Origin of the sequence: Actinomycetospora succinea (assembly GCF_004363095.1) — a bacterium.
GTDB classification, from domain to species: domain Bacteria; phylum Actinomycetota; class Actinomycetes; order Mycobacteriales; family Pseudonocardiaceae; genus Actinomycetospora; species Actinomycetospora succinea.
Genome location: NZ_SNYO01000011.1, coordinates 115,344 through 173,014 on the forward strand (window position 1 = coordinate 115,344; position 57,671 = coordinate 173,014).

A 57,671-nucleotide genomic window follows, 5' to 3' on the forward strand; every position below is an offset into this window, starting at 1 on the left:
GTCCTCGGCGCCGGCGAACTCCATGCCGCGTTCGACGGCGCCGGCGTGCCGGAATGTTCCCGCGACGCCCGCGGGTCACCGCGGGCTCAGGAGTGCGAGAGCAGCGACTCGGTGCGCACGGCCGAGATGTGCCGGTCGCGCTGGTTGCGGCGGGCACGGTCGGCGGACTGGTTCTGCGCGACGCTCACGCCGAGCAGCGCCCCGCACAGGAAGATCACGCCCACGACGACCACGGCAACGATGACGAACATCCGACTCTCTCCTTCTGCCCCCGAGCGCCGGGCACTCCCTGCACTCATGGATCCAGACGGGTGTCGAGATCGACGGTTGGCGGTCACTCTGCGTCGGCTACGTCACGACCGCGAACCGCTCCCGTCACGCAACCTCGGCCCCGCAACGTGCCCGTGACACGGCGGCCCGCGTCGGCGGCGCGCGTCGCGGGTACCGCTGCGGGTGATGAGCAGCGACCCGCGCACCCCCGACGAGCGGCAGCTCGACGACGAACAGGGCATGAACCGCCCCGAGCCGACCGACGACGCCGCCCCCGACGCCGATCCCGACGAGGTCGAACCGGCGTTCGACATCGACCTCGAGCCCGACGAGCAGGGCCTCGCCGAGGCGGGCGAGGAGCCCACGGGCTGAGGTCCTACCAGTTCAGGAGCCCCGGCAGCTGCGCCCCGACGGCCGTGGACATCGTGCGGCTGTAGGACGCCGACAGGTGGTTGTCGTCGAGGTAGACGAGCACGTTGCCGATCTCGGGCGGGCAGGTCCCCGGCGTGCAGATCTCGTTGCTGAGGTCGAGGAACGCCACGTTCGACGGGACGTCGTCGCGCAGCGCGTACGGCGGGTCGGGGGCCAGCAGCTCCGCCCGCGGGATGTCGCACTGCGCCGCCCCGCGCCCGTAGGTCTCGAAGCACTCCGACGGGCGGTGGTCGTAGCGCGGGTTGTCACGCACGGCGACGACGGGGATGCCGAGCTCGTCGAGCGCCCGCCAGCCGGCCACGAACCCGTCCGGGGTCTGCTCGGTCAGCCCGGCGCGGACGTCGCGGGTGGCGCTGACGACGACGGCGTCGGGCGGGTCGGCGGCGAGGTGCTCGACGGCCGCCGCGTTCCAGTCGACGCAGGTGGCGTCGTTCGGGTCCGTCTCCGACGCCAGGGAGAACGGGCAGCGAGCACGCACGAGCGTGCTGACCTGCCATCCCCGCTCCCGCGCGATCGGCTCGAGGGCCGGGAGGAGCTGCTGCATGTGCGAGTCGCCGACGACTGTGATCCGGCGCTGCGGCTCGCCCTGCGGCGCGATCGGCACGCACTGCTCGAGCACTGGGTGGTCGGGCAGCGGCGCGCAGGCGTCGCGGTACTCCGCCCAGTCGTCCTGCACACGGGCCGTCGAGGGCTGGACGGGCGCGGACGGATCCCCCGTCGACTCGTGGTCGGCGACGAGGACCGCCGCACCGGGGTGGTCCTGGTCGCCCACGGCGACCGGCGCGCCCCGGTCCGCGGCGACGACGATCGCCCAGATCCCGAGGCCCAGCATCGCCGGCACCAGGGTCGCCGCGACGGCCAGCGACGCGAGCCCCGCGGGCCGCGGCAGGGTGACCCGGCGCAGCGGCTCCTCGACCAGGTGGTGGGTCGCGACGGCGAGCGTCACGGACACGGCGACGACGACCACGCCGCCGACGAGGCCCGGGGTCGGCGTCCCCGCGAGCACGAGGAACACGACGAGCACCGGCCAGTGCCACAGGTAGAGCGGGTAGCTGATGCTGCCGAGGTACTGCGCGGTCGGTGACGCGAGGCGCTCGCCGGCCCCCGCGCGCCCGGCGACGAGCACGGCCACCGCGGAGAGCACCGGCCACAGCGCGAGGTAGCCGGGGAACGCGGCGCCCACGTCGAGCACGGCGCCGCACGTCACCAGCCCGATCACGCCGGCCCAGCCGAGCACCGCCCGCGCCCGCCGGCCGAGCTGCACGCGGTCGAGGACGAGGGCGAGGACGCCGCCGAGCGCGAACTCCCAGAGGCGCGTGCGGGTGTCGAAGTACGCGAAGGCCTGGTCGGTGGCGGTGGCGTGCACCGAGTGCACGAACGACACGACGAACACGGCCGAGAGCGCCACGAGCAGCGCGGACCGCACGTCGACGCCGCGGGAGCGCGCCCACCACGCGACGAGGAGCACCAGCAGCGGGGCCGCGAGGTAGAACTGCGCCTGGATCGACAGCGACCAGAAGTGCTGCGCGACGCTCGCCGAGCCGTGGTTCGCGTAGTAGTCGACGGCGTCGGTGGCGAGGCGCCAGTTCTCGACGAAGAGGCCGGAGGCGAAGAGCTCGCGCAGGTTGCGCGCCCACGTCGACGGCGGGAGCAGGACCGCGGCCGCGACGGTGCTCGCGAGCAGCACCAGGCCCGCGGTCGGGACGAGGCGCCAGAACAGCTTCGTCCACGTGGCGCCGAGGTCGAGGCGCTCGCCGCGCATCGCCCGACGGGCCACCATCCCGAGCACGAAGAAGCCCGAGAGCAGGAAGAACACGTCGACGCCGCCGGACACGCGCCCGACCCACACGTGGTAGACGACGACCAGGACGGCGGCGAGGCCGCGCAGGCCCTCGATCTCGGGGCGGCGTTCGCTGCGGGTGCGGGTCCCGGACGCGGCGACCGCGGTCGGTGGGGCCCCGCTGCTCGTCACGTCGCCCGGTCCTCCCTCACGGTGATCACGCCGTCACCGGCGATCCAGTTTTCCCTATGACGCGGGGCACCCCGACGTCGGGCCGTCGGTCATCCTCGCGCGAGGATGATCAGGTGAGCGTGACGCGGCGCCTGGTCGTCTGCTGCGACGGCACCTGGAACACGGCCACCGACCACACGAACGTGCGGCGCCTCTACGACCGCCTCGCGACCACCGACGACCAGCTCCCCCGGTACTTCGAGGGGCTCGGCACCGACGGTGGCCCGGTGCGCCGGGCGCTCGACGGCGCGCTCGGGGTGGGGCTGCCCGAGGCGATCCGCGAGATCTACCGCTGGCTCGCCGAGACCTTCCGCCCCGGCGACGAGCTCGTGCTCCTCGGCTTCAGCCGCGGCGCGTTCACCGTGCGCAGCACGGTCGGGATGCTCGCGGCGTGCGGGCTGGTCGCGTTCACGCCCGACCAGGACGACGCCGAGCGCGACGCGGTCGTCGCCCGCGTCTTCGCGGAGGGGTACCGGGCGAAGCAGGAGCTGCACGGGCTCGCGTTCCACCCGGGCTTCGCCCTCGACGACCGGGCGCCGATCGCGTTCCTCGGGGTGTGGGACACCGTCGGCGCGCTCGGGATCCCGCGGACGTTCGGGCTGCTCTCCGGGCTCGCCGGACGGGACCTGTTCGAGTTCCACGACCTCGAGCTCGCCCCCGACGTCCGCCACGCCCGCCAGGCCGTCGCGCTCGACGAGCGCCGCGGGCCGTACGTGCCGTCGGTGTGGTCGACGCCGCCCCCGGACCGGCACACCACGTTCGCCCAGGTCTGGTTCCCCGGCGGGCACGGCGACGTCGGCGGCGGCAAGCCGGAGACGGGCCTGTCCGACGGTGCGCTGCGCTGGATGGCCGACGAGCTCGACGCGACGGTCGTCCCGCGGTGGCGCGCCGACCGCCCGCCGCGTCCCGAGGGCGACCCGTGCGCGCCGCTCGACGACGGCGTCGACGGTGCGTGGGCGGTGCTGAGCCCGCGACCCCGGACGGCCCCGCACGTGGTCGAGGGCGCGCCGGACGTCAGCGCCTCGGCCGTGGCGCGCCGGCACTGCGACCTCACGCCGCCCTACCGGCCCGGCCGGGTCCTGGCGGTCGGCGAGTCGACGAGCGTCGCGGTCGCCGCCGACGAGCCCTGGGTCGAGACGGGCCTCTACCTTGCGCCCGGCCGCTACGCGCTCGCCGTGTCCGGGCGGTGGCGCGACCACGGAGCGGCGTCCCCGGGCACCGGCGCCTCGCCGTGGCCGGTGCTCTCGTGGCCCGCGTACGCGGTGGGGACGGCGCTCGACGGGGTGCGCCGGCTCGTCGAACGGGTCACCGGCAACCCGCGCAGCGACATCGTCGGCAGCCGCCGGGTGCCCGAGGCGGCGTGGCTCGAGCTCGTCGCCGCGGTCGCCGACGACGTCGTCGACCTCGACGGGACCGTGCGGGAGGGCACCACCGTCCCGATCGGACCGACCGGGCGTCGCGAGCTGACCGCGCCGCGCGGCGGGTACCTCTACGCCTTCGCCAACGACGCGTGGACCGGCTACGGGTCGAACGCGGGCGCGGTGACGCTCGAGGTGGTCCGCGTCACCTGAGATCCGCCGCCGGCGCGTTGCGCTGCACAGACCCGGTCGGAGCATTGCCTGGTGAGCCGCACGGAGCGCCGAGGTTCGTCGCTCGTCCGAGTGAGTTGCTCCGGACCCCGTTATCGAGTCGTGACCTTCTCGTTGGATCCCCTCAGGAGACGCAGCGTCACGTTCTCCAGATGCGCGAGGTCGTCCGGCCCGTGCGTCGTCACCGCTTCCCACCCTGACGCGATGAGGTACAGACCCATGGGTCAGCACTCCGCGCGCCGCTCCGGCGGCGCGATGACCTCCGTGGCCGGCCGCGGCCTGTTCACCGCCACCGCGGCGGTCGCGCTGCTCGGCGGCGGCACGAGCATGGCCTTCGCCGGCGAGGCGCCGTCGTCCGGCGGCCACGACGGCGAGAGCGCGAGCTCGAGCCACCACGAGTCCGAGAACTGCTCGATCCCCGTCGTCGACGACACGACCAAGACCGGCGAGGCCACCGTCAACGGGCTCACCGGCGACGCGAGCGCCCCGCTGTTCGAGGCGGGCGGCGAGGCCACGCAGCCGGTGCACGACGCCGTCTGCCCGCCGGCGAGCGAGCTCCTCGGCGGGGTCCTGGGCGACTCCGGCGACGAGGGCCAGGAGAGCTCGGACGACAGCTCGGACGCGCAGGAGGCGACCTCGCAGCAGGCCTCCTCCGAGGAGGAGTCCGACGACTCGGGCCAGCAGCAGGTCTCGTCGGCCGCGTCCTCCGAGGGCTCCTCCGGGGGCTCCGGGACGGGCGTCCCGATGGAACTCCCGATCCAGTAGGACCGGGCAGCAGGACCGGCACGGCCCCGGTGGCGTCCCCGAAACGCCACCGGGGCCGTGTGCTTTCCGGGTGCTGTCCTCTGCTCCGGAACCGCGGCGGCCCCGACCCGTCGGGGGAACGGGCCGGGGCCGTGCGGCGCTGGGGAGCGGGGTCTACGGGAGCTGGCGGGGCGAGGTCAGCGGACGCGCTCGCGGCGGGTCGACCGGCGCCCGGCGGTGTTCGCCTCGAGCTGGCGGCGCCAGAGCTCCCAGGTGTCCGGGTCCATCGACTGCCCGGTGGGCGGGGTCTGCGGGTTCCGCGGCGCGGGGAGCGCGGCCTGGCGGCCGGTGCCCATCGGGAGGGCCGGCATGCTGCCGGTGAGCGGCTCCCACGGCCACGACTTCCGCACCGAGCGGGAGCGGTGGAAGCCGAGTCCCATGATCCAGCCGAAGATCAGGTGACCGATCAGCGAGAGCGTGAGCGTGACCCACGTGATCGGGAACATCATCGTCTGGCCGCGCGGGGCGATCGCGACGGTGCCGACGAGCCCGGCCCAGACCGGGAAGACCGAGAACGCGATCGCCGCGCCGACCACGGCGCGGCGCGACCAGCGCTGCAGGCCGAAGGCGCAGGCGAGGGCGAAGAACGTGATGCCGATGCCGCCGCCGTCGCCGACGTAGCGCCACAGGTAGCCGACGACCGCCCCGGCGGTGAGGTCGTCCGGGTTGCCGGTGATCCAGGTGCCCATGGTGGGGATGAAGTCGGCCCACCAGCCGAAGACGTGCACCGTGGTGAGCCGGAAGCCGTCGTAGACGGCGCAGCCGACGACGCCCCAGATCATGCCGTCGGCGACGACGCGGTCCCCGGTGTGCGGCGCGAGGACCGTGAGGGCGACGATCGCGGCGGCCAGCGGGATCACGAGGAGGCCCGCCGAGACGTTCATCGTGATCAGCCCGAAGACGTGGGCGGAGATCGCGAGGAGCGGCAGCGCGGCCAGCAGCAGGTGGAGACCGATCCGGACCATCCCGGCCCCGTCCCGACCTCCGACACGGCCCCCGAGGTGGTTCGCGGTGGCCGGGCCCGCCCCCGTGCTGGGGTGCTCCGGCGTGGTCGTCGTACGCATCGCCGGAGACGCTAGGGATTCGCCCGGTCACGGGCCGCGAACCTGAGAGACCCTGAGGACGTCGCCGCCCACGCGCCGTCGGGACGCGACGACCGGCCGGGCGGCTCCCCCGATCGGACCAGCAGTCCGGGTGGGCGGTGACACCGGCCTTCAGGTCCGGCATCCCGGGCACCGCCGCGGCGACGACCCGCCGACCGGCGGCGCCGAGCGGACCCGGACATTGATCGTGGTCAACCGGTCCTGCCGTCGGGCCGACCGGTCGTCGACGCCGGACCGACACCGTGCCGTGATGCGACCGCGACCCGGCCCGGACGACCGGGACGGACTCACGGCCACCCTCGGAGAGCGGTCGACCACGTGACGTGGTCGTGAGGTGAGGGGCAGACGGCCCAGCCATCCGCCGCGAGGAGCACGCCGTTCGGCCCAAGACCACGCTCGGGAGCAGGGCGAGGTCACGAGCGGGTGACAGAGTGGGCACACGAGCACGACTGCACGGCCCTGCGACGGGGGCTCCCCCCTTCACCCGTCCGGACCGACCCGGGAGACGCCCTCGATGACCGACGTGGCCGGCCACGCCGACACCTCGTCCGACGACGGGCGTCGTCACACCCGCAGCCACCGCACCCGCCGCGCGCAGCGCGGGATGCGTGTCCCCGGCGCCCCTCCCACCACGGCCGGGACCGACGAGGGCGCGCGGTTCCGCCACCGCCGAGCCCCGGGCACTGCGCCGTTCGTGGTGCCTGCGGCGTCCACCGCCGCCGCCACCCCGCGGAACCGTCACCACGCCGCCGACGCCACCGAGGCGTTCGACGCCGGCACGGTGGGTGAGCAGGGCACGGGTCGGCACACCGGCGGCCACGCGGTCGTCACCGGCGCCCGGTCGACCGCGTCGCGGCCCCGGCACCGTCCCGACCCCGCCGCCGACCCCGTCACCGCGCCGATCGTCACGGTGGCCGCGCTCGCCGCGGCGAACGCCGACGACGGGACGGCGCTGACCGCGGTCACCACCGCGACGTCCACCGGCCGGCACGCGGCGGTCGAGACCGCGGCGATCCGCGAGGCGCCCGCTCCGGCTCCTGCTCCGGCTCCGGCGGTGCCCGAGGAACCCACCGTCCTGGCGGCCGTCGCGAGCGAGCCGGCGACCGGCTCCCACCGGGCCCCGCGCAAGAAGGGCCTGCCGCTGCGCGCGACGATCGGCCTCATCGGCGGGGGCGGCGTGGCGGCGCTGTTCGCGCTCACGACGCCGGGCTCGCCGCTGCCGGCGTCCGGGCCGAACGACCCGCAGCCGTCCGTCGCGGCGCCGGCGGGCCTGTTCGACTCGGTGCTGCCGAGCACGCCGGACACCACGTCCCCGTCGTCGGTCGTGCCGGTCTCCCCCTCGGAGATCACGACGACGACGCCGACCGAGGAGGGCCCGCAGCCGGTGATCGGGGCCCTGTTCGACGCGGCGTCCGGCGCCTTCAGCCGGCTCTTCGACAACAGCGCCAACGACGGCCTCGTCGAGAACGGCCCGCGGCCGAAGATCGTCGCGAACCCGGACGACCCCGGGCGCCAGGCGTGGCAGTTCTCGCTCGGCCCCGGCGGCAAGCGCAGCGAGGTGCTGCCCAAGGGCCCGGGCACCGAGCCGACGGACGGCGACGAGCAGTACATCCGCTACACCGCGCACCTGTCCGACGACTTCCCCACGGACACGGGCAACTGGCAGGTCATCCTGCAGTGGCACCACACGTCGCCGAACGGCTCGCCGCCGCTCGCGCTGCAGGTCACGCGCGGCCAGCTGTACATGGTCAGCGAGGGCGACGACATGCAGGCGATCGGCCCGGTCTCGCCGGGTCAGCGGATCGACCTGACGATGCGCGTGAGGTTCGCGCAGGACCCGAGCGAGGGGTCCGTGACCGTCTGGCGCGACGGCCGGCCCACCGGGGTGACCAACTGGAGCCCGCGCGACGGCACCATGAGCACCCGCCAGGCCTACCTGAAGATGGGCATGTACCGGGCGCAGGCGATTCGCGAGAACGGCTCGATCATCGTCACCGACCTGAAGATAGGGCGGGACGCCGAGGGCATCGGCGGCATCGGGCCGCGCCGCGCGGACTGACGCCGGACCTCACGCCGAGCCGCCTACGGTGGTCCGATGCCCTCCCGCGCCGCCGACCTCGTGCGGCGCGGCCCCGAGGCACCGGTTCCCCGCCGCGCGGTCGTCCGGCGGGTCGTGACGCGGGTGGTCGTGCCGGCGGTGCTCGCGGTGCTGGTGCTCCTGCCGGACCTGCTCGGGCTCGACCGCCACCTGCCGTTCGCGGTGTTCAGCGCCCTGCGGCCGGCGCTCACGGTGGTCGCCGCGGCGGGGCTGGTGCTGGTGGCGGTCGTGCTCCGGCGCCGCCTGCGGGCGACCGGCGTCGTCGGGCTGGCCGCGGTGGCGGTCGTCGTGGCGGTGGCCGCGGCGATCGTCGTCCCCCGCGCGATCCCCGCCCCGCCGCCGCCGCCGGGCGGGACGCCGCTGACGGTGCTCGAGCTCAACGCGTTCGAGGGGAACGCCGACGCGGGGGCGCTCGCCGCGGTGGTGCGCCGCGAGCGCCCGGACCTCGTCGTGCTGCCCGAGGCCGGTGAGCGCTTCCGGGCCCGCATGGCCGCGCTGCTGCCCGAGTACCGCTCGTGGACGAACGTGCCCGCGCGGGCCGCCGACGTCCGCGGGATCACGGTGCTGTCCTCGCCGCGGGCGGGCGACGTCACGGCGCGCACGATCTCCGACGCGCCGGGGACGCCGACCGACACCCGCTACCCCTGGGCCGAGATCACCGGCGGGATCCTCGGCCCGGTCCGGCTCGGCGCGGTACACGTCGTCTCGATCGTCCCCGGCTGGGTCTCGTACTGGCCCGGCGAGCTGGCGCAGATGCAGCGGTGGTGCTCGGGTGGCCCGGCGCTCGTGGTCGGCGACTTCAACGCGACCCCGGACCACTCCGCCTTCCGCGCGGGCACGGCGGGGTGCACGGACGCCGCCACCGAGCGCGGGGCGTCGCTGACCGGGACCTGGTTCGCCGGCGTGCCCCGCGCCGTCGGCGCCCAGATCGACCACGTGCTCATGACCGGCGGACCGCAGGCGCGGGACGTCTCGGTGATCGACGTGCCGGGCACCGACCACCGCGCCCTGCTCGCCCACCTCCGGCTCATGTGAGCACTTTCCGGCCCTCGAGGGCCGGAAAGCGCTCACATGCGGGTCAGGGCCCCCGCGTGGGCGTGGCGGGGGCGCACGTGGCGGCCGCGCAGGTCCTGGTGCCCGCCCGTCAGCCCGCACCACGTGCAGGTCGGGCCGGTCGCCCGGGGACGCGCCGGCACCGGAGCGGGAGCAGGGGCCGGCGTCGCGAGGGACGCCGCCACGGCACCCGGCACCACGGCCTGCCGCGCCTCCCGGCGCGCCCGCACCGCCGCCACCACGCGCCGCAGCGCGAAGCGCAGCACGGCGAGCAGGACGACCGCGGCGATGGCGACCACCGCCAGCCACTTCGCGAGGAGCACGGCGCAGAACGCGATGAGCAGGCCGACGATCATCGTCGTCACACGCACATCGCCGTCCACGCGGGCGAGGGTACGTCCGTCGGGGCACGGAACGACGTCTCATTCACCCCGCGTGTCACTCCGACACCTTGAGTCACACGACCGGTGGGCGCCGGAGATCCCTGATCGGGCACGAAAAAGCCCCGCGGGCCACCGGGTCGGGGGTCCGGTGGCCGCGCGGGGCACCGGGGATGTCGTCACGGGCCCGCGGGTCGTTACACCGCGGCGGAAGAATTTTCCTCCGGGCTGTGTGCACCGTCCGGCCACGCGACCGTCCGCGTCCGGACGGTGACCCCGTCCGGCGCGTGCCCGCCGGAGAGCTCCGCGGCCCGCACGCAGAACTCCACCCAGAGCAGGTACTGGATCTGCTTGGCCAGCCCGAGGCGGCTGTAGAGCACGTCGGCGACGCGGTCACCGGCGCGCGCCCAGGTCGTGATCCCGAACTCCAGCTCGCCGTCCGGCAGGTCGCGGGCGGCGAACTCGATCTGCCCGGCCTCGAGGTGCCCGGCGAGCGTGCCGAGCCGGAACGAGGTGGCCGTCCGCGTCAGCACCCGCACCGGCCCGTCCCACGGCCCGGGCATGCGCACGACGAGCTCCTCGCCGACGCGCAGCGCACCGCTCGCCGCGACGTAGTCGAAGCGCGCCACACCCGGCACGACGGCGCGGTTCATGTCCCGCGCGACGGCGTCGATCAGCTCGGCGGCACCGCGCCGCGCCCCGACGACCCGCACCCGGAAGTCGCGGTGCAGCGCCGGACCGAACCCCGCCTCGAGGGGCTGGTCGCGCAGGGTGGCGTCGGGCAGGGGCGGCGGTAGGTCGCGGTGGTCGCCGGCCTCCTCGATCGTGTGCACGGTCGCGTCGGGCTTCACGCAGCGCCAGAGCACGCCCGCCACCCCGCGCGGGAGCCGGGTGAGCATCAGGGCCTCGCGGAGCACCTGTCGCGGCCCGGGGATCCAGGTCGAGGTGCCGAGGGAGGGATCCGCCATGCCGATGGACATACCCGCGCGCGGACACGATCAGCCCGTGACCGCCCTGACGTAGTCCTGGCGCGTCACGCCCGACGCCGGGTCGTTCAGCACGCTCTCGAAGGCCAGGAAGAAGCCGAGGAGGTCACAGCCCCGCGCGTAGGCCGGGCTGCGCCGGATCTGCTCGGCGATCGGGTCGCTGGACGCCGTCCCGCCGGTCTCCGCCGCGGGCGGGCCGGGGTTCTCCCCGACGGCCGCGAGCCCCGCCCGGGCCGCCTGGGCGCGGGCGAAGCGCAGGTTGGACCAGTTCTGCACCGGGGTCCCGGCCGCGACGCTGGTCGTGGCGTCGGACGCGGCGCACCGGTCCTGGGGCGGGGTGAGCCCGCGCGCGGTGACCGCGGTGGCGTCGTCGACCCCCGTCAGGTCCACCACGACCGGGCCCGCGACGTTGCCGGCCAGCGCCGGGAACTGGTCGACGTAGTAGAGGCCCCGCCCGAGCGAACCGTCGCGGTCCCCGGCGCCGCCCAGCAGCGCGTTCACGGCCGTCGTGAGGTCGGCGGGCAGCACGCCCTTGCCCGGTGACGGGACGTGGACGGGCTTCGCGTACCCCGCGGCGCGCAGCGCGTCGACCTGGCCCTTGATCCCGTACAGCAGCGAGCGCGAGTACCAGAGGAACCAGTTCTGGGCCATCGCCGGCGTCACCGTGCGCCCGTTCCACGTGGGCTGACCGGGCTTCCACCCCGGCATGGGCGTCGCCGGCGTGCCGGCCGCGAGCCCGCTGCCCTGCTGCGGTGCCGCGCCGAAGGCCCACCAGCTCTGCAGGAACCCGTCGCCCGCCTCGTTGGGGCCGGGGAAGCCGACCTCGCCCGCGGTGCTCGTCCCGACCCGGATGCCGTCGAGGCGGGCCGAGGGCAGGCCGGCCACGAGGCGCCGCAGGTAGTCGTTCTGGGCCCCCCGCACGGCGGCGGAGTACACGGTGTCGACGGCTCCGGTGACGGAGTTCTTGCCGCGCTGGTCGACCAGCGCGGCGCCCGGGAGCCCGCGGACCCAGCCGGGCGGGTACTGCGTACCGGGGCCGACGACGACGCGGATGCCGGCGTCGAGGCAGGCCGTCACGCGCGAGCGCAGGTCGGCGGCGTAGGCCGCGTTCACCGCGCCCGGCCCGCTCGGCAGGTACCGGTCCCAGTAGGCCTCGACCTCGACCAGCCCGATCCCCACCGCGCGGTTGGCGGCGATGTCGGACGGCGTGCACGACGAGGCCACCAGCCCCCACGCCGGCTCCGTGACGGCCTGGGCCGGCACCGGCCCGGTGAGCAGGGCCAGGGCGGCGGCGAGGCCCGTGGTGACCGCGAGACGGACGGGGCGGAGGAGGCGCATGTCCGGTCGGATGGCCCCGCCTCACGCCGAATTCACGGAGACGGCCACTCCGACAGCCGACCGGCCCAGCGACGCCACCCGGGTAGCGCAAGAACGAGAAGCCCGTTCGGCTCAGCCCGTCGGCGCAACGACCCCGCTGCGGCGGCGCGACTCGCAGTGCTCCTTGAGGTCGCCCGCGAGGAGCTGGAGGTTCGCCTCGACCGTGCGCGCGGTGATCCGGGCCATCGGCGACCCGAGCCAGCCGCTGCGGTCGTGGGTCACGACGAGACGCGAGCGGGAGACACCCGTGGCCACGAGCGCGAACCGGACGTCCGCGTGCCCGCCGACGCCCTCATGGCGCAGCGTGAAGCGGTGGCGGCGGCCCTGGAACTCGGCGACGCGCCACGTGCGCTCGGGCAGGCGGGGTGCGCGCAGCCGCACGACGCCGTGCAGTGCGAGCGTGCCGCCGCCGAGCAGCGCCGCCTCACGGACGGCGGTGGTCCAGCGGGGCCAGCGGTTGAGGTCGGTGATCACCGCCCAGACGTGGTCCGGGCAGGAGTCGATGTCGACCGCGATCTCGCAGCGCATGCTCGCCTCTCCGATGAGACCGACGCGCCGTGTCCACGGCCGCCCCGACGTACGCTCACCACGGTAAGCGGGCGTCCGACGCCGGACCAGACCCGGGCGGGTCAGGCCTCGCGGCGTCCGAGGCCGTAGCCGGTCAGCCCGGCGCGACGCAGCGTGGCCGGGTCGAGCAGGTTGCGGGTGTCGACCACGATCGGCTGCTTCATCGCCCCCGCCATCGCCACCCAGTCCAGCGTCCGGAACACCGGCCACTCGGTGAGCACCACCAGCGCCTCGGCGCCCTGCGCGGCCTCGGTCGGGTCGTTCACCAGCGGCACCCCCTCGACCTCGTCCACCAGCGGACGGTCCGGGTTGCCCGGCTCGGCCACCAGCGCCGGGTCGTAGCCCACCAGGTCCGCCCCGGCCTGACGCAGCAGCGCCGCGATCGCCAGCGCCGGCGAGTCGCGCAGGTCGTCGGTGCCCGCCTTGAACGTCAGCCCCAGCAGACCCAGCCGCACCCGCGTCAACGACCCCGTCCGCCGGCCGGTCACCGCGTGCCGCACCTTGTCCACGATCCGCTGCCGCTGCCGGGTGTTCGTGTCGATCGTCGCGCGCAGCAGCCGGAACTCGAAGTCCGCCGCGTCCGCCACCTGCAGCAGCGCGTGCGTGTCCTTCGGCAGGCACGACCCACCCCACCCCGGACCCGGCGACAGGAACGCCTGCCCGATCCGCCGGTCGTACCCGATCCCCTCGGTCACGTCGCCGATGTCCGCACCGACGCGCTCGCACAGCTCGGCCATCGCGTTGACGTACGACAGCTTCATCGCCAGGAAGCAGTTCGCCGCGTACTTCATCAGCTCCGCCGACGCCGCGTCGGTCAGCACCGTCGGCGCACCCAGACGCGCGTACAGCGCCGCCACCCGCTCCGCGGCCTCCGCGGTGTCGCAGCCGACCACGATCCGGTCCGGGTTCAGGAAGTCGTGCACCGCCGAGCCCTCACGCAGGAACTCCGGGTTCGACACCACCGCCACGTCCGCCCGGTCCAGCAGCTCCGCCGTCCGCCCCGCGGTCCCCACCGGGACCGTCGACTTGTTCACCACCACCGTGCCCGCCGCCAGCAGCTCCCGGGTCTCCTCGACCACGGCCTCCACCGCCCGCAGATCCGCCACCCCGCCCACACCCATCGGCGTCGGCAGGCAGAGGAACACGATCTCGGCGTCCAGATCGCCAGAACCAGAAGACCCCGGGAAAGCCTCGGACACGCCCGCGGTCGCCCCCACCACGAACGACAACCGGCCCGCCGACACCTGCTCGGTGACCAGATCCGACAGACCCGGCTCCACGATGTCCACCACGCCGCGGCGCAGACGCTCCACCTTCGCGGTGTCGATGTCCGCGCACACCACCTGGTGGCCCAGCGACGCCAGACACGCCCCCGTCGTCAGCCCGACATAGCCCGTTCCCACCACGGCCACCCGACGCGTGAACACGGCGTTCCCCCTCAGGTCCCCGGACCGAGCGGCCCGATCGATCTCGTCCGACACGCTGCCAGATCACGCTCCGCGCCCGGGGTGCCGGTCGGGTCCTGGGCTGACAGGGTGCCGCCATGGCGACCGGGGCGGTGGACCTCCGCGGCGCGGAGGCGACCCTGCTGATCACGCTGTACCTGCGGGAACGGGACGCGGCGTCCGCCCACCCGATCCTCGGCGACCCCTACGCCGGGCCCGCGCTCGCGCGGGTGCGGTACGACCCGGGCGCCGTGCGCTGGTTCTCCTCGGACACGGCGACGATCACCGCGCGGGCGAAGCAGCTCGACGGGTGGGCGCGCGCGTTCCTCGCCGAGCACCCCGACGGCCAGGTGCTGCACCTCGGCTGCGGGCTCGACAGCCGCCCGCTGCGCCTCGAGCGGCCCGCGGGCTCGCGCTGGCTCGACGTCGACACCCCGCGCGTCGCGGAGCTGCGCCGCCGGGTCTACGACCTGCCCGACGACGTCGAGCTCGTCGCGTCGTCGGTCACGGAGCCGGACTGGTGGGATCGCGTCGACCGCGACCGCCCGACGCTCGCGCTCGCCGAGGGCCTGTTCATGTACCTCGCGCCGGACGACGTGCACGGCGTGGTCGACCGGCTGCTCGAGCACTGCGCCCGCGGCCGGCTCGCGTTCGACGGCGTGGCCGACTGGGTCCGCCCGGCGTCGAACGCCACGCTGGCGCTCTTCGGGATGGACGCCCGCTTTCGGTGGGGCTACGCCGGTGCCGCGTTCCGCGACCGGCACCCCCGGCTCGAGGAGCGCGACGACGTCGCCGTCACCGAGCTGGCGGCCGCGGCGACCCGGGGGCCGTGGCACGCGGTGTACCGCGGGGTCGACCTCGTCCCGTACCTGCGCGACACGATGCGGCTGCACCGCTACGCGTTCTGACCAGCGTGCCGGGCCGGTCAGTGCATCAGCAGCATCAGGGCCATCCCGGCCCCGGTGACGGCCTGGCAGCCGAGCTGGACGGCGGGGGTGTCGACGGCACGGCCGACGCGGGTGCCGAGGCCCACGGATCCGCCACCGCCGGCCGTCACGGCGACGGTCGTGGTGGAGCGCACGAGCGTGCCGACGGTCAGGACGGTGTGCAGGATCAGGTAGATCGCGAGGGCGAAGGAGACGGCCTGGAGCGCGAGCGGCGACCCGCCGCCGCCGTGGCCCGCGTGCTCGCCGGCGCCCATCCCCGCCATCGCCCCGCCGCTCGGGACCATCGCCAGGTACATGACGGCCATCGCGGCGTTGCTCAGCAGCAGGTGGGTCGGGTGGGCAGCGCAGCGGTCACCGCCGATCGCCGAGCCCATCGCCCGGCCCCGCGCGCCCAGCGCGACCAGGCGCACCGCCCACACCGCGCCCACCGCCCCGAAGGCCACGGCGCCCGCGACCGGCGGCACGAGGTCCATCGTCGCCGGCAGCACCATCGCCGCCATCGCGACGCTCATGACGACGTGGTTCACCTCGGACGCCGCGGCGGCACCCTCGTGCCGGCCTCGACGGCGCCACAGGCTCACCACGCACAGCGCGGCCGCGGTCAGGAACGCCGCGGAGAGGAATCCCGCGACGGAGGTCGGGAGGGTCACCGGGCGCCCGCGGCACGCAGCGGAGCGGAGCTGCCGCCGGCAACACCGAGGAGGTCGTCGAGGACACCGTCGCGGGCGTCGTCGACGATCACGGCAAGCTGCGCGAGGCTCATCCGGATCGAGGAGCCGAAGTCGTCGGTGATGACCACGCGGCGCTCCTCGTCCGCCGCCGGGTCGAGGTAGAGCTCCGGGCAGCCGCACGAGCACTGTCCGCAGAACGTGGTGACGTGCTGCAGGCCGCTCGTGGGCAGGGCCTCGTGGTCCGGCTCGCGGTCCTTCATGGCGGTCCTCCGTCGGGATGGATGTCCGTGACCAGCGGGGACGGTACGGCGGGCGTTCCGGCCGCACACCCCTCACCTCGCCGCCGGAGGGTGGTGTGCCCGGACGGCGGAGCGTTCTCAGGCGCAGGCCCGCTCCTTCTCAGGAGAGGCCTCCTCGGGTGCCCGACCGGACGAGGGCCTACCGTCGGGGCAGCACGGTAGGCACCGCCCGCGCGGCCGCGGAGCCTCGTTGTCGCGACGGTCACGGCCGGGAACTGCGGGGCCTCGCGGGACGACCACGTGCGAGGACGGAGAGGGAGCACCCGGTGGACGACGCGAGGATCACCGCGCTGGCGCTGCGCGCCCGGGAGGGCGATCGCGCCGCCGCGGGGGAGTTCGTCGCCGCCACCCAGCACCAGGTCTGGCGCCTGCTCGGCCACCTCGCCGACCCGGGCGTCGCCGAGGAGCTCGCCCAGGAGACCTACGAGCGCGCGCTCGGCTCGCTGCGCCGCTACCGCGGTGACGCGCCCGCCCGCAGCTGGCTGCTCTCCATCGCCCGCCGGGTCGCCGCGGACCACCTGCGCCGGCGCGCCCGCCGCCCGGTCAGCCCCGCCGAGCCGGCCGAGGAGGACCGGCCGCTGGGACGCGCCCCGCAGCCCGACCCCGCCGAGTCCGCCGCCGTCCGCGACGCGCTCGCCGCCCTCGACGCCGACCGCCGCGAGGCGTTCGTCCTCACCCAGATGATCGGTCTGAGCTACGAGGACGCCGCCGAGGTGTGCCGGTGCCCGATCGGCACGATCCGCTCGCGGGTCGCCCGTGCGCGCGCCGACCTCGTCGACGCCCTCGGCGAGCCGGGCGCCGAGCGGCGCTCCGGGTGATCGCCGGGAACTCGGGCGACCCCCGCGGCGACCGGTAGGGCATGGCCAGCTCCACCGACTGCGACGCCGCCCGGGAGGCGATGTCGGCCGCGCTCGACGGCGAGGCCGACGCCGTCGAGCTCGCCCGGGTCGACGCGCACCTCGACGGCTGCGCTGCCTGCCGGGCGTGGCGGCGCGACGCGGCGGCCGTGACGCGCCGCGCCCGCACCGGGGTCGTGGTCGGCGGGCCCGACCTCGTGGACCGCGTCGTCGGCGCCGCCCCCGGTCCGCGGGTGCGCTGGTGGGGCGTCTCGGCGCGCGTGGGGCTCGCCGCCGTCGGGCTGGCGCAGGCCGTGCTCGGCCTGGTGGGGCTGCTCGGGGCGACGAGCCACGCCGCCCACACGGACGACCCGCTCATGGTGCTCGGCGCGGGCATGGCGCACGCGGCGCACGAGAGCGCGGCGTGGAACCTCGCGCTCGGCGTGGCGTTCGTCGCCGGGGCCGTGTGGTGCCGGCACCTCGCGGGCCTGATGCCCGTGCTCGGCGCGTTCATCGCGGTGCTCGCCGTGCTCTCGGGCATCGACCTCGTCGCCGGGCGCGTCGAGCCCGCCCGCGTCGTGTCGCACCTCGTCGTCGTGGCGGGCTTCCTGCTCGCGCTCGCCGTGGTGCGCACCGCGCCCCGTCACGGTGCCGGGCCCTCCCCCGGGGCGCGGTGGCGCCCCCGTCCCACCACCCGCAGTGCCGCGCCCGACGGCCCGGGCGCCACCACCCCGACCCCCTGGGAGCGTGAGTCCGACGTCGCCTGACCGCTCGGCCGTCCGCGCCGATCCCGTCCGCGTCAGCCCCGTCCTCGTCGTCTCCCTGCTGGTCGCCGTCGGGATCACGGTCGTGTTCGCCGTGCTGCGCGGCGGCCTGCCGTTCGCCGCGCTCGGGGTCAGCGGGCCGCCGGTCGAGGTGGCGGTGGCGACGCCGCTGGCCCGCCTGGTCACCCTGCTGGCGGCGGGCGCGACCGTCGGCGGCCTGGTCGGCGCGGTCGTCGCGCGGCCGTCGCGCGACGGCGAGCTCGGCGCGCAGGCGTACGCCGCGGTGCGCTGGGTGGGCGCCGCGGCCGCCGTGTGGGCGGTCGGTGCGCTGGTCGCGGCCGTGCTCACGGTGCTGGCGGGCACCGGCAGCGACCCGCGCATCCTCACCGCGCCCGACGCGTTCCTCACCTCCGCGGCCGCGCTCGAGGAGCCGGCGGGGTTCCTCGTCGCCGCCGTCCTCGCCGCCGTGGTGGCCGCGCTGTGCCGCCTGACGCTGTCGTGGCGCACGGCGGCGGGCGCGCTGCCGCTCGCGGTGCTCGGGGTCGTCGCGCCGGCCGTCACCGGGCAGGTCGCGAGCGCGCGCAGCGGCCACGACATCGCCACCGACGCCGCCGCGCTGGCCGCGGTCGCCGCCGCGGTGTGGCTCGGGCTCGCGCTGCTCGAGACCGTGCAGCCGGGGCGGGCGCTCGCCGCCCGCGCCCGCCCGATCGCCCTGGTCGCGGCGGGCACGGCGCTCGCCGGCACGGTCGTCGCGGAGGCGGTCCTCGTGCGCGGCGCGTGGTTCTCCGGGGTCCACGGGCCGCTCGCCCTCGTCCAGCTCGCCCTGCTCGCCGGCGCGGCGGTGCTCACCCTGCGCGGCCGGGTGCCGGGCCCGTCCGTCGCCGCGCTGCTCGTGCCCGCCGTGGGTCTCGGGGCGCTGCTGGCCACCGAGCTCCCGCCCGCCCTCACCGCGCCCGTGCTCACGACGCTCGAGGGGATCCAGGACGCGGCGCTGGGCTACCGCCTCGATCCCCCGACGCTCCTCGGGCTGCTCGGTCCCGGCCGGCTCAACCTGCTCTGGGCCGTCGTGGCCGTGGTGCTCGCCGGCGCGTACCTGGCCGGGGTGCGGCGGCTGCGCGCCCGCGGCGACGCCTGGCCGCCCGGGCGCACGGCGTCGTGGCTCGGGGCGTGCGCACTGCTGCTGTGGGCGACGAGCTCCGGGCTCGGCGCGCACTCGATGGCCACGTTCAGCGTGCACATGGGCGTGCACATGATCCTGTCGATGGGCGTGCCGATCCTGCTGGTGCTCGGCGGTCCCGTGACGCTGGCGCTGCGCGCGCTGCCGACCGGCGACACCGGCCCGCGGGCGTGGCTGCTCTCGCTGCTCGACGCCCCGCTGACCCGCCTGCTGACCCACCCGCTCGTCGCGCTCGCCCTGTTCGTCGGCTCGTTCTACGCGCTGTACTTCTCGGCGCTGTACGCCACCGCGCTGCCCTTCCACTGGGCGCACCAGCTGATGTTCCTGCACTTCATGGTCACCGGCTCGCTCTTCTTCTGGCCGATCATCGGTGTCGACCGCGCGCCGCGCCCGCTGCCCCACCTCGGGCGCCTCGCGATGCTGCTCGCGTCGATGCCGTTCCACGCGTTCTTCGCCGTCGCCCTCATGAGCACCGACGTGGTGATCGGCCAGGCGTTCTTCGGCCAGATCGCCCTGCCCTGGGTGCCCGACCTGCTCGCCGACCAGCGCCTCGGCGGCGGCATCGCCTGGGCCTCGGGCGAGGCGCCGCTGGTCGTGGTGCTCCTGGTGCTGCTCGTGCAGTGGTCGCGCGCCGACAGCCGCGACGCCACCCGCCGCGACCGCCACGCCGACCGTGACGGCGACGCCGAGCTCGCCGCCTGGAACCGGATGCTCGCCGACCTCTCCCGCGGGCGCTGAGCACGCGGGAACCGGACGGCCCCGCGACACGACCTGAACACGCGGCGCTGCACACTCGGTCGGCGCCACCGACACGAGGAGGACCCCGGATGCCCTCGGGCCCGAAGCGCACGACGACCACGAAGCGCACGACGTCCCGGACGCCGACGATCGTGGCGATCGCCGTCGTGGTGCTCGTCGCGGCCGTGGTGTTCGGCGGCGTGCTGCTCTCCGGCAACGGCTCGCAGGACGCGGCGGGCGCCGGCATCCCGGTCACCCCCGCGCCCGCCCAGTACACGACGAGCGTCGCCGACGGCGTCGTCACCGCCGGTGGGCCCGCGCCGCACACCCTCGACCTCTACGAGGACGCGCTCTGCCCCGCCTGCCAGGCGTTCGAGCAGCGCGACGGCGACCGCATCGCCCAGGCCGTCGCGGCCGGGCGCCTGCAGGTCCGCTACCACCTCGTGAACCTGCTCGAGCAGCGCTCGAACCCGCCCGGCTACTCGTCGGCGGCCGGCAACGCGATGATCTGCGCGGCGGAGAACAACGCGTTCCCCGCGGTGCACACCAGCCTCTACGCCGCCCAGCCGTCCGAGGGCGGGCGCGGCTACGACACCGGCCAGCTCGTCGACCTCGGGCAGCGCGCCGGCGCCGGCCCGGGCTACGCCGACTGCGTCACCACCGGCCGCCACGTCGGCGAGGTCAACCTCAACTTCCACAACGCCTCGTCCGACCCGGCGCTGCTCAACCAGGGCTCCTTCGGCACGCCGACCGTCGTCCTCGACGGCCGCCTCGTCCAGCCGGGCTCGCCCGATCTCGACCCGGTGCTCGCCGGCTGACTTCTTCGCGAGATCAGGGGCGACGTCACGCACCCCGCGCGGCCCGGAAGGTGCACCACGTCGCCCCTGATCTCTGCGCGAGGGCGGGCGGTCAGCGGCCCCGCAGGCGCAGGCTCGAGGTCACGACGAGCAGCGACGACAGCGCCATCGCCAGCCCCGCTAGCAGCGGGTTGAGCAGCCCGGCGACGGCGAGCGGGACCGCGGCGACGTTGTAGCCGAACGCCCAGCCGAGGTTCACGCGGATCGTGCGGTGCGTGGCGCGCGCGAGCGCGAGGGCCTCGGGGACGGCGGTGAGGTCGTCGCGCACGAGGATCACGTCGGCGGCGTCGAGGGCGACGTCGGTGCCCGTGCCCACGGCGAGGCCGAGGTCCGCGGCCGCGAGGGCGGGGCCGTCGTTGACGCCGTCGCCGACCATCGCCACGACCGCACCGGCGGCGCGCCGCGAGGCCAGGAACGCGAGCTTGCCCTCGGGCAGCACGCCGGCCACGACCTCGTCGATCCCCACCGCGTCGGCGACGTGCCGCGCCGCGCGCTCGTGGTCGCCCGACAGCAGCACGGTGTGCAGGCCGGCCTGCCGCAGGGCCGCGACGGCCGGGGCCGCGCTGGGCTTGACGTCGTCGGCGAGCACCACCGCCCCGTGCACCGCGCCGTCCCAGCCGACCGCGACGACCGTGTGCCCTTCCTCCTCCGCGGCCGCCCACTCGGCCGACAGGGACTCCGGGACGGCGCCGACCAGGTCCGGGCGCCCGACGGTGACGCGCACTCCGTCGACGACCGCCCGCGCGCCCAGCCCGGGCAGTGCCTCGAAGTCCGCGGGCTCGCCGGGAGACGCCGCCGCCACGATCGCCGCCGCGATGGCGTGCTCCGAGCCCCGCTCCACGGCGGCCGCCCGCTCCAGGACGAGGTCACCCCCGAGGACGGCCACGACCGCCATCCGCCCGGTGGTCAGCGTCCCGGTCTTGTCGAGCACCACGGTGTCGACGCGGCGGCTGGTCTCGAGCGCGTGGTGGCCCTTGAGGAAGATGCCGCGCCGGGCGCCGCGACCGGAGGCGACGACCATCGCCATCGGCGTCGCCAGCCCCAGCGCGCACGGGCAGGCGATGACGAGCACCGCCAGCGCCGGCGAGAACGCCCCCGCCGCCCCGGCGCCCGCCACCCACCAACCCAGCGCGGTCGCGAGAGCCAGCACCACCACCGCCGGCACGAACCACGCCGAGATCCGGTCGACGAGGCGCTGCACGTCGGCCTTGTCGGCGCGCGCGTCCCGGACCAGCCGCACCATCCCGGCCAGCGCCGTCGCCTCGCCGACCGCGGTCGCCTCGACCACCAGGCGCCCCGAGACCGCGACCGTGCCGCCGACCACCGCGTCGCCGACGCCGGCGTCGGTCGGCACCGGCTCGCCGGTGAGCATGCTGCGGTCCACCGGCGAGCGGCCGTCGACGACCCGCCCGTCGGCGGCGATCTTCTCGCCGGGCCGCACCACGAACCGCGTCCCGACGGCCAGCTCAGAGACCGGCACCCGCGTCTCGGTCCCGTCGTCGGCCAGCACCGCGACGTCGCGCGCCGCGAGCCGCGCCAGCGCCGCCAGCGCGTCGCCCGAGGCCCGACGCGCGCGGCGCTCGACGTAGCGCCCGGCGAGCACGAACGTCGTCACCCCAGCCGCGACCTCCAGGTACACGGGCCCGGCCGGGTGCAGCAGCAGCTCCCACGTGCTCGCCGCCGGCGCCGGGGCGACCCCGCCCAGCAGCGCGCCGAACGACCACACCGTCGCCGCCACGATCCCCAGCGAGACCAGCGTGTCCATCGACGTCGTGCCGTGGCGCAGGCCCGCGAGCGCACGCCGGTGCAGCGGCCACGCCGACCACCCGACGACCGGCGCCGCGAGCGCCGCCAGCAGCCACTCCCAGCCGGGGAAGCGCAGCGAGGGCACCGCGGTCATGACGAGCGCGAGGTCAGCGACCGGCAGGAACAGCGCGGCGGCGACGACCAGGCGGCGCCAGAGGTCGCGCAGCTCGGCGTCCTCGGCCGGGGCGTCCTCCGGCTCGTCGGCGTCGACGGGACGCGCGGGCCGCGCCGTGTAGCCGAGCTTGGCGACGGTGTCGACGACGGTCGCCGTCGTGACCTCGGGCGAGTCGATGACGACGCGGGCGCTGTCACCGGCGAGGTCGACGGTCGCGGCGACGCCGTCGAGGCGGTTGAGCCGGCGCTCGATCCTCGACGCGCAGGCCGCGCAGGTCATGCCGCCGATGTCCAGGTCGAGGACGGCGGCAGCCGGAGCGCTCACAGGCCCACCAGCCCGGCGGCCCAGGCGGGGAAGGTCGCGACGATGGCGACGACGATCGTGACGTACCAGGCCGCGAGCCCCCAGCCGTGGTGCCGCAGCGGCGCCGGCGCACCACCGAGGGTGCCCGCGCGCAGGTTGTGCACGGTGACGAACCAGAACATGGCGATCACCGCGACCCACGCGACCATGCACCACGGGCACAGGGCGTGGATCACCGCGAGGCTCTGGACGATCAGCCAGTGGATGAACAGCAGACCCGCGGTCGTGCCCGCCTGCAGGCTCCACCAGGCCCAGCGGGGCAGCGCCACGGCACCGAGCACCAGCGCCCCCGCGGCCGCGGCGACCGGGAAGGTCAGCAGGCCGATGACCGGGTTGGGGAACCCGAGCAGCGCCGCCTGCGGTGTCCGCATGATCGTCCCGCAGGACAGCACCGGGTCGATGCTGCACGACGGCACGAAGGTCGGGTCGGCGAGCAGCGCGAGCTTGTCGATCAGCAGGACCAGCGAGACGACCGCGCCGGTCAGGCCGCCGACGAGCAGGACGGCGCCGACACCCCGCGCCGGGACGCGACCGGGCGCCTCGACCTCCGGCGCGTCGGCGACCTGCGTGTCCACGCCCCGATCGTCCTCCCGCCCGACGGGAAAGGCCTCGGTGGGGGCTGTTCGGCTGACCACGTCGTGCTGGTCGTCGCGGGGATCGATGCGGTTCCCGCACGTGAGTGAAATGGGTCGCCAGGGCGACCCGTTTCACTCACGTGCGCAGCATCGCCGCCACGTAGTCCGCGAGCGTCACCCCGGAGCGCGGCGTGTGCAGGTCCTCCTCGAACGCGAGGGTGAACGCCGCCAGCCCGCAGTTCCGCGCGTACCCCGGGGCCCGGCGCACCTGCTCGGCCTCCTGGTCGGAGTCGGCGGCGCCGCCCGTGGTCTCGCCCGGCGGACCGGGGTTCTCGCCGACGACCGGCAGCCCGGCGCGCGCGGCCTGCGCGCGGGCGAAGCGCAGGTTCGACCACCGCTCCACGCGCACCGTCGGGTCGAGCGCGACGGCGGGGTCCTCCGGCCGGCACGTGTCCTCGGGCGGGTCGAGGGCCCGCGCGCGCACGGCGGTGGCGTCGTCGACCGACGTCAGGTCGACGACCACGGGGCCCGGCACCGCGGCGGCGATCCCGGGCATCGCGGCGACGTGGTCGAGGCCGCGGTGCAGCGATCCGTCGCGGTCGCCGTGCCCGTCGAGCAGCGAGCCGACCGCCACCGACCGGTCCGCGGGCAGGACGCCGCGTCCCGGTACCGGGAGGTGCACCTCGCCGGCGAACCCGGCCCCGCGCAGCACCCGGGCCTGCGCGGCGAGCGCCTCGACCAGCGCGCCCGAGTACCAGCCGAACCACCGCCCGGCGTCCACCGCCGTGACCGCGCGGCCCTCCCACTGCGCGCTCCCCGGCGCCCAGCCCGGCAGCGGTGACGGCTGCTGGCCGGGCGCGAGGTCCCGCCCCGTCTGCGCGGGCGCACCGAACGCCCACCACGACGTGACGCCGTACCCGGACTCGTGCGGGCCCGGGTAGCCGATCTCGCCGGCCGCGCTCGTGCCCACCCGCACGCCGGTCAGCCGCGTCGCGGGGACGGCGGCGACCAGGCGGGTGAGGTAGTCGTCGAGGGCGGCGCGGGGCGCGGCGGCGAACACGAGGTCGACGCCGCCGGTGCGGGCGACACCGCCGTGCTGGTCGCGCAGCAGGGCGTCGGGCAGGTCGCGCACCCACGACGGCGGGTACTGCGCGCCCGACCCGAGCACCACGCGCATCCCGGCGTCGAGGCACCGCGTGACCCGCGCGGCGAGACCCGCCGCGGCCGCCGGCTCGAACGCTCCGGGCCGGGGCTGCAGCCGGTCCCAGTGCGCGTCGACGACGGCCACCGACAGCCCCGCGCCGCGCTGCGCGGCGAGCCGGTCGGGGGCGCAGGCCGAGTCGACGACGCCCCAGGCGGGCTCGACGGGCGCCGGGTCGGCGTACGACGGGCACGCCGCGCCGGCGAGCAGCAGGACGCCGGCGAGCCCCGCCCCGAGCGCCCGGAACCTCACCGGCGAGGCCCTGACGAGGCGGACTCGGGAGCCTCCACCACCGCCTCGGTCTTCTCCTCCACCGACTGCGTCGGCGCCTTGGCCGGCCGTTTGACCAGCGAGCGCATGAACCGCTGGCCGGGCTTCTCGACGAGCACGAACGCGAGCCACCCGCACACCCCGACGCCGACGAGCAGCAGCGCGATGCCGAGCCAGCCCCAGTGCCCGGGGAAGGTCCGCGGGTTGATCAGCAGCGACGCCCCGAGCAGCCACGGCACGTGGGTCAGGAAGATCGCGACGCTGATCTCGCCGCCGTAGAGGCTCGCCCTCGTCGACAGCACGCGGTCGAGCCACCCGCGCTCCTCGCCGAGCGCGAGGACCGTCAGGCCGACCACGGGCAGCGCGTACATCGTCGAGACCTCGAGGGTCGAGGCCAGCACGATGAGCCCGAACCCGAGCACGGCGATCGGCCCGGTGAACCGGCCCGCGAGCGCGGGCAGGCGGCGGTCGACCTGCACCAGCTGCTGGAGGCACGCCCCGGCGAGGAAGAAGCCCAGCGCGCGGGGCAGCGGCATCGCGTAGGTGATCGTCCCGTCGTCGAACCCGATGACCGAGTAGGCGACCAGCGGGATCGCGCACGCCACGAGGTAGCCGAGGACGCACGCCGTGCGGGTCCGCAGCAGCAGCACGAGCGGCTGGAGCAGCGGGATCAGCAGGTAGCAGAACCACTCCGCCGACAGCGACCACACCGGCCCGTTCCAGGTCAGCGCGTCCGCGCCGCCCCAGCCCGAGGTCAGCGTGATCTGGCGCAGCAGGTCGATCCCGAGGTCGCCGCCGTGCGGGATCTCCCGGCCGATCGCCCGCGCCCCGAGGACGGCCCCGACCAGCACGGCGAGCACCGCGAGGTGCACCGGGTAGAACCGCGACAGGCGCGCCCACAGGAACTTCCCGAACGCGCCCCAGCCCGGCCAGCGCGCGAACACCCCGCGGTAGCCGGCGGTGATGACGAAGCCGGACAGCACGAAGAACAGGTCCAGCGCGACGTAGGCGTGGTGCCAGATCGGCAGGAAGAACGGCGCGGTGAGCGGCACGAGGGCGATCGCGAACGGCGCGAGGTGCACCGCGACGACCACGATCGACAGGTAGCCCCGGATGCCGACGAGGCTCCGGATCAGGCCCTTGGACTTCTTCGGGGGTGCGTTCATCGCGGCGGCCCCGGGGCGACCGGCGGGGTGCCGTCGAGCGGCTGGTTGAGGTCGTAGAGCCGCAGGTCGCCGGCCGTGCGCCCGTGCGCGGTGAACACGAGCGTGTAGCGCCGGGAGAGCTCGTCGACGAGCTCCGGCGACGCGGGCGCGAGGCCCAGCTCCGTGAGCTCGGTCGACACGATGCCGTAGCGCGAGAAGGTCGCGCGGGCGTCGTCGACGGACGTCAGCTCGTGGATCCCGAACCCGGGGAGCACGAACTGTGCGGTGTGCTCCCCGACCGCGACCTCGTTCTGGACGTCGATGTTCGCGTACATGTACTCCACCAACTGCAGATACGTGTCGTCACGTTCTGTCCGGAGGTTGAACCAGATGATCGCCGAGGAGGTCAGCACGAGGGTCACGACGACGGTGAGCGCCGTGCGCCCGGCGCCCTGCCACGACGCCATCTGCGTCAGCAGCATGGCCACGACGACCGTGGAGGGGACCGCGAGCAGGTAGAACGTCTGCTCCTCGACCTCGCCGAGGCCGAACGTGTAGACGATCGCGGCGAGCACGCCGGCCAGCCAGCAGGTCAGCAGGCCGAGGTCGTCGCCGTCGCCGTGCAGCGCGTGCGCCCCGCGGGTGCGGCGGCCGTGCGCGCCGCGCTGCTCGCGGGTGACGCGCAGCGAGCGCCAGCCGATGAACAGCAGGTAGGCCGCGTAGGTGCAGGCGACGCCGATGAGCAGGTACGACGGGAAGAACCAGACGCCCTGGACCAGCAGGCGGTCGACGAACGACGGGGCGTGCCCGGAGTTGAAGCCGGTCTGCTTGAGGATGCCGATCGCGCGCAGCGTCCCGGCGATCGTCTGCTCGAACCAGGGCCCGATGTTGCCCGTGGCGAGGACCCAGACGACGTAGGTGGCGTACACCGAGCACTGGACCGCGAGGACGCTGATGGCCTCCTTGCGCCGTAGTCCCCAGGACGTCGCGATCATGATGAGCAGCGGGAACGCGGTGATCAGCGCCGCCGTGCTCTTCGTGGTGATCGCGATGCCCCAGGCGAGGCCGCCGATCGCGAGCCAGGTGAACCGTGCCCGCCGCGACGGCTGGTCGACCGCGACGAGCAGCGCGAGGATGCCGGCGAGGATCCCGAACATCATCGGCGCCTCGATCATGAGGCGACTGTCGAAGCGCACGACGAACGGGTCGAGCGCGTAGACCAGGCCCGCCAGCAGCGCCGCCCACGGCCCGACGACCCGGCGGGCGACGCCGACGACCAGCAGCACGTTCGCCGCGCCGAACATCAGCTCGATCGGGCGCAGGCCGAGGACGAACTGCACCGTCATGTGGTCGACGGGTTGGTCGATGAACAGGCCGAACAGCGCGAACAGCAGCGGCGGGTGCAGGAAGAACGGCTCGCCGAAGAGCTCCGGCCCGTGCCCCAGGGCGAACGAGTTGCCGACGTCGGCGTACTGGATCTCGTCCATGAACAGCTCGTACGCCGAGCTCTGGTGCCAGGCGCGCAGCGCGACCGTGCCCGCGCACAGCAGGGCGAGCAGCACCCAGAAGACGATCTGCCGGGTCCGCCCGCCCGTGCCGCGCTCCTCCCGGCGCCCGCGCTCGCGGATGGTCCGCCTGCTCCGGCCGCAGGTCGGGAGGGGGTCGTGGTCGCGCTCCGGGTGGAGCGTGCGGGTGATGGGGTCGCGCGCCGGCTGCTCGCGGAGCGGCACGAGGGCGGCGAACGACCCGCTGCGGGCGGCGCCGGCGGTCATGTCGGCTCCTCAGCAGGACGGGGGACGAGGTCGGGTCGCGGGAAGCGGGTGGTGACGGGTCCCTCCTCGGGATCGGGGATCTCGTCGACGACGGGGGCCGGCGGCAGGCCGGCGGCCGCGCGCAGGACGCACTCCTGGGTGCGGGCCAGCGCGTCCCAGTCGTGGACGGCGGCCAGTGCCGGTCCGCGCTCGGCGGCGGCCTCGCGCAGGCCCTCGCAGCAGGCCACGGCCCGCAGCGCGGTGGCGAGCGCCGTGACGTCGGCGGCGTGGTCGCCGAGGTAGGGCACGAGCACGCCGGCCTCGCTGCGCACGACCTCGCGCAGGCACGGGATGTCGTAGGCGACGACGGCCGTGCCGCACGCCAGCGCCTCGGCGGCGACGATGCCGAAGGTCTCGAACCGCGACGGGACGACGGCGAGCCGGGCGTTGGCGACGAGGTCGTACTTGTCCTCGCCGGACACCCAGCCGGCGAACACCACGCTGTCGCCCACCCCGTGCCGCTCGGCGCGCTCGCGCAGCGCGGCCTCGTCGGGGCCGGTCCCGGCGAGCACGAGGCGCCCGCCGATCCGGCCGGCGACGCGCGCCCAGGCGTCGACGAGCAGGTCGAGGCCCTTCTGCGCGATCTCGAGGCGCCCGACGAAGACCACGTCGGTGCCGGGTCCCCGGCGCCGCTCGCGGAAGGCCTGCGGGTCGACGCCGTTGCCGATGACGGCGACCTCGGCGCGCGGGTTCGTCGCGAGCAGCGCGTCCGCGACGCCCTGCGACATCCCGATCAGCCGACGGTGGCTGCGCACCCCGAAGCGCTCGATCCAGTGCAGCGGCAGCTTGTACTGGCGGGACTTCTCGCGCGCGTTGAGCCACTGCACGATCCCGACGGTCGGCGCGGGCGAGAACCGCGGCACCGACAGCGACGAGATCGGCGCGAAGAAGTCCTCGATCACCACGTCGGCCTCGACGCCGCGCACCACGAACGGCAGGCCCGCGACGTAGCCGAGCAGGCGGGTGAGCCGGTTCCCGCCGCGCCCGACGCCGACGTGCACCCAGCGCAGGACCCCGTCGCCGAAGAACTCGGTGCGGTCGCGCGCGCCCGGGAAGGTCTGGGTGACCGCGGTGACGTGGTGCCCGGCGGCGGCGAGCCGGCGGTCGATCTCCGCTGTGCGCTTGGCCCCGCCGCCCGAGCCCGGCATCTTCGGGTCCTCGAACGCGAGGTGCAGCACGTGCATCCCGCCCGGCGCGGGCCGCAGCTCGCCCTTCGGGTCGACGGCGGCGCGCAGGCGGCCGGTGATGACGGGCAGCCCGACGACGCCGACCCCGAGCACGACGACGGCGAGCAGCCACAGCGGCAGCAGCGGGCGCGTCACCCCCAGCAGGCCGACGGCGACCGCGGCCCAGAGCAGCCCGCGCACGACCCAGGCGACGAGGCCGGCGCCCGCGCGGCCGGTGCGCGGGTGGTGGCGCACGCCGAGGACGGTGAGCAGCAGCGCGCCGCCCAGCGCGCCCGCCGCGGTCCCGGTGGCGAGACCCGGCGCGCCGTCGGCGAGGCCGGCGGCGATCCCGGCGGCGAGCGCGACGGTGGCGAGGACGAGCGCGACGGCCAACGAGCGCCGCGCCCCGACGGCCAGCAGCAGCGTCGCCAGCACGGTCGTCGCGCCCAGCCCGAGACCGGCGAGCGCGAGCGGCGGCAGGAGCGCCAGCGACGGCGTGTAGGCGGCGGGCAGGACCAGGCCCACGATCACCGGCGGCACCGTCGCCACGACCGCGGCCGCGGGCACGGCCAGCCGGACGAAGGTGGTCAGCGCCTCGCGCAGGGCCCGGTCCCTCGCCTCCTCCGCGCCGCGGCGGGGAAGCGCACGCAGCACGGGGAAGCTCACGAGGGCCGTGCCGACCGCGACGTACACCGGCGCCTTGGCAAGCGTCGCCACGGCCTGGTACCCGGCCGCGGCGACGACGCCGACCCGCGACTCGGCGACGTTCGCGACCACGACGACGTCGGCGGCCGCGAGCGTCGAGAGCACGAGCTGCACGGCGGCGACCCCGCCGGTCTCGGCCCAGCGCGCGCGGTCGCCGAGGATGCGGCGCAGGCGCGCGAGGCCCGTGTCGTGGGGAGCGAGGGCGTCGTTCGCTGCGTGGGAGGCAGCGAGGGCGTCCCTCGCTCCCCCAGCCCGGGCCCCGCGCGAGCGTCCCGCCGCGAGCAGCACGACGACCGCGCCGGCCGCGAACGCGCCGACCGCACCCGCCGCGCCGGCCCCGAGCAGGACCGCGCCGACGCTGACGCCGAGGCGCACCGCGACCTCTGCGACGGTGAGCAGGGCGTAGCGCGCGAACCGCGACTCGCCCTGCAGCCGGCCCCACACCGGCGCGATCGCGAACAGCGCCCATGCCGAGAGCCCGGCCGCCAGCGCCGTCGCCGCGGCCGCGAACCCGGCCACGACCGCGCCGAGCACGACGCCCGCGGCGAGCCCGACCAGCACCGACACCGCGGTCGCGAAGGTCAGGGCGTCGCGGCGCGCCGCGCTGCCCGCGGGGTGCGCGCGCACGACGTGGGCGAGCGGTAGCGGCACGAGTGCGGCCGAGGCGACGCCGGCCGTACCCACGAGCGCCGCCGCGCCCGCGAACGCCGTGTACTCCGCCGGCGCGAGCAGGTGGGCCATCACGAGCGTGCACGCGTAGCTCAGCAGGCCCACGAGGCCCGCCGACGCCGAGAGCAGCGTCGCGTGGCCCCCGGTCTGCGCGGGGGCCGGCGTGGTGCCCGCCCCGGTCGCCGGTGGGGGGGCCACGGCGGCGACCGGGGGGACGATCTCCGGGACGACCCCGGTCATCGGCCGCGTCCACGGGCGGCGCGGGACTCCACGAGCGCGGGCCCGCCCAGCAGCTCGTGGCGCGAGGCGAGGCGCACGCGCGGGTCGTGGGCCCCGATGCGCGCGAGGGTCGCGAGCGCGTCGACCTCGTCGCAGCCGCGCAGCAGGGCGGTGATCTGGTTCCCGCGCACCGCGCACTCGTCGGTCAGGCGCAGCGCGGCGGCCGCGGCGGCCGGGTCGTCGTGCTCGAAGCGCGCGAGCGTCGTCATGTCGGAGCGGGCCTGGCGGCGGGTGGCCGCGCGCCGCAGCAGCGAGCGGTCCGCGGGCGGCAGGTGCGTGTCCTCCGCGCCGGTGCGGTGGAACCCGCTGATCTCGGAGACGACCACGCCGGCGAGGAGCTCGGCGGAGCGGTCCCAGGAGAAGCAGCCCGCCCAGGAGCGGCAGTCCTCGGCGACGTCGCGGGCGCGGACCGGGTCGGCCAGCTCGCGCAGCACGCGCGGCAGCGCGGCGGCGAGGTCGTCGACCCCGTCGACCAGCCAGCCGGTGCCGCCGTCGACCACCGAGTCGCGGATGCCGGGCGCCCGCAGCGCGAGGCAGGGCACGCCCTCGGCGGCGGCCTCGAGGACCACGCAGCCCCAGCCCTCGCCCTCCGAGGTGCTGGTGGTGAGCCAGGCGGTGCTCATGAGCTCGTCACGCTCGTCGTCGGGCAGGCGGCCGTGGAAGCGCACGACCCGGCCGAGCCCGAGCTCGACGGCCATGCGGCGCAGGTCGGTGAGCTCGGGGCCGCCGCCGATGACCTCGACGGCGAGGTCGGGCACGTCGGGCAGGGCGGCCGAGACGGCGTGCAGCAGCAGGTCGAGGCGCTTGTGCGGCACCAGGCGGCTGGTGACGACGACGGTCGGGGTCGCGGCCCGTCGTGGCTCGCGCTCTCCGGCACCCGGGCGCCCGGCGCACCCGTTGGGCACGACCTCGATGACGTCGCGGACCTTCAGCCGGCGGCGCATCTCCTGGCGCGTCGACGCGGACACCGCCACCGTGCGGCGCCCCTGGTAGACGCGGCGGGCGACGCGGCCCTCGAGCAGCCGCCCGACCGCGGCGCCGGCCGTCGAGAAGCGGGTCGCGAACTGGTCCTGGTGCACGTGGTGCACGACCTGCACGACCGGGACGTCCCCGCGGGTGAACAGCGGCGAGAAGAACGGGATGCCGTTCTGGCAGTCGAGGATGGCGTCGAACCCGCCGCCGTGGCGGACGAGGTCCATCGCCGAGCGCAGGTAGACCGACAACGTGCCGCCCGCGCGCCGGATCTGCACGCCGTCGATCTCGTCGCGCGCCGACTGGCCCGCGTCGCGGGCCGTCAGCCAGGTGACCTCGGCGCCCGCCGCAGCCCAGCGGGTCGAGATCTCGTGGGCGTAGGCCTCGGCGCCGCCGGCCTGCGAGTGCCGGACGTCGCGCCAGTTGAGGACGAGGATGCGCTTCCCGGCGAGGCGGGACAGGGCGCGGCCGCCGACGAGGACGGCGGGGGCGGTGTCGGGGCTGGTCTCGATCGTCGTCATGCGGGGCTCCCGGCGGCGCGGAGGGCGGCGGTGGGCGTGGTGCTGGTGCGGCGGGGCGTGGCGGCGACGACCTCGTCGAGGGGCCGCTCGGGACGTCCGCCGCCGAGCTGGGCGTGCAGGCGGGCGACGGCGCTGAACGCGGCCAGGCCGTCGCGGACCGGGCGCAGGCTCGAGCCGGCCGCGTCGGTCCACGTCACGGGGATCTCGACGATCCGGCCCCCGTCGTCGCGGACGTGGCGCAGCAGCTCGACGTCGAACGCGAACCCGACCGAGCGCGAGCGCCACAGCGCGGACTGCACGGCGGCGCGGTCGAAGAACTTGAAGCCGCACTGGGTGTCGCGCACGCCGGGCAGCAGCGGGCGGGACACGGCGCGGAAGGCGGCTCCGCCGAGGCGGCGGCCCAGCGGCTGGCGGGTGGCGATCTGCGCCCCGGGGGCGTGGCGCGACCCGATCGCCGCGGCCGCGCCGCCCTCGAGGGCGTCCATGACCGGCCGGAACGTCTCCATCGGGGTGGAGAGGTCGGCGTCGGTGAACCCGACGAAGCGCGAGCGGCTGGTCCGCAGGCCGCGGTAGACCGCGGCGCCCTTCCCGGCGCGCGAGCAGCCGATCGCCACGACCTCGACGCACCAGCCGGTCGCCACGTTGCAGGCGCGCCCGTCGACCGCGAGCACCGACGCGGCGGTGTCGTCGACGCTGCCGTTGTCGACGACGACGACGCGGGAGGTCCACGGCTGTTCCGAGAGGAACGCGACCATCGCGGTGAGGGTCGCGGGCAGGCGTCCGGACTCGTTGTAGGCGGGGATCACGACCTCGAGGTCCACGGGCCGGCGCAGCTCGCGCGGCTCGGCCCCGGCGGGCCCGGCCGCGCCGTGGCGCTCGTAGTCCAGGAGGGCGTCGCTCGCCTCCGTCACGCGCGCCGCCACCTCGGCGACCACCGCCTCCTCGACGGCGTCCACCAGCTCCGTGCGCCCGACCCCCGCGACCACCTCGGCGGGCCCGAGGCCCCCGGACCAGCCGGGGAGCGCGGGGTGCGGCGCGGTCATGTCGCTCACCGGCTCCACTGCGTTCTGCACCCCCGAGATATCGACCATCTGGCCCAATCCTTAACCCGTCTGCCGCGAGGGCCAGAGGCTGGGCGGTCGGCGAAACCCCAGGTCGAACGGTGGGCTTCGTCCGATCGAGGTGCACCGGTGGCCGCCGATTTCCGCCCCTTCGGGTGAGGGTCCGGGCGGCGTGTCGTCCACGAACCGACCCCGGGCGTTGCGCCCGGCGGCCAGGGGGATCCGGTCCGAACCGTGATCGACATCTGCGTCGGCGCCCGCGCGGCCTAGACTCGGGGCAGGCGCCCGTCACTCCACCGGGCGACGGGGGAAGGAACGCCAGGTGGAACGGCTTGCTCCATGACCGCGGAGACGCCGTCCTCCCGGGGCCCGGCCGGCTCGGCCCGCCCCTCGCGACGCGCGACCGCGGCGCGCGCGGTCTCCTACGGCGTCCTCGCCCGGTGGGGCGACCGGCGCCAGGCCCGCGCCGACGGGCGCGCCGGCCTGCCGAGCCTCGAACCGGGACGGCCGGCGGGCACGCCGGCGCTCGAGGAGTACCACCAGGACTTCCTCGCCCGCGTGCACCGCGAGCGGCTGCGGCTCGACCGCGAGACCGCCCCCATGCACCAGTCCCGCGCCGGGCTCGCGGTGCGCCTGCCCGCCACCGAGGACGCGCTCGCCCGGGCGCGGGCGAGCCTCGACGCGATCCCCGTCCTGCTCGACGCCGCGCAGCTCGCCGTGCGCCGCGGCGGTGAGACCCACACCGCCGCCGACGTCGTCGCCGCCCGCCGGGCCCGCGAGCACGAGGCGCGCCGGCGCCCGCTGGTCGACGAGGCGGCCCGCCTGCACGCCCAGCTGACCCAGATGCGCGCCGAGTACGCCCGCCTGGGCAGCACGATCCGCTCCTGCGAGCTCGCCGCCGCGACCCGCGTGCGACGCCTGCACGCCCGCGTCATGCGCCGCGTCAGCGCCTACGAACGCCACCTCGTGCGCCGCCACCCCGCGGGCGACCGCATCGGGCCCGCGCTCGTCGACCGCCACCCCGTCGTGCCCGAGTGGGTCGCCGCCGCCGAGGCCGCCGATCCGGCGGCACCCGAAACGGGTCCCGTCTCGCCACCGACAGGCATACCGACGCCCCGACCGCCCGTGCACCAGCACCCCGCCGACCAGCCCGGACAGGAGTAGCCATGGCCCGCAGCCCCTGGCCCCGGCGCCGCGCCACGGCCGCCCGCACCTCCGGCGCCCGCCTGTCCAACATCCCCACGGGCGCCGGGACGCCCGAGGAGCACCGGTTCGCGCAGGTCTACGCGGCCGACCGCGTGGGCCCGATGCCGTACCCCAACCAGCCCACGCCGGACGTCTCCGAGGCGCGCGGCCGGGTCCGCGCCCTGGTCGACGGCCTGCTCAGCGGCGTCGACGAGGGCAGCGGGCGGGCCCTCGACCCGCTCATCGCCTCGATCGCGTCGGGCTGGCTCGCACGCGTCGACACCCAGCACGCCGACCACCACGCCGTCATCGACCGGCTCGTCGGCGGCGCCCGCCAGCAGCTCGCCGGCGCCGAGGCCGCCCACGAGCGCGACCGCCGTGCCCTTGAGATCGCCCGCCGCGACTACGCGGAGGCGCGCGAGCGACTCGGGGAGCCCCCGGACGACGCGGACGAGGACGCCCCCACCGGACCGCTCGAGGCCGGTCGATGAGCGGGCGCGCCCGGTCGTACCGGGACGCCACGCTGATGATCAAGCGCTCGCGCGAGGACCACCTCGCGCTCGTGATCGTCCTGCTGGCCATCGGCGGCGACATCGCGGCCTTCTACGTCGTGCTCGCCCGGGTCTTCCGGGGCTCGCCGCTGCTCATCGCCGTCGGCACGGTCGGGTTCGCCGCGGCCGCGGTCGGCCTCGCCCACCTCGTCGGACAGGGCCTCGCGCGGCGTCGCTGCGGCGACCCGCGGGCGTCGGTCGTCCTCACCGTGCTCGCGGCGGTCACCTGGCTGACGCTCGGCGCCGCCGCCTTCTACACGCGGCTGTTCACCCCGAGCAGCACGTCGTCGGGCGGGTTCGGGGACGCGTCGTCGGGGGGCGGGTTCGGCTCCGGGGGGTCCGGGGGCGGCGGTTTCGGTGGTGGTGGCGGCGGGTTCGGCGGCGGTGGCTTCGGCGGCTCGTCGAGCGACGTCGACCTGACCGCCCTGCTGCCGGCCCTGCTCTTCGGCGCGCTGTTCCTCGCCAGCGGGACGGCCGCCATGATCGCGACGTTCGTGTCGTTCAACCCCGTCGCGAGCGCGCTGCGCCGCGCCGAGCGCCGTCTGCGCGACGCGACCGAGCGCGAGCGGGCCAGCCGCGCCGAGCTCGAGCGCGCCCGCGAGGCCCTGCGCCAGCAGGAGAACGAGCGCGAGCGCGAGGACCAGCGCTGGCGCGCGGCCCGCCAGCAGGTCACCGCCGAGATGCTCGAGCTGCAGAACTACGCCCGCACCCTGATGGCGTCGAAGAAGGCCGACCCGTCGGTCACCGACGGCCTCACCGGCGTCTCGCCCTTCCCGCTGTTCACGCCGGCCACCGACGTGGTGCCCGGCGAGGAGGCGCCACGCGAGGTGCGCGACGGGATGCGGCCGTTCACCACCGTCGACTCGACCCCGAACGGAGACCCTCGTTGACCCACCGGCGGGCCGTCCTGCCCTTGGTGTTCGCCGTGGCGCTGCTCGCCGGCTGTTCGAGCGGTGACGACGCCGGCGGCGGGTTCGCCGGCGGGGGCGGCGGCGGGCTGTCGTGCCCGGTGCCGGTCGGCCCGCTGGCGTTCGCGGTGTCGGGCCGCGCGAACTCACCGGCGCCGGGCCTGCCGCAGAGCGTCCAGGACGCGACGGTCTCGGTGCTCACGCGCGCGGTCGACCAGGACTACCGGCCCCGCGTGACGCTGATCGACCTGGACGGGCGGCCGACCTCGGCGGGCAGCGACACGTTCACCACCGACGCCGGCAACGGCATCGCCGCCGAGGACGACCGCAACCAGTTCCTGAACGGCTTCGGCGAGGCGCTGACCGGGCTGCGCGCCCGGGCGCCCGAGGCCGACGTCCTGTCCGCGCTCGACCTCGCGGGCCGCTCCGCCGGCGGCGACCGTCCCGGCACCGTCGTCCTCGTCGACTCCGGGCTCTCCACCGTCGCGCCGCTCGACTTCCGCCAGCGCGGCCTGCTCGACGCCCCGCCCGCGGAGACCGTCGAGGCGCTGCGCGCGACGAACGCGTTGCCGGGCCTGCAGGGCGTCACCGTGGTGCTGGCCGGCCTCGGGGACGTCGCCGAGCCCCAGACGGCGCTGAGCCCCGCCCAGCGGTCCTCCCTCGTGGCGCTGTGGACCGCGGTCGCCGAGGCGGGCGGCGCGTCCTGCGTGGCCGTCGTCGACGAGCCCCGCGGCGGCGACGCCCCGAGCGACGTGCCGCCGGTGAGCCTCGTCGACGTCCCGCCGCCCCCGACGATCACGCCGGGACAGGCCACCACCCTTCCCGACGACAATTCCGTCGGCTTCCAGCCCGACACCGCCGAGTTCCGCGACAGGAACGCCGCGCGCGCCGTTCTCACACCGTTCGCGCAATTCGTCGGGGAATCACCGACGCGCCGCCTCGCCCTCACGGGCACCAGCGCCCGCGCCGGCGCCCTCCAGGGCCAGGTCGACCTCTCGGCCCGGCGGGCGGAGGCGGTGAAGTCGCTGCTGGCCGAGCTCGGGGCGCCGGCGGACCGGATCAGCACGCGGGGGGTCGGCAGCGAGTTCCCGGGCTACGTCAACGACGTCGGGCCGGACGGCCGCCAGCTGCCGGGTCCGGCGAGCGCCAACAGGACGGTGATCGTCGAGCCGAGCGGGTAACCGGTCGGCGACACAGCGTGGTCGTGCCCCCGGGTTCCGTATTCCGGAGGAAACGTGCTGGCCATCACAGCACGATGTGGTCACGGAGATCCGGGCCGCCGCACACCCGGTCAGAGCAGCGCTGATGGCGCCTTTCGCCGGAGCCGGCGGGGTCCGGACTGTATCGATTCTGTCGACCGTACGAACTCGGGGGCGCTTCCGAGGAGGCCCGACTCTGCCTAGCGTCGTCTCCCCGGAAGCGTCACCGACGTCCGGAGGACACATGACCGCAGCCGCAGACCGGAGCCCCGACACCGCGGCTGGCCTCGACGAGTACACCGAGGCCGATGTTCATCAGGAGTTCGGCGAGAACCCGAACGAGGTCCGAGACACGAACCACTACCAAGAGGAGTACGTCAAGGGGTTCGTGGACAAGTGGGACGACTACATCGGCTGGGAGGGACGCGCCGCCAGTGAGGGCTCGTTCTTCATCGACCAGCTGAGCGCCCGTGGGGTCGAGAAGGTCCTCGACGTCGCCACCGGCACCGGGTTCAACTCCGTGCAGCTCCTCAAGGGCGGTTTCGAGACCGTCTCCGCCGACGGCAGTGCGGAGATGCTCGCGAAGGCGTTCGAGAACGGCCGCCAGCACGGGCACGTGCTGCGGGTCGTCCAGGCCGACTGGCGCTGGCTGAACCGCGACGTCCACGGCGAGTACGACGCGATCATCTGCCTCGGCAATTCGTTCACGCACCTGTTCAACGAGCGTGACCGCCGCAAGGCCCTCGCCGAGTTCTACGCGATGCTCAAGCACGACGGCGTGCTGATCCTCGATCAGCGCAACTACGACGAGATCCTCGACAACGGGTTCTCGTCGAAGCACAAGTACTTCTACTGCGGCGACACGGTCACCGCGGAGCCCGAGTACATCGACGACGGGCTGGCCCGGTTCCGGTACACGTTCCACGACGACGGCTCCGTGTACCACCTCAACATGTTCCCGCTGCGCAAGGACTACGTGCGCCGGCTCATGCGCGAGGTCGGGTTCCAGAAGATCGACTCGTACGGCGACTTCCAGGAGACCTACGGGACCGAGAGCCCCGACTTCTGGATCCACGTCGCGGAGAAGACCTACCGACCGGATGACGAATTGAGCGAGAGCTACTCGACCGCGGTCCACACCGCGCGCGACTACTACAACTCGACCGACGCCGACACCTTCTACCACGAGGTCTGGGGCGGCGAGGACATCCACGTCGGGCTCTACAACTCGCCCGACGAGGCCATCGCGCCGGCCTCGCAGCGCACCGTCGAGCGCATGGCCGAGGGCCTGGAGATCACCGCGGAGACGCGCATCCTCGACATGGGCGCGGGCTACGGCGGGTCGGCCCGGTGGCTGGCCAAGAAGTTCGGCTGCCACGTGACCTGCCTGAACCTCTCCGAGGTCGAGAACGAGCGCAACCGCGAGAAGAACCGCGCCCAGGGTCTCGACCACCTCGTCGACGTCGTCGACGGGTCGTTCGAGAGCATGCCGGTGCAGGACAACTACTACGACATCGTCTGGTCGCAGGACGCGTTCCTGCACTCCGGCGAGCGGGCCCAGGTCGTCGAGGAGATCGACCGGGTGCTCCAGCCGAACGGCCAGGTCGTGTTCACCGACCCGATGGCCGCCGACGGCGCCGACGTCTCGGCCCTGACGCCGATCCTCGCGCGCCTACACCTCGACACCCTCGGGTCGCCGGGCTTCTACCGCCAGGAGTTCGCGAAGCGCGGGTACAACACCGTCGAGTTCGAGGACCACACGCAGCAGCTCACGACCCACTACGGGCGTGTGCTGAGCGAGCTCGAGGCGGCGGAGCCGAAGTTCAAGGGCGCCATCTCCGACGAGTACATCTCGAACATGAAGACGGGCCTGAAGAACTGGGTGAACGGCGGCAAGAGCGGCCAGCTCGCCTGGGGCATCTTCCGCATCAAGCGCTGACACGCATCGGGCGCTGACGCACGGCACACGGGGCCGGCCGGGACACTGTTCCCGGCCGGCCCCGCTGTCGTCGGTGGCGAGGCACGGGGTGTTCCAGCGTGGCGGCCACGCTGACGTTGAACGTCAGGAAATCCGCCAGCTCACCGGGAGGGTCGATGCGCCTGGGCGCGACGCTCGTCCACCTCGCGCCGGGTCCGCCGTTCCCCGTGGCCGACTGGGCGCGCCGGCTCGTGGACGCGGGGTTCGAGAGTCTGTCCGGTTGCTGCTGGCCGAGAACACCGAGGGCCTGCCGGTCCCGCCGCTGCTGCTCGGCTCGTGGGGCGCCAACGTGGAGAGGGCGGCGAGGGAGTTCGACGGCTGGCTCGCCTCCGGCTACCGGAGCAGCGTCGACGACGTGATCGCCGCCCACGAGCGGTACCGCGCCGCCGGCGGCGGCCGGGCGATCGTGTGCGCGGTCCCGGTGTCCGGCGATCCCGGGCGCACCCGCGAGACCCTGCGGCGCTACGCCGACGCCGGCTTCGACGACGCCGTCGTGCTGTTCGCGCCGGACGGCCCGGCCCCGGAACCGTGCGGGCCCTCTTCCCGTAGGACGGGGGTCTGATGGATCGCGGTCGCGGGACGGGCCGGCATGCCAGGTGGGGACGGCCGCGTCCTCGACCCGATTCCCCGACCGAGGGCTCCGGCCGAGCTACGCGCATGATCGCGTCGAGTCGGACGGTCGGTCTCGACGCGATCTTGACCATATGTCTCGCCGATCGACCCGGTGAGGAGCCTCGGCGACGGCCCGACAAGGGTCGCGCTCAGAAGGAGCGTCCTCGCTCCGACGGAAACGCTTCGGGAACCGAAGCATCCCCACGAATGAGGTGCCCGCCTCGACCCGTCACGCACGCCCTACGTCGCGTCGAGCGCCTTGTCGAGCGCCGCGGCGACGGCGTCGCGCCGGTCGGCGTCCCGGCGCAGGGACCGCGACAGCTCGAGGTGCACGAAGGCGGTCCCCGCCCGCGCCGCCGCGCGCCCCTGCACGTTGCGGCGGCCCAGCAGGTCGCTCCACCGCTCGTCGTCGCCCTCCCCGACCCGCTCCCCCGCGTCCGCGAGCCGCTCCCGCACGGCCGTCAGCAGCGCGCCCTCCGGCGCCGCGCCGGGCGAGAGGACGACGTCGACGCCGTCGCGGTCGGCGAAGCCGTGGAGCTGGATCTGCGGGAGGCCCCGGCGCACCAGGACGTCGGCGACGCGGGAGAACGGGGCATCGTCACGGGACGAGACGTCGGCGGGGCAGTCGACGCGGTCGCGGGCCTCGGGCGGCGCGCCGGCGATCCGGTGCGCGCCGGCCTGGAGGTACAGCACGTCCGGGCGGCGCTCGGCGAGGGCGAGCCCGACGAGCTCGGTGGCGAGGTCGGCGTTGGGGTGCGGGACCTCGACCACGGCACGCGGCACGGCTCGCAGCACGATCGCCAGCCACGCCCGCTCGTCGCCGTTCCCGGACAGGAGCAGCAGCCGGTCGCCCTCGCGGGTCGCGGCGAGGCCCAGGGGTGCGCCGGCCTCCGTGGCGGCGGCGTGGTCCCCGCGGGCGACGGCGTCGGCGAGCGCGTCCAGGGCGGCGAGCTCGGACCCGCGGGGCGCGCGGTAGGGGCCGTCGCGGCGCATGTCCCACACGAGCCGGGTGATCCGTCGCGACACCTCGGACCCGCCCACCACCACGACTCTGCCAGCGGCGGGCCACGCGATCACGGCGAAGGGCACGTCAAGCAGGCGGATCGCGCCCGCGGGCGCGCCGACCGTGCCGGTCGCGTCAGCGCACGGGCTGCGGCGGGCCCCAGACCGGTCGGCGGTCGGCGACGGGCGTGCCGGGCACGCGGTCGCGGTGGATCGGCGCCCGCCGCGGCGGCGGGCCCGCGGGCCCGGGGGTCACCGGGACGCCCCCACCGGGCGGCGGCACGGTCGGCGGCGGCGCGAGACCGCGCGGTCCGGCCGCGGAGACCGGCGCGGGCCCGGCCGCCGAGACCGGCCCAGGACCGGCCGCAGGGACCGGCACCGGAGCGGGCGCGGGCATCGGCGCAGGACCGGGAAGCGGCGCGGGAACGGGACCCGGCCCCGGCGCCGGTCCGGGAGGCACTGCCCGCAGCCCCGGGACGTGCACCGTCGGGGCCACCGGCGATCCCGGCAGGAGCGCGGTCGCCGAGGTCGCCGCAGGAGCCGCCTCGCGGTGCCGCGGCTCCTCCGTGAGGGTCGCCGTCACCGCGTCCGGGTCGGCGGCGACGGGCCAGGGCACGCGGCGCAGCGGCGTGGCCGCGAGCCGCCGGCGGGAGCGCCGGGGCACGACGGCGTCGTCGAGGCCGTCGTCGCGCCGCGCGTGGCGCCCGTTCGGAGCGGGCTGCGCTGCTCCGGGAGGTGCGACCGGTGCTGCCATGCGGACCAGTGTGGACGTCGTCGTCGTCCATTCTTGACCGGGGGATGGCCGTTGGGCCGTCGGGGTGGTAGGCCGCTGCCCGCCCGTGACCCGGCGGAGCGGAAGATGACGACACGACCTGTCCGGGGGGACGAGGCTCCCGCGCGGAGCAACGGCTTCGTCACCCTGGACGCCGCCACCGCTCGCCGACCAGGGAAGCTGAGGTCATGACGTCGTCCCAGGCGCCTGCACAACCGGCCTTCACCGAGTCCGCCCGCCTCCAGGCCCGGCTGCACGACCTCGTGCCGGGTGGCGCGCACACCTACGCGCGCGGGTCGGACCAGTACCCCGAGACGATGACGCCGATCATCGAGCACGGTCGCGGCGCGCGGGTGTGGGACGCCGACGGCAACGAGTTCGTCGAGTACGGCATGGGCCTGCGCTCGGTGACGCTCGGGCACGCGTACGAGCCGGTGACCGCGGCGGTCCGCGAGGTCCTCGACCGCGGCATGAGCTTCTCGCGCCCCAGCCGCCTCGAGGTGGAGGCCGCCGAGGACTTCCTCGGCCTGGTCTCGGGCGCGGACATGGTGAAGTTCGCCAAGAACGGCTCCGACGCGACCACCGCCGCCCTCAAGCTCGCGCGCGCCGCCACCGGGCGGGACATGGTCGCCGTCGCCGACCAGCCCTTCTTCTCCACCGACGACTGGTTCATCGGCAACACCCCGATGAACGCCGGCATCCCCGCCACCACCCGCGTGGGCACGGTCGGGTTCGTCTACAACGACCTCGACTCCCTGCGGGCGCTCTTCGACGCGCACCCCGGCCGCATCGCCGCGGTGTTCATGGAGGCCGCGACGGCGCTGCAGGACCCGGCCCCGGGCTTCCTCGAGGGCGTGCGCGAGCTGTGCACCGCGCAGGGCACGGTGCTGGTGTTCGACGAGATGATCACCGGCTTCCGGTGGTCGGCGCACGGCGCGCAGGCGGTCTACGGCGTGACGCCCGACCTGTCGACGTGGGGCAAGGCGATGGGCAACGGCTTCCCGGTGTCGGCGCTCGCCGGGCGCCGGGAGCTGATGGAGCTCGGCGGGCTGCGCACCGACGCCGAGCGCGTCTTCCTGCTCTCCACCACCCACGGCCCCGAGACGGTCGGGCTCACCGCGTTCCGCGCCGTCGTCGAGGCCTACCGCCGCGAGGACCCGGTCGCCACCATGCGCCGTCAGGGCACCAAGCTCGCGGAGGCGTGCAACGAGGTCGTCGCCGCGGCCGGGCTCACCGAGTTCGTCGACGTCGTCGGCCACCCGGCGTGCCTGGTCTTCCGCACCCGCGACGCCGACGGGCGCCCGTCGCAGCCGATGCGCACGGTCTTCCTCGCCGAGCTCCTGCGCCGCGGCGTGCTCGGGCAGTCGTTCGTCATCTCCGCGGCGCACACCGACGCCGACGTCGAGCAGACCGTCGCCGCCGTCGCGGGCGCGCTGCCCGCCTACGAGAAGGCGCTCACCGACGGGGCCGAGGCGGTGCTCGAGGGCCGTCCCGTCGCCCCGGCCCTGCGGGCCTCGGCGGCGCCGAGGCGTCTGAAGTGAGCGTGGCGGGGGGACGCTGGCTCGTCACCGGCGGCGCCGGGTACATCGGCGGGCACACCGTGCGCGCGCTGCGGGCCCGCGGCGACGCGGTCGTGGTGCTCGACGACCTCTCGACGGGGCTCACCGAGCGCGTCGACGACGACGTCCCGCTCGTGCGGGCGAGCGTGCTCGACGAGGACGCGGTCGCCGCGGCCCTGGTCGAGCACCGGATCGACGGCGTCATGCACTTCGCGGCCCGCAAGAAGGTGCCCGAGTCGGTGGCGAGGCCGCTGTACTACTGGCGCGAGAACGTCGAGGGCCTGCGCAGCGTGCTCGCGGCCTGCGACCGCGCCGGCGTCGGGCGGTTCGTCTACTCGTCGAGCGCCGCGGTGTACGGCGCGACGGCGGGCGGCGCGGTCGCCGAGGACGACCCGTGCGAGCCGGTGAACCCGTACGGCACCACCAAGCTCGCCGGCGAGTGGCTGCTCGCCGACGTCCACCGCGCGACCGGCCTGCGCTACGTCGCCCTGCGCTACTTCAACGTCGCCGGCGCCCGCGACGCGCGCCTCGCCGACCGCGGCCAGGCCAACCTCGTGCCGATCGCGCTCGACGCCGTCGCCCACGGCAGCGCGCCGACGGTGTTCGGCACCGACTACGACACCCCCGACGGCAGCTGCGTGCGGGACTTCGTGCACGTCGACGACCTCGCCGACGCCCACGTCGCCGCGACCGCACTGCTCGACGCGCCGTGCGCCGAGACCCTCAACGTCGGCGTCGGGCGGGGCTACTCGGTGCTCGAGGTGATGGCCACCGTCGCGCGGGTCGCGGGCCGCCCCGTCGACCCGGTGATCGCGGAGCGGCGCCCGGGCGATCCCGCGTCGGTCGTCGCGGACGTGTCCCGGATCGCCGACCGGCTCGGGTGGCGCGCCCGCCACGACCTCGACGACATCGTCGCCTCGGCGTGGGAGGCGCGCGTCAGCCCGTCGGCGCCAGCGTCCTGACGACCTTCCGCGCGAGCCCCGTGCCCTTGCGCGCGACCTTGCCGAACAGCTCGCCGACGTCGGTGAGCGGCGTGAGCACGACGCGGTGCATCGCGAACGGGGGCTCGTGGGGCCCGACGAGACCCGGACGGGTGGTGACCGCGGCCCGGTACCCGGCGGCGCGCGCGAGCTCCATCGTCTGCTGGTCGTAGTCGCCCGCGTTCCCGTTCGGGTACGCGAGGAGATCCACCGTCTGGCCCAGTCCCTGCTCGAGCGCCCGGCGGCTCTCGACGAGCTCCTCGCGCTGGGTGTCGACGTCCTCGCGGGCGAGGATCGGGTGGGTGACGGTGTGCGAGCCGACGCCGTGGCCGGTGGCGGCGAGCGCCTTCGCGCCGGGCCAGTCGAGGAACATCGGCGCGCGCTCGGGCGGGGGCGGCGCGATCCGCTCGGCGATGCGGGCGACCGCCTCGACGCGCGTCGCGCGGTCGACGAGCTTGAGCTCGTCCTTCAGCGCGGCCTGGGCGCCGAGACGGGCCGCGGGCGTCGTGAGGTCGTGCGTGCGCCCGGCCCACTCCAGCGAGGTCGCGGTGCAGCGGTCGAAGGCGTCCGCGAGCTCCTCCCACCAGGCGCCGATGCGCCCGGACAGGATGTCCGAGACCAGGAAGAACGTGCCGTGCATGCCGCGCCGGTCGAGGGCCGGCACGGCCGCGTCGAGCCAGTCGGCGTAGCCGTCGTCGAAGGTCAGCGCCACGGCCCGCGGCGGCAGCGAGCCGCCGGCGGCGAGCGTGTCGATCGCCTCGGAGAGCGGGACGACCGTCGCCAGCCGGTCGATCGCCGCGAGCTGGCGGTCGAAGCCGCGCCGCCCGGCCCCGGGGTCCGCGGGGTAGAAGGGCGTCGGGTCGATGTTGTGCCAGCCGAGCACGAGGAGCCGTCGACTCATGGCGGTCGACGGTAACGGCACGCTCAGCGCTTGCGTGTCCCGGGCATGCGCGCGAGCACGGGCCGGGCGGCGTCGCGCAGGCGCGCCCTCAGCTCCGGCGACAGGCCGTCGGTGGCGCGCCGGACGCCGGCGTCGACCTGGGCGAGCAGGCGGGTGGGGTCGAGCGCGCCCGCCACGACCAGCGTCTCCACCGCGCGCTCGTCGGTGGCGAAGCGCGCCTTGTAGGTCTCGTCGCCGAGGAGCAGGTCGTACTCGTCGGCGCCCTCCTCGATGGCCTCGCGCACGGTGTGGGCCATGAGCACGAGCCCGACGCTCTTCTCCGCCCACGCCGGGTCGAAGCCCGCCTGGAAGTACGCGTAGCGCCCGCCGATCCGCCACGCGTAGAGCGCCGCGACCGCGACCCCCTCGATCTCGAGGAACGACATCCGCAACCACCCCCGCTCCAGCGCGGCGGCGGCGAAGTCGGCGTGGAACGCGTGCACCGTGGGACTGGTGATCGTCGAGCCGCCCTCGCGCTCGTCCCACCGCAGGTTGTGCAGCCGGAAGAACTCCGCGACGTCGCGCGTCACCTCGTCGGGTGTCGACGTCGCGCGCACCTTGGCCCCGAGGCCGTCGACCAGCGCCCGCTCCTTGCGCCGCACCTGCTGGCGGAAGTTGCGGCTGCGCGCGCCGAGGAACGAGTCCCACGTGTGCCCGGTCAGCGGCACGAACGGCATGACCCCGCCGCGCAGCCGGGTCGCCGCGACCTTGCCGCGCAGCCCCTCGCCCAGCGCCGCGATCCACGGCGCGCCGGCGTCGACGTTGTGCAGCACGACGGCCTCGCGGCCCAGCGCGCCGGCGGCCGCGCGGGCGACCTCGGCCTCGCGCCCCGCCGCGGCCACCGGGGTGAAGCGGTCCCCGACGTTCGCGCCGGCGAAGCGCACGGTCCGCCCCGAGCGGCACAGAGGCAGCAGCCCCGCGAGCGACCCGTCCCCGTCGCGCACCCGCACCACGAACGGGGGAGCGTCCTGCCCGTAGTGCCGGGCGTAGGCGGCGTACCACTCCGGGGAGACGAAGGCGTTGCCCGCGGCCTCGGCGAGGGCGCGCCACTCGTCCACCAGGCCCGGCTCGTCGGCGGGATCGGCGAGGATCTCGACGTCACGGCTCACCTGCCCGAGGCTAACGGGCGGCGTCCGGCGCATTCCGGGGCCAACCTCGGGGGCGCCCGGACGTCCTCCTATCGGTGAGCGAATCCTCAGTGTCGCGTCCCGGCGCGCTGCCCGACGGCGGTGGCGCCGAATGGCGTCGGTACCGTTGCTCCAGCCCGGCGTGCGGTTCGCTCCCCATCGGCCCGCCGCGACCCCGACCCTTCTGCGAGGACTCCCTGCGATGAAGGTCAGTGTCTTCGGTCTCGGTTACGTGGGCACCGTCAGCGCGGCGTGCCTGGCCACGGAGGGCCACGACGTCATCGGCGTCGACGTGAACCCGGCCAAGCTCGCGATGATCGGCGAGGGTCGCACCCCCGTGGTCGAGGAGCGGATCGGCGACATCGTCGCCGAGGTCGTGGCCTCGGGCCGGCTCACCGTCACCGACGACGTCGCCGCCGCCATCCACGGCACCGACCTCTCGCTCATCTGCGTCGGGACGCCGTCGGCGCCCAACGGCAGCCTCGACACCACCTACCTCCAGCGCGCGGCCCGCGAGATCGGCGAGGCCCTGGCCACGCGCGACACGGACGCCGGCCGCCACACCGTGGTGTTCCGCTCGACGATGCTGCCGGGCACCTGCCTCGGCGTGCTCGTGCCGATCCTCGAGGACGCCTCGGGCCTGGTCGCCGGGCAGGACTTCGGCGTCGCGGTGAACCCCGAGTTCCTGCGCGAGGGCTCGAGCGTCAAGGACTTCTACGACCCGCCCAAGACGGTGGTCGGCGAGCTCGACCCCGTCAGCGGCGACGCGGTGCTGTCGCTCTACGCCGGCCTCGGCGCCCCGGAGTTCCGGGTCGAACCGCCGGTGGCCGAGATGACGAAGTACGTCGACAACACGTTCCACGGCCTCAAGATCGGCTTCGCGAACGAGATCGGCGCGCTGGCCCGTGAGCTCGGCGTCGACTCCCACGACGTCATGGAGATCTTCCTGTCGGACACCAAGCTGAACATCAGCCCGGCATACCTGCGCCCGGGCTTCGCGTTCGGCGGGTCGTGCCTGCCCAAGGACCTGCGCGGGCTCGTCCACGCCGCGCGCCGCCACGACGTCCGGGTGCCGATCCTGGAGAACGTGCTGCCGTCCAACGACGAGCACATCCAGCGCGCGTTCGAGCACGTCGCGGCCACCGGCAAGCGCCGGGTCGGGGTGTTCGGCCTCGCGTTCAAGGGCGGCACCGACGACCTGCGCGAGAGCCCGCTGGTCGAGCTCTGCGAGCGGATGCTCGGCAAGGGCTACGACCTGCGCATCTACGACCCCGCGGTCGTCGAGTCCGCGCTGCTCGGCGCCAACCGGGCCTTCATCGAGGCCCACCTGCCCCACCTGCGTGACCTGCTCGTCGACACCGTGGCGGACGTGGTCGACCACGCCGAGGTCCTCGTCGTGGGCAAGGCGGACGAGGACGTCCGTGCTGCCCTCGGCCACGGCACCACGGTGCCGGTGATCGACCTCGTCCGGCTCCCCGACGCCGCGTCGCGTCGCCAACAGGAGGGATACGTCGGCCTTGCCTGGTAGAGCACTGATCGTCGTCGAGAACCTCTCGGTCCCCTTCGACCGGCGGGTCTGGCAGGAGTGCCAGACCCTCACCGGACACGGATGGGAGGTCGAGGTGATCTGCCCGCTCGGCACGAAGCGGGACACCGAGACCGAGATCGTCATCGACGGCGTCCGGATCCACCGCTACCCGCTCGAGGCGGCGACCGGCGGCCCGCAGGGCTACCTCAAGGAGTACGGCACCGCCCTGTGGCACACCAACCGGCTGATCAAGCGCATCCAGAAGCGCGCGCCGGTCGACGTCGTGCACCTGTGCAACCCGCCGGACCTGCTCTTCCTGCCCGCGCTGCGCGCGAAGGCGCGCGGCGCCAAGGTCATCTTCGACCAGCACGACCTCGTCCCCGAGCTCTACCTCTCGCGGTTCCGTGAGAAGAAGGACTCGATGTACTGGGCGATGCGCCTGCTGGAGTGGGGCACCTACCGCACCGCGGACACGGTGATCGCCACCAACGAGAGCTACCGCGCCGTGGCCACCGGCCGCGGGCGGGTGCCCGTCGAGGACACGTTCGTGGTGCGCAGCGCCCCGGCCGTCGAGCGCTTCGCGATGCGTCCGGCCGAGCCCGCGCTGGCCCGCGGCCGCGAGCACCTCCTCTGCTACCTCGGGGTCATGGGCCCGCAGGACGGGGTCGACTACGCGATCCGCGCCCTGGCCGACCTCGCCGAGCGCCGCGACGACTGGCACGCGGTGTTCATGGGCACCGGCGACGCCTTCGACGACGTCGTCGCCCTCGCACACGCCTACGGGCTCGACGACCGGGTGTCGTTCACCGGCCGCATCCCCGACGAGGACGTGCTGCGCCATCTGTCCACCGCGTCGGTCTGCCTCGCGCCGGACCCGCGCAACCCGCTCAACGACGTGTCCACCATGAACAAGATCATGGAGTACATGGCGATGGGGCGGCCGGTGGTGTCGTTCGACCTGGTCGAGGCGAGGGTCTCGGCCGGTGAGGCGGCGGTCTACGCCCGACCCAACGACGTCGGCGAGTTCGCGGGCCTCGTGTCCGAGCTCCTCGACGACCCGCGTCGCCGCCAGGCGATGGGGGAGATCGGTATGGAACGCGTGTCCGGGCCGCTGTCCTGGACCAACTCGGAGAAGGAACTGCTGGCCGCGTACGAGTCGGCCACGCAGGCCCGTCCAGCAGGACGCTGAGCGATGACCAGCTCCGTCGGCGACCCGTGCGCGGGCCCGTCGCCGGGCGCATCACGGCGGTCGCCTTGATCCACCACAGTAGGATGCCCCCCGGCGTCCTCAGGGGGCGACACGCCGACGACCGGAGGAAAGGCACGTCATGAGCCCGCTCCAGATCCAGTGGGATCGCATCCGCCGCCGGTGGGTCCTGATCCTCGTCATCGGCATCGTGGCGGCGGCCGGCTCGCTGGGGGCATCGCTCCTGCAGGGATCGACCTACACCGGCCGGTCGGCGCTGACCATCGTGTCCCAGGACCGCGCTCCCGAGCAGGACACCGTCCTCGCCCAGGGGTACGCCGACTACTTCAACCAGGCGTCCTCGCAGCAGCAGCTGCGCCAGACCGCCGGTGTGCCCGACTCCGTCGGCCTTAACGCCCGCATCGCCGCGGCCAGCCCGATCGTGTACATCGAGGCCGTCGCCGACAGCCCCGACGTCGCCTCCGACTCGGCCACCAAGATGGCCGTCGCCCTGCGCGACGACGTCAACTCGAGCCTCGGCGGCGACGCCCAGCAGCAGCAGCTCAACACGCTCAACCAGCAGCTCGCGGCCGCCCAGCGCGTCAACAACCAGGGTGAGATCAGCAGGCTGCAGGAGCAGATCAACGACATCCAGGGCCGCAGCACCAACCAGCTGCAGGACCTCCAGCTCAACGCCGGTGTCGTCTCCAACCCGACCAACGCGGCCCGCAACGCCGGCGCCGCGCTGATCGGCGGTCTCGTGCTCGGCGCGCTGCTCGCGATGGCGCTGGGCCGCTTCGAGAACCGGATCGTCACGCCCAGCGAGGTCCGCGACCGCCTCGGGCTGCAGGTGCTCGCCGTCGTCGGCGGCAAGCAGCGCAAGTCCGGCGAGAACGCGCGCAACGAGATGCTGCGGGCGCTGATGGGCCTCACGAACGCCCACGGCATGCCGACCCCGGGCTCGCTCGCGATCACCGGCCCGGTCACGGCGCGCGCGTCGAAGACCCGCGTCGCCGTCGCCCTCGCCGGTCTGCGCGCCCTGCAGGGCCAGACGACGCTGCTCGTCCAGGCCGACCTCGAGTCCGACGCCGGCGGGTCCACCGAGCTCGCGTCGATGTCCGGTGTCGCCGACTTCCTCGCCGAGCGCGGCGACAGCCGCATCGACGGCAAGGTGTTCTCCAACGGCCGGGCGCTGCTGGTCTCGCCGCGCGGCAGCAAGCGCGACGACCTGTTCGCGCTGTACTCCCGCTCGCACGTCTCCCGCCTGCTCGGGCAGGGCTCGGTGCTCGCCGACCTGGTGATCATCGACGCGCCGCCCGCCGAGAGCGTCGAGGGCCAGGTCGTGTGCTCCGCGGCCGACCGCTCGCTGCTGGTGGTCGAGGAGGGCGAGACCCGCTCCCGCGACGCCACGAACGCGCTCGACTCGCTGGCCCGCGCCGGCGGCACCGCGCTCGGCGTCGTGCTGGTCCGCAACCCCGGCCAGCTCGTCGACCCGGGCTTCCTCGCCGAGCGCAACTGGACGCCCGCGCGCCTGCCCGCCGGCCCGGTGCCGGCCCCGGCGCGCCCCGCCGGTCCGGCCGGCCCCGCGCCCGCTCCGGCCCCGGCCGCGCGGCCCGCGCAGGTCCCGCCGGCCGACCGCACCGCCCCGATCTCCCGCGAGAAGCTCGAGGAGGCCCGCGCCGCCATGGGTGCCGGTGCCGCCGCGGGTGCGGCCGCCGAGGGCACCAACGGCGCGACCGTGAACGGCGCCAAGCCGTCCAACGGCACGCCGGTCCGCGGCTCGTCGGCGCCGTCCGGGCCGTCGAACGGTCAGGGCTCGCAGAGCACCAACGGCAGCGCGGCCCCGCGCCAGGAGCAGGCCTCGGGCAGCCGTCCGGCCAAGCCCGCCGCCGGCCCGTCCGGTGCGGCCCCGAGCGGCTCGAGCGCATCGGCCGGCACCCAGGGTGCGGCCAAGCCGGCACCGTCGGCCAAGCCGGCCCCCGGCGCGAAGCCCTCGCCCGGCGGTGCGCCGCAGGGCGGCTCGGCCCCCGGTGCGCAGGCCCCTGGCCAGTCGGGCCAGCAGAGCCAGCAGGGCCCCGGCGCCAAGCCGGCCCCGGGCGGCCAGGCCGGCCAGGCGAGCGCCCCGAAGCCCGCAGGCGGCGCGCCCCAGCCCGGTCCGGGCGCTCCCGGCGCGCCGGCGGGCACCGAGGCCCCGGGCGTCAGCGTCCACACGCGCCGCGGCACCGGCGGCAAGCCGTCGCCGAGCCCGAAGCCGACCCCCGGCGGCGGCACCGGCCCCAAGCCGACCGGCCCGCAGCCCGGCGCCAACCCCGGCGCCAACCCCAGCGCGAACCTCAGCGCCGGCCCGTCCGCGTCGGCCCCGAGCGCCGCCCCCGCGGGCTCGGCGGGTGCGCGCATGGGCGGCACGGCACCGGCCGCCAAGCCGGCCGCCAAGCCGGCCGCGAAGCCCGCCGCCAAGGCGGACGGCTCCTCGGCGTCGCCGAGCTCGCCCCCCGGCGCGAAGCGGGTGGGCGTCGCGCGGTTCACGCGCAGCTCCGCCCCGAACGGCGCCGGTGCGGGCGTGAAGGACGGTGACAAGAAGTCCTCCGACGTGTCGTCGGGCCCGCACACCGGCGGTCTCTCCGCCCCCACGGTCACCCTGCGCACGGAGAAGTGAGTGAGTCTGCTGACGGGACGCTTCCGCGGGTCCTCGCGCCGTGACCTGGTCGTCGGCGCCGTAGCGGTCGTCGTCGTCCTCGGTCTCGCGGTCAGCGCGCCGAGCGACGTCGGCGTCCTGCTCGCGGGGGGTGCGGTGGCCGCCGGGGTGGGGCTCCTCGCCCTCGGCAACCCGCTCCTGGCCCTCCTGCTGGTGTTCGCGGCGAGCTTCCTGCGGTCCCCGCAGAAGGAGTTCGTCTCGGCGGAGGCGCTGACGCCCTGCTTCTACGCGATGGTGCTGGCCCTCGCGATCGCGGTGGCCCAGCGCGCCCGGCAGCTCCCCAAGCTGGGCGTCGTCGAGTGGCTGATGACGACCTACATCGTCTGGAACGTCCTCTCGATGTGGCTGCCGCACGAGTACGACGCGATCGACCCGATCCTCGGCGCCGAGATCGACGTGTGGCGCTGGATCTTCAGTGGCGTGCTGCTGCCGCTGGTGGTCTACGTGGTCGCCAAGGCCGTCCTCGACACCGAGGACGCGGTGAAGTGGGTCCTGTGGATCACCATCGCGATGGCGGCCTACTCGGCCTGGGTCAGCATCATGCAGTTCCACGGCCCGGACTGGGCGGTGTGGCCGTCGTACATCGTCGACTCGCCCAACTGGAAGGGCCGCGCCAACGGCGTGTTCAACCAGCCCGTGGTCAACGGGATGATCCTCACGATGGGGTACGTGGTCTGCCTGTTCATGGCGTCCCGCCCCGAGCTCAAGCGCTGGCTGCGCTGGGGCCTGTGGGGCCTCGCCGGGGCGTGCGCGTACTCGGTCTACCTCACCCACACCCGAGCGGCGCTGCTCGCGCTGGTCGTGGTGGTGGGCCTGGGCGTCGTCTTCGCGAAGCACTGGCGCCGGGCGTTCGTCGTGTCCGGCGTGCTCGGGCTCGCGGGGGTCGCCGCCAACGCCGCGACGTTCTTCTCCGACGACCGCTCGGCGGGCGGCATCGGCTCCTCGAACGAGGTGTACGACCGGCTCAACATCATGGCCACGTCGCTGCGCGCGGTGGCCGAGCACCCGTTCGTCGGCATCGGCATCGGCCGGTTCCAGGTCTACAACACCTGGGAGCACACCGTGTGGTCCCAGGAGATCGACTGGAACCGCGGGTTCGGCATCATCTCCCACGAGAACGAGCTGGGGATCGCCGCCGAACTGGGGATCCCGGGCCTGCTGCTGTGGCTCGGCATCCTCGTCACGGTGTTCTGGTCGCTGTGGCGGGCCATGCAGGAGCTGCCGGAGAACACGCTGCTCGGCCGCCCACTGGCGCTGGTCGGCGGCATGGCGATGGTCGTCCTCGTGGTCAACGGCGTCACCGTCGACCTGCGCCTCCTGGACTTCGCGTCGATGATGCCGTTCCTCTACGCCGGCATGGTCGTCGGTCAGCTCGACCGGTTCCGCGAGGGCCGCTACGTCGCCCGGCCCGGTGCCGCGGGCAGCGGCCTGCCGGGCGGGATGACGCCCGACGAGGTCTCGGCCTGGTACGACGAGCACCCGCGCGAGAAGGCGGGCTCGGAGAAGCCGCGCGGCGGCCTCGTGGGCGCCCCGTGAGCGGTCCGCGCCCGCCCCGGGTGCTCTGGGTCTCCACGAGCACGCAGACCCAGGGCGGTATCGCCACCTGCGTGCGCACGCTCGCCGCGACCGGCCTCTGGGAGCGGTGGGGCGTGCGGCACGTGGCGACCCACCGCGACGGCTCGAAGGGCGACAAGGCGCTGGCGTTCGCCTCGGGACTCGCCCGCTACACCGCGACGATGCTCCTGCGCCGCCCCGACCTCGTGCACATCCACATGTCGTCGGCGGGCAGCTTCGTGCGCAAGGCCGCGATGGCCTGGCTCGCGTACCTGCTGGGCGTCCCCGTGGTGCTGCACGTCCACTCCGGGCGGTTCCACCTCTTCCACGACCGCGCGCCCGCCCCGCTGCGCCGGTTCATCGCCGCGACGCTGACGCGCGCCGACGTCGTCATCGCGCTCGGCGAGCTGATGCGCACCCGGCTCGCGGCCATCGCGCCCGACGCCCACCTGACCTCGCTGCCCAACCCCGTCCGGATCTCGCCGGTGACCACCCGGCCCGCGGGCGCGGCGCCGCACGTCGTCTTCCTCGGCCGCATCTGGGACAAGAAGGGCGCGTTCGCGCTGATCGAGGCCTGGGCGAAGGAGTCCGGCGGCACCGGCGGCCACCTGACGATGGCCGGCGACGGCGAGCACGAGCGCGCCCGCGCGCTGGCCCGCGAGCTCGGCGTCGCCGACTCGGTGACCGTGCACGAGTGGCTCTCCACCGACCAGGTGGCCGAGCTGCTCGCGAGCGCCGACGTCCTCGCCCTGCCCTCGGAGAACGAGGGCCAGCCGATGGTCGTGCTCGAGGCCATGTCGCGCGGGCTGGCGGTGCTGGCCACCGAGGTCGGCGGCATCCCCGAGCTCGTCACCGACGGCGTCGAGGGCCTGCTCGTGCCGCCGCACGACGCCGGGGCGCTGGCCGACGCGCTCGGCGAGCTGCTCGGGAACGAGCCCCGCCGGCGGGCCCTCGGCGAGGCCGGGGCGGCCCGGGCGCGGGCCGAGTTCGCCGCCGACGCGGTCGCCGCGCGCATCGAGTCGCTCTACCACGAGGTGCTGGCCCGAAACGGACACCCGGCGCGGGGAGGCAGGGCGGGCCGTTGACTACTCTCCGCACCATGATCGACGCTACGGTCCGCCCGTGAGGCGGCCCCGTCGTGCGGTGCGGCCGGAGGGCCCGCTGCGGGTGCTGTTCGTCGTCCCCACCCTCGCCGTCGGCGGCGCCGAGCGCCACGCGGCCACGCTGCTCGCGGGCCTCGACCAGGACCGCTTCGCGGGCTCGCTGGTCTGCCTGCAGGACGGCGGGCTCGGCACCAACTGGACGGAGCTGCAGGCCGCGGGCGTGCCCGGCGTCGAGTTCCACCGCAGCCGCCGCGACATCCCCGGCATGCTGGTCCAGCTCGTGCGCCACCTGCGCCGCGAGCGGCCCGACGTCGTCATCCTGCGCGGCTTCAACGCCGAGACCATCGGCCGCGTCGCCGGGGTGCTGGCCGGGGTCCCGCGCCTGGCGGTGTGGGTGCACAACTGCGGTGACGTGACCCCGCACGGGCGCCTGCGCCGCACCGTCGACGGGCTGCTCGCGAAGGTCACGGACGCCGTCTACGGCGTCGCGCACGCCCAGGTCGGCTACATCACCGGCGAGCTCGGGCACGACCGCGACAAGGTCCGGATCGTGCACAACGGCACCGACCTCGGCTTCACCACGCCCGAGCCCTCGGGCCGCGACACCGCGCTCGCCCACGAGCTCGGCATCGCCGACGACGAGCTCGTCATCGGCACCGCCGCGGTCATGCGCCCGGAGAAGGACCAGGCGACGCTGCTGCGCGCCTTCCGCCGGGTCGCGGACGCCCGCGACGACGTGAAGCTGGTGCTCGCCGGCGACGGCCGCGAGCGCCCGGCCCTCGAGGCCCTCGTCGACGAGCTCGACCTGCGCAAGCGGGTCCTCTTCCTCGGCCACCGCGACGACGTGCCCCGCCTGCTGCGGGTCTTCGACGTGTTCACGCTGTCCTCGAAGACCGTCGAGTGCTTCCCGATGTCGGTGCTCGAGGCGATGAGCGCCGCGCTGCCCGTCGTGTGCACCGACGTCGGCGGGGTGCCGGAGATGGTCGCCGACGGCGTCACCGGGCGCGTCGTGCCGCGCGAGGACCCCGAAGCCCTCGCCGGCGCGTTCCTCGACGTGCTCTCCGACCCCGAGCGGGCCCGGACGCTGGGCCGCGCCGGGCGCGCGCGCGTGCGCGAGGAGTTCACGCTGCAGCGCTCGATCGACCGGGCGCAGGCCGTCATCGAGGAGACCGCCGGGCGTCCCGTGCGGGAGACCGATGCGCTCGCGGCCGGGCGCTGAGGCCGCCGGCCCGATCCGGGTCACGCTCGTCCTCGACGTCGCCGCGGTCGGCGGCGCCGAGATCGTCCTGCGGAACACGTTCGCGCACCTCGACCCCGCCCGCGTCGTCACCGACGTCGTCTGCCTGCGCGAGGCCGGGCCCCTGGCCGACGACTTCCGCGCGGTGTCGGACGGGGTCGTCACGCTGCCGCGGGGCGGCAAGCTCGACCGCGCCGGGATCGGACGCGTCCCGCGCCTCGCGCGCCACTTCCGCCGGCGGGGCACCGACGTCGTCGTCGTCTCGCACCACCACCGCGCGGCGCTGACGCTGGCGCGGCTGGCGGCCGTGCTCGCGGGCGCCCGGTCCGTGGTCGCCGCGCACGACATGGACCTCACGCGCGTCGGCAACCGGGTCTTGCCGCGCCACGTCGTCGAGACGCTCTTCCTCAGTGCGGGGCTGGCGCTGCTGGCGCCGAGCCAGGGCCGGTACCTGCACGACGAGGAGGGCATGGGGCGGTCGTGGCGCAGCCGCGCCCGCGAGTTCCTGGTGCCCAACGGCATCCCCGCGCCGGAGCCGGAGCCGCCGGGGCGCCGGGCGGAGGTCCGCGCCGAGCTGGGCGTCGAGGACGACGACGTCGTCGTGCTCATGGTGGCGCGCCTCTCGCGGCAGAAGGCCCACGAGGTGATGCTCGACGCGGTCGCCCGCGCCGCGCACCCGAAGCTGCGCCTGGTCGTCGTCGGCGACGGCGCCCGGCGCGGCGAGCTCGAGGCCCTCGTCGCCGCCCAGGGGCTCGAGAAGAACGTCACGTTCCTCGGCCTGCGCCGTGACGTGCCCCGGCTGCTGGCCGGCGGGGACGTGTTCGCGCTGTCCTCGGTGCACGAGGGCGTCCCGATCTCGGTGATCGAGGCGATGACCCAGGGCCTGCCCGTCGTGGCCACCGACGTCGGCGCGCTGCGCGACCAGGTCACCGACGGCGTCGACGGCTTCCTCGTCGAGTCCGGCGACGCCGCCGCCCTCGCGGAGCGCCTGACCCGCCTCGCCGACGACCCGGCGCTGCGCGCCGACCTCGGCCGCCGCGCCCGGGACCGCGCGAGCGCCGAGTTCACGATCGAGAACACGGCCGCCGCGTTCACGGACATGGTCGAGGCCGTCGCGCGCCGGTAGCTCCCGGGTCGCGCCCGGGCCCGCCGCCGGGTCACACGGACTCGCGGCCTACCGTTCTCTCATGCCCGGTTCGCGCTCCCTGGCCGCCTCGACCCAGGCCAAGGTCACCTGGTACGCCCGGCGCCTGCGCTCGATGGGCCCGCGGGAGGTGGCCGACCGGGCGCTGACCGTCGGCGCCACCGCCGCGCGCCGGGTCACCGGTGACCACGAGCCCGACGACGCCACGCTGCTCGGGCGCGCCGACCCCGACTGGGCGGCGCTGCTCGGCGACTTCCGCGCCGGCTCCGCCCGCCCGGTGCTCCTCGACCGCGCCGGCGCCGCGGCCGTGGCCGCCGCGCACCCCGAGGCCGTCAAGGAGCTGCTCGCCGCCGCCGACCGCGTGCTCGAGCACCGCTTCACGTTCTTCGCCCATCCCGAGGCGCGCTACGACGGCGCGATCGACTGGTCGTACGACCCGCTCGCCGACGTCCGCTGGCCCGCCCTCCCGTCGCACGCGATCAACCACCGCGCCGGGCACGGCGAGCCCAAGTGGATCTGGGAGCTCAACCGCCTCCAGCACCTGCCGTGGCTCGCGCAGGCGTGGCTGTTCACCGGCGACGAGCGCTACGGCACCGAGGCCCTCGACCAGCTCGAGGCCTGGATCGCCGCCAACCCGCCCGGGCGCGGCATCGCCTGGCGCGGGGCGTTCGAGGTGGGCGTGCGGGCGATCTCGGTGCTCGTCGCCCTGCAGGGCCTCGCCGACCACCCCGCGCTGACGCCCGAGCGCTACCGGCGCGCCGTCCGCATGCTCGCCGCGGGCGCCCGGCGCTGCTGGCGCGACCGCTCGAAGCACAGCTCCGCCAACAACCACCTCGTCGGCGAGCTCGCCGGCCTCGCCGCCGTCGGGATCCTCCTGCCCGAGCTCGCGTCGTCCGCCCGCTGGGAGCGCGACGCCGTCGCCGCGCTCGCCGTCGAGGCCCGCCGCCAGATCCTCCCGGACGGCGTCGGCGCCGAGCAGGCCGTCGGCTACCAGGTCTTCACCGCCGAGCTCCTCGGCGTCGTCGCCCTGCTGCGCCGCCTCGACCCGGGCCACGCACCCACCGCGGCCGACGGGACGCTGCTCGCCGCGATCGGGCGCTCGGCGGGCCACCTCGCCGACCTCGTCGGCACCGGCGACCCCACCCCGCGCACCGGCGACGACGACGAGGGCTTCGCGCTGCGCCTCGACCCCGCGCCGACCCGCGAAGTCCGCCCGCACCTGGCCTTCGCCGCCGCCCTCACGGGCCTGCCGGCCGCGCGCCGGGCGGGCACGGGCGACCTGACCTCGGCGTGGGTCGCGGCGCGCCTCGGGACCGACACCGCGGGCACCACCTGGGAGCCCGGCTCC

49 protein-coding genes (2 of these 49 cut by a window edge) are annotated in these 57,671 nt (G+C 75.5%); 26 read left to right on the plus strand and 23 right to left on the minus strand.

Annotated features, from left to right (window positions below):
* Both EV188_RS26870 and EV188_RS32000 read right to left on the minus strand, forming a co-directional pair.
* Positions 1–24 carry the 5' portion of a C39 family peptidase gene (locus tag EV188_RS26870; protein ID WP_166660110.1) on the minus strand. It extends 1,032 nt beyond the left edge of the window, so the window shows 24 of its 1,056 coding nt (coding positions 1–24); the start codon lies at positions 22–24; its stop codon lies beyond the left edge, outside the window.
* 62 nt (positions 25–86) lie between these two features.
* Positions 87–251: a hypothetical protein gene (locus tag EV188_RS32000; RefSeq protein WP_166660111.1), complete on the minus strand. Its 165-nt coding sequence runs from the start codon at positions 249–251 to the stop codon at positions 87–89.
* Positions 252–456: 205 nt separating this feature from the next.
* Between EV188_RS32000 and EV188_RS26875 the strand changes: the two genes are divergently transcribed.
* On the plus strand, positions 457–642 hold the full coding sequence (locus EV188_RS26875; RefSeq protein ID WP_133829409.1) for a hypothetical protein: 186 nt from the start codon (positions 457–459) through the stop codon (positions 640–642).
* A 4-nt stretch (positions 643–646) separates the two neighbouring features.
* Here EV188_RS26875 and EV188_RS26880 read toward each other — a convergent pair whose 3' ends face one another.
* On the minus strand, positions 647–2,674 hold the full coding sequence (locus tag EV188_RS26880; protein WP_133829410.1) for an acyltransferase family protein: 2,028 nt from the start codon (positions 2,672–2,674) through the stop codon (positions 647–649).
* Positions 2,675–2,787: 113 nt separating this feature from the next.
* Here EV188_RS26880 and EV188_RS26885 point away from each other — a divergent pair, with 113 nt between their 5' ends.
* The gene (locus EV188_RS26885; protein WP_166660112.1) at positions 2,788–4,284 is read left to right on the plus strand and encodes a DUF2235 domain-containing protein; all 1,497 of its coding nucleotides are present in this window, start codon (positions 2,788–2,790) and stop codon (positions 4,282–4,284) included.
* A gap of 222 nt (positions 4,285–4,506) precedes the next feature.
* Positions 4,507–5,067 carry a hypothetical protein gene (locus EV188_RS26890; RefSeq protein WP_133829412.1) on the plus strand — a complete coding sequence of 187 codons (561 nt, stop codon included), beginning with the start codon at positions 4,507–4,509 and terminating at the stop codon, positions 5,065–5,067.
* Positions 5,068–5,243: 176 nt separating this feature from the next.
* Here EV188_RS26890 and EV188_RS26895 read toward each other — a convergent pair whose 3' ends face one another.
* Entirely contained in the window at positions 5,244–6,170 is a 927-nt protein-coding gene (locus EV188_RS26895) for a hypothetical protein (RefSeq protein WP_133829413.1), read from the minus strand.
* Positions 6,171–6,723: 553 nt separating this feature from the next.
* Here EV188_RS26895 and EV188_RS26900 point away from each other — a divergent pair.
* Together EV188_RS26900 and EV188_RS26905 are read left to right on the plus strand one after the other, a co-directional pair.
* A complete protein-coding gene (locus tag EV188_RS26900; protein WP_133829414.1) occupies positions 6,724–8,268 on the plus strand; it encodes a heparin lyase I family protein in 1,545 nt (514 codons plus the stop codon).
* Positions 8,269–8,304: 36 nt separating this feature from the next.
* On the plus strand, positions 8,305–9,342 hold the full coding sequence (locus EV188_RS26905) for an endonuclease/exonuclease/phosphatase family protein (RefSeq protein ID WP_133829415.1): 1,038 nt from the start codon (positions 8,305–8,307) through the stop codon (positions 9,340–9,342).
* 32 nt (positions 9,343–9,374) lie between these two features.
* Here EV188_RS26905 and EV188_RS26910 read toward each other — a convergent pair whose 3' ends face one another.
* The 5 genes from EV188_RS26910 to EV188_RS26930 form a co-directional block, all read right to left on the minus strand.
* Positions 9,375–9,743, minus strand: coding sequence for a hypothetical protein (locus EV188_RS26910; protein WP_133829416.1), 369 nt, complete (start codon positions 9,741–9,743; stop codon positions 9,375–9,377).
* 194 nt (positions 9,744–9,937) lie between these two features.
* Positions 9,938–10,708 (minus strand): DUF1990 family protein, encoded by a 771-nt coding sequence (locus EV188_RS26915; RefSeq protein WP_133829417.1) that lies wholly within the window; start codon positions 10,706–10,708, stop codon positions 9,938–9,940.
* A 30-nt stretch (positions 10,709–10,738) separates the two neighbouring features.
* Positions 10,739–12,064: a hypothetical protein gene (locus EV188_RS26920; protein ID WP_133829418.1), complete on the minus strand. Its 1,326-nt coding sequence runs from the start codon at positions 12,062–12,064 to the stop codon at positions 10,739–10,741.
* Positions 12,065–12,175: 111 nt separating this feature from the next.
* Positions 12,176–12,631, minus strand: coding sequence for an SRPBCC family protein (locus EV188_RS26925; protein WP_133829419.1), 456 nt, complete (start codon positions 12,629–12,631; stop codon positions 12,176–12,178).
* 101 nt (positions 12,632–12,732) lie between these two features.
* A complete protein-coding gene (locus EV188_RS26930) occupies positions 12,733–14,097 on the minus strand; it encodes a UDP-glucose dehydrogenase family protein (protein ID WP_133829420.1) in 1,365 nt (454 codons plus the stop codon).
* 116 nt (positions 14,098–14,213) lie between these two features.
* Between EV188_RS26930 and EV188_RS26935 the strand changes: the two genes are divergently transcribed.
* Positions 14,214–15,023, plus strand: coding sequence for a class I SAM-dependent methyltransferase (locus EV188_RS26935; RefSeq protein ID WP_133829421.1), 810 nt, complete (start codon positions 14,214–14,216; stop codon positions 15,021–15,023).
* A gap of 17 nt (positions 15,024–15,040) precedes the next feature.
* On the opposite strand, the gene EV188_RS26940 is transcribed toward EV188_RS26935, so the two are convergent.
* Positions 15,041–15,712 carry a DUF5134 domain-containing protein gene (locus tag EV188_RS26940; protein WP_133829422.1) on the minus strand — a complete coding sequence of 224 codons (672 nt, stop codon included), beginning with the start codon at positions 15,710–15,712 and terminating at the stop codon, positions 15,041–15,043.
* The gene (locus tag EV188_RS26945) at positions 15,709–15,993 is read right to left on the minus strand and encodes a hypothetical protein (RefSeq protein ID WP_133829423.1); all 285 of its coding nucleotides are present in this window, start codon (positions 15,991–15,993) and stop codon (positions 15,709–15,711) included. Before EV188_RS26945 ends, EV188_RS26940 begins: the two co-directional genes overlap by 4 nt.
* Before the next feature lie 305 nt (positions 15,994–16,298).
* Here EV188_RS26945 and EV188_RS26950 point away from each other — a divergent pair, with 305 nt between their 5' ends.
* The 4 genes from EV188_RS26950 to EV188_RS26965 all read left to right on the plus strand — a co-directional run bounded on the left by EV188_RS26950 (position 16,299) and on the right by EV188_RS26965 (position 20,365).
* The gene (locus tag EV188_RS26950; RefSeq protein ID WP_243742025.1) at positions 16,299–16,850 is read left to right on the plus strand and encodes a sigma-70 family RNA polymerase sigma factor; all 552 of its coding nucleotides are present in this window, start codon (positions 16,299–16,301) and stop codon (positions 16,848–16,850) included.
* A 41-nt stretch (positions 16,851–16,891) separates the two neighbouring features.
* Positions 16,892–17,635 carry a zf-HC2 domain-containing protein gene (locus tag EV188_RS26955; protein WP_133829425.1) on the plus strand — a complete coding sequence of 248 codons (744 nt, stop codon included), beginning with the start codon at positions 16,892–16,894 and terminating at the stop codon, positions 17,633–17,635.
* Positions 17,616–19,547, plus strand: a complete 1,932-nt coding sequence (locus EV188_RS26960; RefSeq protein ID WP_133829426.1) for a cytochrome c oxidase assembly protein — start codon at positions 17,616–17,618, stop codon at positions 19,545–19,547. Before EV188_RS26955 ends, EV188_RS26960 begins: the two co-directional genes overlap by 20 nt.
* A gap of 89 nt (positions 19,548–19,636) precedes the next feature.
* Positions 19,637–20,365, plus strand: a complete 729-nt coding sequence (locus EV188_RS26965) for a DsbA family protein (protein ID WP_133829427.1) — start codon at positions 19,637–19,639, stop codon at positions 20,363–20,365.
* Positions 20,366–20,456: 91 nt separating this feature from the next.
* Here EV188_RS26965 and EV188_RS26970 read toward each other — a convergent pair whose 3' ends face one another.
* The 8 genes from EV188_RS26970 to EV188_RS27005 form a co-directional block, all read right to left on the minus strand.
* A complete protein-coding gene (locus EV188_RS26970; protein ID WP_279536773.1) occupies positions 20,457–22,649 on the minus strand; it encodes a heavy metal translocating P-type ATPase in 2,193 nt (730 codons plus the stop codon).
* Positions 22,646–23,263, minus strand: coding sequence for a vitamin K epoxide reductase family protein (locus tag EV188_RS26975; protein ID WP_133829428.1), 618 nt, complete (start codon positions 23,261–23,263; stop codon positions 22,646–22,648). Before EV188_RS26975 ends, EV188_RS26970 begins: the two co-directional genes overlap by 4 nt.
* A 136-nt stretch (positions 23,264–23,399) precedes the next feature.
* The gene (locus EV188_RS26980) at positions 23,400–24,716 is read right to left on the minus strand and encodes a beta-galactosidase (RefSeq protein WP_133829429.1); all 1,317 of its coding nucleotides are present in this window, start codon (positions 24,714–24,716) and stop codon (positions 23,400–23,402) included.
* Positions 24,713–25,900, minus strand: a complete 1,188-nt coding sequence (locus EV188_RS26985) for an acyltransferase family protein (RefSeq protein ID WP_133829430.1) — start codon at positions 25,898–25,900, stop codon at positions 24,713–24,715. Before EV188_RS26985 ends, EV188_RS26980 begins: the two co-directional genes overlap by 4 nt.
* Positions 25,897–27,651, minus strand: coding sequence for an ArnT family glycosyltransferase (locus tag EV188_RS26990; RefSeq protein WP_133829431.1), 1,755 nt, complete (start codon positions 27,649–27,651; stop codon positions 25,897–25,899). The genes EV188_RS26985 and EV188_RS26990 overlap by 4 nt, the downstream gene beginning before the upstream one ends.
* Entirely contained in the window at positions 27,648–30,470 is a 2,823-nt protein-coding gene (locus tag EV188_RS26995) for a glycosyltransferase family 4 protein (RefSeq protein ID WP_133829432.1), read from the minus strand. Before EV188_RS26995 ends, EV188_RS26990 begins: the two co-directional genes overlap by 4 nt.
* The gene (locus tag EV188_RS27000; RefSeq protein WP_133829433.1) at positions 30,467–32,002 is read right to left on the minus strand and encodes a glycosyltransferase family 4 protein; all 1,536 of its coding nucleotides are present in this window, start codon (positions 32,000–32,002) and stop codon (positions 30,467–30,469) included. Before EV188_RS27000 ends, EV188_RS26995 begins: the two co-directional genes overlap by 4 nt.
* The gene (locus EV188_RS27005) at positions 31,999–33,045 is read right to left on the minus strand and encodes a glycosyltransferase (RefSeq protein ID WP_243742032.1); all 1,047 of its coding nucleotides are present in this window, start codon (positions 33,043–33,045) and stop codon (positions 31,999–32,001) included. The genes EV188_RS27000 and EV188_RS27005 overlap by 4 nt, the downstream gene beginning before the upstream one ends.
* Before the next feature lie 357 nt (positions 33,046–33,402).
* On the opposite strand from EV188_RS27005, the gene EV188_RS27010 reads away from it, so the two are divergent.
* The 6 genes from EV188_RS27010 (at position 33,403) to EV188_RS27035 (ending at position 39,446) form a co-directional block, all read left to right on the plus strand.
* On the plus strand, positions 33,403–34,227 hold the full coding sequence (locus EV188_RS27010) for a hypothetical protein (RefSeq protein ID WP_133829434.1): 825 nt from the start codon (positions 33,403–33,405) through the stop codon (positions 34,225–34,227).
* A 2-nt stretch (positions 34,228–34,229) separates the two neighbouring features.
* Positions 34,230–34,739: a beta/alpha barrel domain-containing protein gene (locus EV188_RS27015; protein ID WP_133829435.1), complete on the plus strand. Its 510-nt coding sequence runs from the start codon at positions 34,230–34,232 to the stop codon at positions 34,737–34,739.
* Positions 34,736–35,689: a hypothetical protein gene (locus EV188_RS32320; protein WP_208114387.1), complete on the plus strand. Its 954-nt coding sequence runs from the start codon at positions 34,736–34,738 to the stop codon at positions 35,687–35,689. Before EV188_RS27015 ends, EV188_RS32320 begins: the two co-directional genes overlap by 4 nt.
* Positions 35,686–36,888 (plus strand): OmpA family protein, encoded by a 1,203-nt coding sequence (locus EV188_RS27025; RefSeq protein WP_133829436.1) that lies wholly within the window; start codon positions 35,686–35,688, stop codon positions 36,886–36,888. The genes EV188_RS32320 and EV188_RS27025 overlap by 4 nt, the downstream gene beginning before the upstream one ends.
* A 262-nt stretch (positions 36,889–37,150) precedes the next feature.
* Positions 37,151–38,845 (plus strand): glycine/sarcosine N-methyltransferase, encoded by a 1,695-nt coding sequence (locus tag EV188_RS27030; protein WP_133829437.1) that lies wholly within the window; start codon positions 37,151–37,153, stop codon positions 38,843–38,845.
* Between the two features lie 259 nt (positions 38,846–39,104).
* Positions 39,105–39,446, plus strand: coding sequence for a hypothetical protein (locus EV188_RS27035; protein ID WP_243742026.1), 342 nt, complete (start codon positions 39,105–39,107; stop codon positions 39,444–39,446).
* A gap of 290 nt (positions 39,447–39,736) precedes the next feature.
* On the opposite strand, the gene EV188_RS27040 is transcribed toward EV188_RS27035, so the two are convergent.
* Both EV188_RS27040 and EV188_RS32005 read right to left on the minus strand, forming a co-directional pair.
* The gene (locus EV188_RS27040) at positions 39,737–40,537 is read right to left on the minus strand and encodes a hypothetical protein (protein ID WP_133829438.1); all 801 of its coding nucleotides are present in this window, start codon (positions 40,535–40,537) and stop codon (positions 39,737–39,739) included.
* Between the two features lie 97 nt (positions 40,538–40,634).
* Positions 40,635–41,252 carry a hypothetical protein gene (locus tag EV188_RS32005; RefSeq protein WP_166660113.1) on the minus strand — a complete coding sequence of 206 codons (618 nt, stop codon included), beginning with the start codon at positions 41,250–41,252 and terminating at the stop codon, positions 40,635–40,637.
* Positions 41,253–41,458: 206 nt separating this feature from the next.
* On the opposite strand from EV188_RS32005, the gene EV188_RS27050 reads away from it, so the two are divergent.
* Together EV188_RS27050 and galE are read left to right on the plus strand one after the other, a co-directional pair.
* Positions 41,459–42,811, plus strand: a complete 1,353-nt coding sequence (locus EV188_RS27050; RefSeq protein ID WP_133829440.1) for a glutamate-1-semialdehyde 2,1-aminomutase — start codon at positions 41,459–41,461, stop codon at positions 42,809–42,811.
* Complete coding sequence (gene galE, locus EV188_RS27055) at positions 42,808–43,791, plus strand: UDP-glucose 4-epimerase GalE (protein WP_243742027.1); 984 nt, start codon at positions 42,808–42,810, stop codon at positions 43,789–43,791. The genes EV188_RS27050 and galE overlap by 4 nt, the downstream gene beginning before the upstream one ends.
* Here the strand turns inward: galE and EV188_RS27060 are convergent.
* Both EV188_RS27060 and EV188_RS27065 read right to left on the minus strand, forming a co-directional pair.
* Entirely contained in the window at positions 43,766–44,710 is a 945-nt protein-coding gene (locus EV188_RS27060; RefSeq protein ID WP_133829442.1) for a polysaccharide deacetylase family protein, read from the minus strand. The two genes, galE and EV188_RS27060, sit on opposite strands and share 26 nt — an antisense overlap.
* Before the next feature lie 23 nt (positions 44,711–44,733).
* A complete protein-coding gene (locus EV188_RS27065; RefSeq protein ID WP_133829443.1) occupies positions 44,734–45,858 on the minus strand; it encodes a GNAT family N-acetyltransferase in 1,125 nt (374 codons plus the stop codon).
* A 220-nt stretch (positions 45,859–46,078) separates the two neighbouring features.
* Here EV188_RS27065 and EV188_RS27070 point away from each other — a divergent pair, with 220 nt between their 5' ends.
* The 8 genes from EV188_RS27070 to EV188_RS27105 all read left to right on the plus strand — a co-directional run.
* Positions 46,079–47,404, plus strand: a complete 1,326-nt coding sequence (locus EV188_RS27070; protein ID WP_133829444.1) for a nucleotide sugar dehydrogenase — start codon at positions 46,079–46,081, stop codon at positions 47,402–47,404.
* The gene (locus tag EV188_RS27075; RefSeq protein ID WP_133829445.1) at positions 47,394–48,593 is read left to right on the plus strand and encodes a glycosyltransferase family 4 protein; all 1,200 of its coding nucleotides are present in this window, start codon (positions 47,394–47,396) and stop codon (positions 48,591–48,593) included. The genes EV188_RS27070 and EV188_RS27075 overlap by 11 nt, the downstream gene beginning before the upstream one ends.
* A 139-nt stretch (positions 48,594–48,732) precedes the next feature.
* Positions 48,733–51,246 carry a hypothetical protein gene (locus EV188_RS27080; protein WP_133829446.1) on the plus strand — a complete coding sequence of 838 codons (2,514 nt, stop codon included), beginning with the start codon at positions 48,733–48,735 and terminating at the stop codon, positions 51,244–51,246.
* Entirely contained in the window at positions 51,247–52,821 is a 1,575-nt protein-coding gene (locus EV188_RS27085; RefSeq protein ID WP_133829447.1) for an O-antigen ligase family protein, read from the plus strand.
* Positions 52,818–53,924 carry a glycosyltransferase family 4 protein gene (locus tag EV188_RS27090; RefSeq protein ID WP_208114388.1) on the plus strand — a complete coding sequence of 369 codons (1,107 nt, stop codon included), beginning with the start codon at positions 52,818–52,820 and terminating at the stop codon, positions 53,922–53,924. Before EV188_RS27085 ends, EV188_RS27090 begins: the two co-directional genes overlap by 4 nt.
* A gap of 37 nt (positions 53,925–53,961) precedes the next feature.
* Positions 53,962–55,161 (plus strand): glycosyltransferase, encoded by a 1,200-nt coding sequence (locus EV188_RS27095; protein ID WP_133829448.1) that lies wholly within the window; start codon positions 53,962–53,964, stop codon positions 55,159–55,161.
* The gene (locus EV188_RS27100) at positions 55,139–56,305 is read left to right on the plus strand and encodes a glycosyltransferase (RefSeq protein WP_133829449.1); all 1,167 of its coding nucleotides are present in this window, start codon (positions 55,139–55,141) and stop codon (positions 56,303–56,305) included. Before EV188_RS27095 ends, EV188_RS27100 begins: the two co-directional genes overlap by 23 nt.
* Before the next feature lie 61 nt (positions 56,306–56,366).
* Positions 56,367–57,671: the 5' portion of a heparinase II/III family protein gene (locus tag EV188_RS27105; protein WP_133829450.1), read on the plus strand. It continues 873 nt past the right edge of the window; 1,305 of the gene's 2,178 nt are visible here — the first part of the coding sequence; the start codon lies at positions 56,367–56,369; its stop codon lies off the right edge, out of view.

Excerpts from the sequence above, each read along its gene's own strand:
- EV188_RS26900 (WP_133829414.1), top strand. The coding sequence starts at position 6,724 with ATGACCGACGTGGCCGGCCACGCCGACACCTCGTCCGACGACGGGCGT.
- EV188_RS26935 (WP_133829421.1), top strand. The coding sequence starts at position 14,214 with ATGGCGACCGGGGCGGTGGACCTCCGCGGCGCGGAGGCGACCCTGCTG.
- EV188_RS26965 (WP_133829427.1), top strand. The coding sequence starts at position 19,637 with ATGCCCTCGGGCCCGAAGCGCACGACGACCACGAAGCGCACGACGTCC.
- EV188_RS27000 (WP_133829433.1), bottom strand. The coding sequence starts at position 32,002 with ATGACGACGATCGAGACCAGCCCCGACACCGCCCCCGCCGTCCTCGTC.
- EV188_RS26895 (WP_133829413.1), bottom strand. The coding sequence starts at position 6,170 with ATGCGTACGACGACCACGCCGGAGCACCCCAGCACGGGGGCGGGCCCG.
- EV188_RS27005 (WP_243742032.1), bottom strand. The coding sequence starts at position 33,045 with ATGACCGCGCCGCACCCCGCGCTCCCCGGCTGGTCCGGGGGCCTCGGG.
- EV188_RS27080 (WP_133829446.1), top strand. The coding sequence starts at position 48,733 with ATGAGCCCGCTCCAGATCCAGTGGGATCGCATCCGCCGCCGGTGGGTC.
- EV188_RS27050 (WP_133829440.1), top strand. The coding sequence starts at position 41,459 with ATGACGTCGTCCCAGGCGCCTGCACAACCGGCCTTCACCGAGTCCGCC.
- EV188_RS32000 (WP_166660111.1), bottom strand. The coding sequence starts at position 251 with ATGTTCGTCATCGTTGCCGTGGTCGTCGTGGGCGTGATCTTCCTGTGC.
- EV188_RS27015 (WP_133829435.1), top strand. The coding sequence starts at position 34,230 with ATGGCCCGCAGCCCCTGGCCCCGGCGCCGCGCCACGGCCGCCCGCACC.
- EV188_RS27100 (WP_133829449.1), top strand. The coding sequence starts at position 55,139 with ATGCGCTCGCGGCCGGGCGCTGAGGCCGCCGGCCCGATCCGGGTCACG.
- EV188_RS26875 (WP_133829409.1), top strand. The coding sequence starts at position 457 with ATGAGCAGCGACCCGCGCACCCCCGACGAGCGGCAGCTCGACGACGAA.
- EV188_RS26905 (WP_133829415.1), top strand. The coding sequence starts at position 8,305 with ATGCCCTCCCGCGCCGCCGACCTCGTGCGGCGCGGCCCCGAGGCACCG.
- EV188_RS27030 (WP_133829437.1), top strand. The coding sequence starts at position 37,151 with ATGACCGCAGCCGCAGACCGGAGCCCCGACACCGCGGCTGGCCTCGAC.
- EV188_RS26995 (WP_133829432.1), bottom strand. The coding sequence starts at position 30,470 with ATGACCGGGGTCGTCCCGGAGATCGTCCCCCCGGTCGCCGCCGTGGCC.
- EV188_RS27010 (WP_133829434.1), top strand. The coding sequence starts at position 33,403 with ATGACCGCGGAGACGCCGTCCTCCCGGGGCCCGGCCGGCTCGGCCCGC.
- EV188_RS26985 (WP_133829430.1), bottom strand. The coding sequence starts at position 25,900 with ATGAACGCACCCCCGAAGAAGTCCAAGGGCCTGATCCGGAGCCTCGTC.
- EV188_RS26955 (WP_133829425.1), top strand. The coding sequence starts at position 16,892 with ATGGCCAGCTCCACCGACTGCGACGCCGCCCGGGAGGCGATGTCGGCC.
- EV188_RS26890 (WP_133829412.1), top strand. The coding sequence starts at position 4,507 with ATGAGGTACAGACCCATGGGTCAGCACTCCGCGCGCCGCTCCGGCGGC.
- EV188_RS32320 (WP_208114387.1), top strand. The coding sequence starts at position 34,736 with ATGAGCGGGCGCGCCCGGTCGTACCGGGACGCCACGCTGATGATCAAG.
- EV188_RS26925 (WP_133829419.1), bottom strand. The coding sequence starts at position 12,631 with ATGCGCTGCGAGATCGCGGTCGACATCGACTCCTGCCCGGACCACGTC.
- EV188_RS26945 (WP_133829423.1), bottom strand. The coding sequence starts at position 15,993 with ATGAAGGACCGCGAGCCGGACCACGAGGCCCTGCCCACGAGCGGCCTG.
- EV188_RS26915 (WP_133829417.1), bottom strand. The coding sequence starts at position 10,708 with ATGGCGGATCCCTCCCTCGGCACCTCGACCTGGATCCCCGGGCCGCGA.
- EV188_RS32005 (WP_166660113.1), bottom strand. The coding sequence starts at position 41,252 with ATGGCAGCACCGGTCGCACCTCCCGGAGCAGCGCAGCCCGCTCCGAAC.
- EV188_RS26990 (WP_133829431.1), bottom strand. The coding sequence starts at position 27,651 with ATGACCGCCGGCGCCGCCCGCAGCGGGTCGTTCGCCGCCCTCGTGCCG.
- EV188_RS27060 (WP_133829442.1), bottom strand. The coding sequence starts at position 44,710 with ATGAGTCGACGGCTCCTCGTGCTCGGCTGGCACAACATCGACCCGACG.
- EV188_RS27070 (WP_133829444.1), top strand. The coding sequence starts at position 46,079 with ATGAAGGTCAGTGTCTTCGGTCTCGGTTACGTGGGCACCGTCAGCGCG.
- EV188_RS26920 (WP_133829418.1), bottom strand. The coding sequence starts at position 12,064 with ATGCGCCTCCTCCGCCCCGTCCGTCTCGCGGTCACCACGGGCCTCGCC.